This is a genomic window from Pandoraea anhela, from assembly GCF_902459655.1.
Lineage (GTDB): Bacteria > Pseudomonadota > Gammaproteobacteria > Burkholderiales > Burkholderiaceae > Pandoraea > Pandoraea anhela.
The window spans coordinates 1-40,967 of the sequence record NZ_CABPSB010000033.1 but is presented as its reverse complement, the minus strand read 5'-3'; the positions used below and the strand labels follow the sequence as shown (position 1 = coordinate 40,967).

Below are 40,967 nucleotides of genomic sequence, written 5' to 3'. Positions count from 1 at the left end.
CCAGACGCGGGTCGGCCAGATTGACGTAACGGCGCACGAATTCCGGTGCGTTCGGGTCTTGCGGGGCGAGGGCCATGTTGCGATTGACTCCAGAGAAATGCGCCGACGTCTTCGTATGCGGCGTCGGCATGAAAGTGCATGTTTGCCACGGGGGCCCCGGCATGCGCCGCGATCCCCGCTCTTGCGATTCAGTGCGTGAGTGCCGCATTGGCAGGGGCCGCACCTTCGACGACGTCTTCGGACGACGCGACCGGCTCGTAGGGCAGGGTGCCGTCGAGCACCTTGTGCGCCCGCGCAAAGTCGACATCCTTTTCCCATGCCGCCACGACCAGCGTCGCCACACAGTTGCCGAGCAGGTTGGTGATGGCGCGCGCAATCCCCACGAACCAGTCGACGGGCAGGATCAGCACGAGGCCGATCACCGGGATCGCCGGAATGGCCGCCAGCGTCGCCGCCAGAATCACGATGGCCGACCCGGGAATGCCGTGCGCGCCCTTGGACGTGAGTAACGAGACGAGCACCACGAGGATCAGGTCGTGCGTCGACAACGGCGTATTGGTTGCCTGCGCAATGAAGATGACCGCCAGCGTCAGATAGATGGAGAAGCCATCGAGGTTGAACGAGTAGCCCGTGGGCACGACGAGGCCGACCGTCGACTTCTTGATGCCCATCCATTCCAGCTTGCGCATGACGGCAGGCAACACGGCGTCGGACGACGCCGTGCCCAACACGATCGACAACTCTTCGCGGAAATACCGGATGAACTTGAAGATGTTGAAGCCCGCCAGCCGCAACACGCCACCCAGCACGACCGTGACGAAGACGAAGCAGCTCGCATAGAACACGAGGACCAGCAAGCCCAGTTGCTTGAGCGACGACGCGCCGTATTTGCCCGTCGTGAACGCCACCGCTCCCAGCACGCCCAGCGGCGCCAGACGGATGATGAACGCCATCACGCGGAAGAAAACGTGGCTCAGGTCTTCAATAAAACGCGCCACCGGGCGGCCACGCTCGCCCAACGCCGCCAACGCGCATCCGAACATCACGGAGAACACGAGAATTTGCAGAATGTCGCCTTTGGCGAACGCGTCGGTGACGGTGTTGGGAATGATCTTCAGCAAGAAGCCGGCGGTATCTTTCAGGCCCTTTGCGTTCTCGGCATAGACGGCCATCGAGCTGGCATCGAGACTGCGCACATCGATATTCATGCCGGCGCCCGGGCGCGTGACCCACGCGAGCACCGCGCCGATGACCAGCGCGAAGGTGGTGATGATCTCGAAGTACAGAATGGCCTTCACACCGACGCGGCCCACCTTGCGCAGATCGCCCGCGCTTGCCATGCCGCTCACGACGACGCAGAAGACGATCGGGCCGATCACCATCTTGATGAGCTTGAGAAAGCCGTCGCCCAGCGGACGCAACGATTCTCCGAACTGCGGGAACCAAATACCAAGGGCGACACCTACGATCAACGCAATGACGACTCGGCCAAACAACGAACGAAACAGCTTGGGCATGGTTTATCTCCTCTGCCTGCGCAAATCACTCTCTCGGATTTCGCGATCTCTATATCGAATGGACTGCTCTCGGGGGCTGGTTCTGTACGGCGTTAAAACGTTACGGCGCTACGGCATTACCGCATTACCGCATTGCCGCGTTCCGACGTCATGGGGAAATGACTGACAAGGCAACGTGGGCGGTTGTCGGCATCGGTGTTCGTCACGGGATGTGGACAAGTCATACCGGTCTGACCAGTGATGTTATGGGGCATATTAGAAAGCCAATATAGTGCGGTCAAGATGTGTTTTTTTGAGGGGAATCCCTAGGGCGATTCGACCTGTTGACGATGCGCGAAGTGGCGTTCGTCGCCTCCGGCGATCCGCGCGCAAGGCCTTGCTTTACGGCAGGGATCCGATGACATCCGGGAGCGCTTCACACCGAGGTGTGGGGCGAGCAAGCCTCTGACGCGCTGTGCCGGGCGCCATTTTGGCTTTCGTCGCGGCGCATCCGAATCCTCGCGCCGATCGTGGATCGTGTGAAGGCGGCATGATGCCCCGTCCCGCAAGGCTCTCCCGGCGGATGACGGCGCCGCCGCATGGGGCGGAATTTGGCGTCGTACAATGCGCCATACGCATACCCGCATTCCCTGTGAGGCCCCATGAAGCACTCGGCGCATGCCGTAACCGACGCCGCCGTCGCCACGATTCGCGAGCGCATCGAACGCCAGGTCTATCCGGCCGGCGCGATGTTGCCCTCGCAACGTCAACTCGCCGAAGAACTGGCCATCAGCCGCGCCTCGCTGCGTGAAGCTTTATCGACGCTCGAGGCGCTCGGCATGGTGGCCATCCGTCCGGGCAAGGGCGTCTACGTGAACGACGCCTCCGTCCGCCTTGGCGTTGCCTGGCGCTTCGCCGACCGGATCTCGCTCGCCGACACCTATCAGTTGCGCTACGCCCTCGAAGGCTTCGCCACCCGGCTCGCCGCGCTCGCGGCCAGCACCGCGGAGATCGACTGGCTCACGGATAACGTGGAATCGATGAAGGCCGCGCTGGTCGAGGGCGATGTCGATACCGCTGCCCAACTGGATTTCGGTTTCCACCTGCGTATCGTCGGCCTCGCCGGCAATGCGGCCATTGCCGACATTCTGCGCGGCAGCACGGAAATTGTGATGGAGAGCCAGCGCCTGCCGTTCTATCAACGTGAACTGGTGCTGTCCACCTATCATGAGCATCTGGAAATTCTCGACGCGCTGCGCCGCCGCGACGGTGCGGCGGCCGGGGCCGCGATGGAGCGCCACATCGTGCTGGCGGCCCAGCGGGCGGGCATTCACTTCCCTATCCCCTCTGCGTATCCGTCTGCCGGCGGTCTGCCCCTCAAGGGGGACGCAGAGCGTACTGGTACTTCGCACGTTCAGCTTTGAGATGAACCGGAAATGCGCTATACTTTGAAGGTTTTAGTCATTTAACCCTCACCCTAGCGCCTACCCGCCCGACATCTCGTCCGCCGCCCGTGCATCCGCTGTGCGCATATTCCGCGCAATTCCGGTGCCCGCGCTGATGTCATCGCTAGCGGACGATGAGGCTGGCAGCAGGGGTGAACCCTTCAGGAGTTTCCCGTGCTGCCGTCATTTCCACCCGCCATTCTCGCGCTCGCTGACGGCACGGTCTTTCGTGGGTACGCCATCGGCGCTGCCGGTCACACCATCGGTGAAGTGGTCTTCAATACGGCCATTACCGGCTATCAGGAAATCCTCACCGACCCCAGCTATGCGCGCCAGATCGTCACGCTGACGTATCCGCACATCGGCAACACGGGCGTCAACGGTGAAGACGTCGAAGCCACGAAAGTCCATGCCGCCGGCCTGATCATCAAGGATCTGCCGATCCTCGACTCGAATTTCCGCGCCGACAAGACGCTGTCGCAATACCTCAAGGACGAAGGCGTCGTCGCCATCGCCGGCATCGACACGCGCCGGCTGACCCGAATCCTGCGTGACAAGGGCGCCCAGAACGGTTGCATCCTCGCCGGTGAAGAGGCCGACGAGGCCAAGGCCGTCGCGCTGGCCCAATCGTTCCCCGGCCTCGCCGGCATGGACCTCGCCAAGGTGGTCTCGACCACGGAAACCTATGCGTGGACGCAAACGGAATGGCGTCTGGGCGAAGGTTACGGCGAACAGAAGGATCCGAAGTTTCACGTGGTCGCGCTGGATTTCGGCGTCAAGCGCAACATTCTGCGCATGCTTGCCGAGCGCGGCTGCAAGGTCACGGTGCTGCCGGCTCAGAGTTCGGCCGACGACGTGTTCGCCCTGAACCCGGACGGCGTGTTCCTCTCGAACGGCCCCGGCGACCCGGAACCCTGCGATTACGCGATCGCGGCAACGAAGACCTTCCTCGAGCGCCGCATTCCGACGTTCGGCATCTGCCTCGGTCACCAGATCATGGGGCTGGCCGTCGGCGCGAAGACGCTCAAGATGAAGACCGGCCACCATGGCGCCAACCATCCGGTAAAGGATCTTGCGACGGGACGCGTCGTCATCACGTCGCAGAACCACGGGTTCGCCGTGGACGCGAACAGCCTGCCGCAGAATGCGCGCGTCTCGCACGTCTCGCTGTTCGACGGCACGCTGCAAGGCTTCGAACTGACGGACCGCCCGGCGTTCTGCTTCCAGGGGCACCCGGAAGCGTCGCCCGGCCCGCACGACATCGGCTATCTGTTCGACCGCTTCGTGCAGTCGATGGCCGACGCGAAGCAGCCCGCGTAAGTCGATAAGCCGTCGTACGACGAGATCAGGAATCGGGAAAGTACAGGAAAGGGAAACGCGCAACATGCTCGGAAACTCGATCGGCATCCTCAACCTCTGGACGTATCTGGCCGGGGTCGTGGTGGTCATTCTGCTGCCGGGGCCGAACTCGCTGTATGTGCTGGCAGTCGCCGCACAGCGCGGGGTTCGCCAGGGGTACGCGGGCGCATGCGGCGTGTTCCTTGGCGACACCATTCTCATGACGCTGTCGGCGGCCGGTGTGGCGTCGTTGCTGCACGCACAGCCGGCGTTGTTCTTCGTGGTGAAGTACCTCGGCGCGGCCTATCTTTGCTGGATGGGCCTGAACATGCTGCGCGGGGCGATCGCCAATGCGCGTGGGGCGCGCGCCAATCCGGAGGCGGCCGCGTCCGCGCCGAAGCCGGTCGACGCGGATCACCCGTTCAAGCGCGCGCTGTTCATCAGCTTGTTGAATCCGAAAGCGATCCTGTTCTGCGTGTCGTTTTTCATCCAGTTCGTCGATCCGGGCTACGCCTATCCCGCCGTGTCTTTCGCGGTGCTGGGCGTGATCGTGCAGACGTGCAGTTTCCTGTATCTGAGCACGCTGATCCTGGCCGGTTACCGCCTGGCCGAGCACTTCCGGCAACGTCGCCGGTTGAGCGCCGGGGCAACCGGCGGCGTGGGCGCGTTGTTCGTCGGCTTCGGTGTGAAGCTCGCGACCGCGACGCTGAGTTAAATTTTTGTTGAGAACGTTATGCCAAAGCGCACAGACATCAAGAGCATCCTCATCATCGGCGCCGGCCCGATCATCATCGGTCAGGCATGCGAGTTCGACTATTCCGGCGCACAGGCCTGCAAGGCACTGCGCGAGGAAGGCTACAAGGTCATCCTGATCAACAGCAACCCTGCCACGATCATGACCGACCCGGATACGGCCGATGTGACCTACATCGAGCCGATTACCTGGGAAGTCGTCGAGCGCATCATCGCCAAGGAGCGCCCGGATGCGATTCTCCCGACCATGGGCGGTCAGACCGCGCTGAACTGCGCGCTCGACCTGCATCGTCACGGCGTGCTCGACAAGTACAAGGTCGAGCTGATCGGCGCGTCGCCGGAAGCCATCGACAAGGCCGAGGACCGTCAGAAGTTCAAGGACGCGATGACCAAGATCGGTCTCGGTTCGGCCAAGTCGGGCATCGCCCACTCGATGGAAGAAGCGCTGGCCGTGCAGGCCCAGATCGTCGCCGAGATCGGCGGCAGCGGTTATCCGATGGTGATCCGTCCGTCGTTCACGCTGGGCGGCTCGGGCGGCGGTATCGCCTACAACCGTGAGGAATTCGAAGAAATCTGCAAGCGCGGTCTCGACCTCTCGCCCACGCGCGAACTGCTGATCGAAGAGTCGCTGCTCGGCTGGAAGGAATTCGAGATGGAAGTCGTGCGTGACCGCGCCGACAACTGCATCATCGTCTGCTCGATCGAAAACCTCGACCCGATGGGGGTGCACACGGGCGACTCGATCACCGTTGCGCCGGCACAGACGCTCACGGATAAGGAATACCAACTGCTGCGTAACGCATCGCTCGCCGTGTTGCGCGAGATCGGCGTGGAAACCGGCGGCTCGAACGTGCAGTTCTCGATCAACCCGAAGGACGGCCGCATGGTCGTCATCGAAATGAACCCGCGTGTGTCGCGTTCGTCGGCGCTGGCCTCGAAGGCGACCGGCTTTCCGATCGCCAAGGTCGCGGCGAAACTGGCCGTGGGCTATACGCTCGACGAGCTGCGCAACGAAATCACCGGTGGCGCCACGCCGGCGTCGTTCGAGCCGACCATCGACTATGTCGTGACCAAGGTGCCGCGTTTCGCGTTCGAGAAGTTCCGCGAAGCCGACGCCCGCCTGACCACGCAGATGAAGTCGGTCGGTGAAGTGATGGCCATGGGCCGCACGTTCCAGGAGTCGTTCCAGAAGGCCATGCGCGGTCTCGAAGTCGGTGTGGACGGTCTGGACGAAAAGTCGACCGACCGCGATGAGATCGTGGCCGAAATCGGCGAACCGGGCCCGGACCGTATCTGGTACGTGGGCGACGCCTTCCGTCTGGGCATGAGCCTCGAAGAGGTGTACGCCGAGACCGCCATCGACCCGTGGTTCCTCGCGCAACTCGAAGCGATCGTCAAGAAGGAAAAGGCGCTGGCCGGTCGCACGCTGGAAAGCCTGACGACCGAAGAACTCCGCTTCCTGAAGCAAAGCGGCTTCTCGGACCGTCGTCTGGCCAAGCTGCTCGGCACCGATCAGACCGCCGTGCGCAAAGCGCGTATTGCGCAGAAGGTGCGTCCGGTCTACAAGCGTGTGGATACCTGCGCTGCCGAGTTCTCGACGAACACCGCCTACATGTACTCGACCTACGAGGAAGAGTGCGAAGCCCAGCCGACCGACAAGAAGAAGATCATGGTGCTCGGCGGTGGCCCGAACCGTATCGGTCAGGGGATCGAGTTCGACTACTGCTGCGTGCACGCGGCCCTGGCGCTGCGTGAAGACGGGTACGAGACCATCATGGTCAACTGCAACCCGGAGACCGTCTCGACGGACTACGACACGTCGGATCGTCTGTACTTCGAGCCGGTGACGCTCGAAGACGTGCTCGAAATCGTCGACCTCGAAAAGCCGGTCGGCGTGATCGTGCAGTATGGCGGTCAGACGCCGCTCAAGCTCGCTCTCGACCTCGAGGCGAACGGCGTGCCCATCATCGGCACGAGCCCGGACATGATCGACGCGGCAGAAGACCGCGAGCGTTTCCAGAAGCTGTTGCAGGACCTGGGCCTGCGCCAGCCGCCCAACCGTACGGCCCGTGCCGAAGACGAAGCGCTGAAGCTGGCGGCCGAAATCGGTTATCCGCTGGTGGTGCGTCCGTCGTACGTGCTGGGTGGCCGTGCGATGGAAATCGTCCATGAGCCGCGTGATCTCGAGCGCTACATGCGCGAAGCCGTCAAGGTGAGCAACGACAGCCCGGTGCTGCTCGACCGCTTCCTCGACGATGCCATCGAGTGCGACGTCGACTGTATTTCCGACGGCAAGGACGTCTACATTGGCGGCGTGATGGAGCACATCGAGCAGGCGGGCGTGCACTCGGGCGATTCGGCATGCTCGCTGCCGCCGTACTCGCTGTCGGCCGGGACGATTGCCGAACTCAAGCGTCAGACCGCCGAGATGGCCAAGGCGCTGAACGTGGTCGGCCTGATGAACGTGCAGTTCGCGATTCAGCAGGGCAACGGCGTCGACACGATCTATGTGCTCGAAGTGAACCCGCGTGCCTCGCGCACGGTGCCGTACGTCTCGAAGGCCACGGGTCGCCAGCTCGCCAAGATCGCCGCACGTGCGATGGCGGGCCAGTCACTCATGTCGCAAGGCGTCGACGGTGAAGTCGTGCCGCCGTACTACAGCGTCAAGGAAGCCGTGTTCCCGTTCGTGAAGTTCCCGGGCGTCGACCCGGTGCTCGGACCGGAAATGCGCTCGACAGGCGAAGTGATGGGCGTGGGCCGTACGTTCGGCGAAGCGCTTTTCAAGTCGCAACTGGCCGCGGGGTCGCGTCTGCCTGCCTCGGGTACGGTGCTGCTTACGGTCAAGGATGCCGACAAGCCGCGCGCCGTCGAAGTGGCGCGCATGCTTCACGCGCTGGGCTACCCGATCGTTGCGACGCGTGGCACGGCGGCCGCAATCGACGCCGCCGGTATCCCGGTGCGCGTGGTCAACAAGGTCAAGGACGGCCGTCCGCATATCGTTGACATGATCAAGAACGGCGAAATCGCGCTGGTGTTCACTACGGTGGACGAAACCCGGACGGCGATTGCCGATTCGCGCTCGATTCGGATGTCGGCCCAGGCGCACAAGGTCACGTATTACACGACGATCTCGGGCGCCCGTGCCGCCGTGGAAGGCCTGAAGTACCTGCAAAATCTCGAGGTCTACGACCTCCAGGGATTGCATGCGCAACTGCCGGCGTAAGCCGATGGTCGCGTGAGGCATTAGCCCGGAGCGGTCGGGGGTTGCGGCCGCGCCGGGTGAAGACGCAAAATCATGGCGCGCCCGCCGGGGAACCGATCCTCGACGGGGGCGCCAAATGCTTTCAAGCGCTTTCAATGTGCTTTCAATGTGCTTTCAATGCGCTTTCAGTTTGCTCCGGTTGGCTTCCAGCAGGCTTTGCATACGCTTGAAACGTGCGTCGTCTGTGGCATAGCGCCGCGTCACTCGTCCTCGGGTTGGCAGCAACGGCAACTCTGCTACACTAATGCAACATAGGTGTCACAGCCGCGGTCGAGCGGCGTTCGCGAAAAATGCGAATGCGGCTTAGCTGCGGCAATTTTTTTGTCTTTCGGAACAACGCGCATGAGTACCATTCCTCTGACCAAGCGGGGCGCTGAACTGCTCAAGGAAGAGCTGCACCGCCTGAAGACCGTCGAACGTCCGAACGTGATCACTGCGATTGCTGAAGCCCGTGCGCAGGGCGATCTGTCGGAAAATGCGGAATACGACGCCGCAAAAGAAAAGCAGGGCTTCATCGAAGGTCGCATCGCCGATCTCGAATCGAAGCTCTCGGCGGCGCAGATCATCGACCCGGCGGCGCTCGACGCCGAGGGCCGTGTGGTCTTTGCCGCGACCGTGGAACTCGAAGACCTCGAGAACGGCGGCACCGTGCAGTATCAGATCGTCGGCGATGATGAAGCCGATCTGGAGCACGGCAAGATTTCGGTGAGTTCGCCGATCGCCCGTGCGCTGATCGGTAAGTACGCAGGCGATGTGGCCGAAGTGCAGGCCCCGAGCGGCGTGCGCGAGTACGAGATCATCGATGTCCGCTACGTCTGACACGGCGTCTGTCGGCGGTGGCCCCCGACTGGAACGACTGTTCCGTCTGATCGCAACCGTCTGGTGCGGCAGCCAGTGGGCGATCGGTTACATCGTCGCCCCAACGCTGTTCGCCGTGCTGGAGTCGCGCATGGTGGCCGGCACCGTCGCCGGACGGTTGTTCCACACGCAAGCCTGGTTGAGTCTGGTTTGCGGTGTGCTGCTGGTCTGGCTCGCGACGGCCCTGATTTCGCGCACGGCCGAAGCCTCGGTCGCGCGTAGCTATCGCGTGCTGCGCTGGCTGGCGGTCGCGATGATGGTCTGTGTGCTGATCAGCTCGTTCGGCTTGCAGCCGTTCATGGCCTCGCTGCGGGCACAGGCGGAAGCCGCAGGCGTCGACATCGGTCAATCGGCTTATGCGGCGCGCTTCGGCATGCTTCACGGGATTTCGAGTGGGATCTATTTGCTGCAAAGCCTGCTCGGTATCGCGTTGATCTGGCGTCAGCCGGTGCGCGGCGAAATGCCGCAAAGTGTCGCGAATGTGGCGAGTGCCGCGAATACCACGGGTGGCGCGACGGCGGCAGGCAATCGGCCGACGCCGTGACGTCGTCCAATAAAAAACGCGCCCGACGATGTCCGGGCGCGTTTTCTTGAGGGCGGGGGGATCAGGTAGCACCCACCGCCGTCAGTGGCTCAGTCGTCAGGCTGAGTCAGTCGTTACGCTGGCGCTTGACGCTGGTCTGACGCTTCTTGGCGCGCTTGACGATGCCGCCAGCGGTCATGCGTTCATTTCCGGCAACCGTCACCTTTTTGACCGTCGGGCGACGTCCGGCGTTGGTGCTGGTCTTGACGACCGTCACGGTGCGCGGCGCGCGGCCTTTGACCGTGGTGCCGGTGCCGCCGGATTTGGCGCGAACCGTCGTCGGCTTCTCATCCGGCGTCGGGCGATAAAGGACGAGCAGCTTGCCGATGTGTTGCACCGGTGCCGCACCCAACTGATCGCAGATGGTTTCGTAAATGGCGATGCGCGTCTCGCGTTCGTCGCCGAACACTCGCACCTTGATGAGTTCGTGGGCCTTCAGGGCGCCGTCGATTTCCTTGAGCACCGCCGGCGTCAAGCCGTCGGCGCCGATCAGAACGACGGGATTCAGCGCGTGGGCGGCAGAGCGCAAGTCGGCGCGTTGCGCCGGGGTCAGGGTCAAAGCAGGCATAGAAGACAGACGAGACAAACGAGTGAGACAACCGAGTTAGGATGCGCCCGCCAACCCGGGCCGCAACGCGAAGAGCGAGTGCTGGCCGACTGAGGGATTTTGGGCGCGCAAGGGCGTATTATCCTGCAAATTCGCAGTGTTTTTGAAGAATTATGGCAAAAAACCGTTTCAACCATGCGTGGTTGCACGATCACATCAACGATCCTTACGTCAAAATGGCGCAGCGCGAGGGCTATCGGGCCCGTGCTGCCTATAAGCTCAAGGAGATCGACGAGCAGGATCGGCTGATCAAGCCCGGTCAGGTGATCGTCGACCTCGGATCGACGCCCGGTAGCTGGAGCCAGTACGCCCGTAACAAGCTGGCGGCGGGCAAGCGTGTCGAGGGCGGTATCGACGGCACCATCATTGCGCTGGACATTTTGCCGATGGAACCGATCGCAGACGTCCACTTCCTTCAGGGCGACTTTCGCGAGGACAGTGTGCTCGCGCAGCTCGAAGAAATTGTGGCCGGGCGCAAAGTCGACCTTGTAGTTTCCGATATGGCCCCCAACTTGTCCGGTGTGGCGTCGGCCGATGCCGCGCGGATCGAGCATTTGTGCGATCTGGCGCTGGATTTTGCACAGCGACACCTGAAACCGGAAGGCGCGTTACTGGTCAAATGTTTTCACGGCAGCGGCTATAGCCAGATTGTCGAAAAATTCAAACACCAGTTCAAAACCGTGGCGCCGCGCAAGCCGAAGGCGTCCCGAGACAAATCTTCCGAAACGTTCATTCTGGGTCGGGGTTTGAAAAAACCGGCTTGATGCCCGTCAAACCAGCGCACCGGCGCTATGGTGGCGGTAGAGAATCACTATAGCGGTGCGCCTGCGAGTGGATTAGAATGAATTCCTGGCGCGAAGCGATTTCATGAAGGAGCAACGCTTTGAACAATAATATGTTTTCCAAAGCGGCGGTGTGGTTAGTCATCGCGCTGGTCTTGTTTACTGTTTTTAAACAGTTCGACAAGCCGCACGTCCAGGAGGGCGTGACGTACTCCCAGTTCATGGACGATGCCAAGAACGGCAAGATCAAGAACGTGGTGGTGCAGGGGCGCAGCCTTCAGGTGACGCCCAGCGACGGCCAGAAATACACCATCGTGTCGCCCGGCGACATCTGGATGGTCGGCGACCTCATGAAGTACGGCGTTCAGGTCTCGGGTAAGGCCGACGACGAACCGAACGTGCTCATGTCCGCCCTCTATTACCTTGGACCCACGCTGCTGATCATCGGCTTCTGGTTCTACATGATGCGACAGATGCAGGGCGGGGGTAAGGGCGGTGCCTTCTCCTTCGGCAAATCCCGCGCGCGCCTCATCGACGAGAATGCCAATCCGGTCACCTTCGCCGACGTTGCCGGTTGCGACGAAGCGAAGTATGAAGTCGGCGAACTGGTCGATTTCCTGAAAGATCCTCAGAAGTTCCAGAAGCTGGGCGGCCGTATTCCGCGTGGCGTGCTGCTCGTCGGCCCGCCCGGAACCGGTAAGACCCTGCTCGCCCGTGCCATTGCCGGCGAAGCCAAGGTGCCGTTCTTCAGCATCTCGGGTTCGGACTTCGTGGAAATGTTCGTGGGGGTAGGTGCTGCCCGTGTCCGCGACATGTTCGAAAACGCGAAGAAGCAGTCGCCGTGTATCGTGTTCATCGACGAAATCGACGCGGTCGGTCGCCATCGTGGCGCCGGCATGGGCGGCGGTAACGACGAACGCGAGCAGACGCTGAACCAGATGCTCGTCGAGATGGACGGTTTCGAAGCCAATTCCGGCGTGATCGTGATTGCGGCGACCAACCGTTCGGACGTGCTGGACAAGGCGCTGCTGCGTCCGGGGCGTTTCGACCGTCAGGTCTACGTCGGTTTGCCGGATATCCGCGGCCGCGAACAGATTCTGAAGGTGCACCTGCGCAAAGTGCCGATCGCCAACGACGTCGACGCCTCGGTGATCGCGCGTGGCACGCCGGGGATGTCCGGCGCCGATCTGGCGAACCTGGTGAACGAAGCGGCATTGTTCGCGGCGCGCCGTAACAAGCGCATCGTCGAAATGCTCGATTTCGAAGACGCGAAGGACAAGATCTTCATGGGACCGGAGCGCAAGTCGGCTGTCATGCGCGACGAAGAGCGCCGTGCCACGGCTTACCATGAGTCGGGTCATGCGGTGGTGGCAATGTTGCTGCCGGGCGCCGATCCGGTGCACAAGGTGACGATCATTCCGCGTGGTTGGGCGCTGGGCCTGACAATGCAACTGCCGGAGCACGACAAGTATTCGGAATATCGCGATACGATGCTCACGCAGATCGCCATTCTGTTCGGTGGTCGTGCCGCAGAGGAAGTCTTCATCAACAAGATGTCGACGGGGGCTTCGAACGACTTCGAGCGCGCCACCAAGCTGGCTCGCGACATGGTGACCCGCTACGGCATGTCGGACGCGCTGGGCCCGATGGTCTACGTCGACACGGAGCAGGATTCGGTGTTCGGCCGTATGTCTGCCAAGTCGGTGTCGGAAGCCACGCAGCAGAAGGTCGATGCGGAAGTTCGCCGGATTCTGGACGAGCAATATGCGCTGGCCAAGAAACTGCTTGAAGACAATCGCTCGAAGGTCGAATCGATGACCGAAGCCCTGATGGAATGGGAAACGATCGACGGCGAGCAAATCGGCGACATCATGGAAGACCGTCCGCCGCGTCCGCCGAAGGGTGGCCCGACGAACGGCGGTGCTTCGGGCGGGAACCCGCCGCTCAAGCCCAGCAATACTCCGGCGACCGTTTGACGGAAGCCACGGCAGCCGTGAGGTTGTCACCCAGAAAGGCCGGCGTCCTGCCGGCCTTTTTGCATTCCGGAGAGGATCCGCAGGCAACGTCCTTGGGCGGAATATCTCAAGCGATGGCCGGAGCATCTTCACATCTTTCATGACCGTGAATTTCGGTGTTACCGAGTGTTTCCGTGATCGATGTGACAGTTGATTCCGGTAACATTACGGCCATAAAGGCGTCCGTCGTCCCGGGCGCACCTCGCCCGCGCCGACCTTGCTTGCCGGGCCGCTATCCAGGTCTTATTGAGCTACGAGCTTTCGAATGTCCACCGAGCAGTCGCAATCGCTTCCTCCATCCGTGCCGGGCCATGTGCCGGCAGACGATATCGTTTTGCCGGCCAGTGCCGCCGAGACCACGGAAACCCCCGATAGCTGGGCACTCGGCCCGCGTTTTTCGCTCGCCACTCGCCGGGTGCATGTGATGGGCATCCTGAATGTGACGCCCGACTCGTTTTCCGATGGCGGGAAGTACGTCGCGCGCGACGCTGCGCTGCGTCACGCCGAGCAGTTGATTGCCGATGGGGCTGACATTCTCGATATCGGGGGCGAGTCGACGCGTCCCGGGGCGGACGCCCTGCCGGAAGATGCCGAGCTGGCGCGTGTCGTGCCCATCGTGGAAGCGTTGCGCGATTGCGGTGTGCCGCTCTCTGTGGACACCTACAAGCCGGGCGTGATGCGCGCCGTGCTGGCGGCCGGCGCCGACATGATCAATGACATCTGGGGGTTTCAGCAGCCGGGGGCGATCGACGCCGTGCGAGACAGCGACGCCGCGCTGTGCATCATGCATATGCTGCATGATCCGAAGACGATGCAGCGCGCGCCGATTTATACGGACGTCGTGACCGAAGTCGCCGCCTTTCTCGACGGGCGCGTCGACGCCATGCTCGCCGCCGGGGTTGCGCCATCGCGCCTGTATCTGGATCCGGGATTCGGTTTTGGCAAGAATCTCGCCCATAATCTCGCCTTGCTCAAACATCTTCGGGTGCTGTCGCGCGACGGGTTGCCGCTGCTCGTGGGGATGTCGCGAAAGCGCATGCTCGGGGAAATCACGGGACGCGAGACGCCGCAGGAGCGCCGTGCCGCCAGCGTGGCGGCGGCGATGTGTGCCGCCGAGCGCGGTGCGGCCATCGTGCGGGTGCACGACGTTGCCGAAACGGTCGATGCGCTGAAGGTCTGGCAGGCCGTGCGCGACGCGGAATAAGGCGGCCAGAAACGGCACGAAGATCGCCGAAGATCGAACGAAAAACACCAAGCAACGCTAAACAACGCATAAAAGACGCGCGCGGGCGGACCCTCCACCGACGCGACGCATCCACTGGGAACGATGCAACGATGAAACGACGCTATTTTGGGACCGACGGGATTCGCGGTACGGTGGGCGAGAGCCCTATCACGCCGGAATTCGTGCTGCGACTGGGCTATGCGGCCGGACGGGTGCTGGCCGGCAATCAGACGACGGGGCGCCCCACGGTATTGATCGGCAAAGACACGCGTGTCTCGGGCTATATGCTCGAAGCCGCGCTGGAAGCGGGCTTTGCGGCAGCGGGCGTCGACACGATGCTGGCCGGTCCGATGCCGACACCGGCGGTCGCTTATCTGACTCGGGCGTTGCGTCTGGCGGCGGGTGTGGTGATCAGCGCGTCGCACAATCCTTATCACGACAACGGTATCAAATTCTTCTCGGCAGACGGCAATAAACTGCCGGACCAGACGGAACTGGCCATCGAGGCCGAGTTGGAAAATCCGATGACCTGCGTGCGCTCCGAGCAACTCGGCAAGGCCCGCCGTCTGGACGATGCCGCCGGACGTTACATCGAGTTCTGCAAGAGCACGTTCCCGAACGACTTCGATCTGCGCGGCATGAAAATCGTGGTCGACTGCGCCAACGGTGCGGCGTATCACATCGCCCCGCACGTGTTCCATGAACTCGGCGCAGAAGTCATCGCCATCGGCAATCAGCCGAACGGCTTCAACATCAACGAAGACTGCGGTGCAACCGCACCGGACGCGCTCATGCGCGCGGTGCGCGCCAACCACGCGGACCTTGGCGTGGCGCTCGACGGCGATGCCGACCGACTCCAGATCGTTGACGGCACCGGCCGCCTCTTCAACGGCGACGAACTGCTTTATTTGCTGGTCAGGGATCGTCTCGACAATGGCGGAGTATCGGGGGCCGTGGGCACGCTGATGACCAACATGGCGATCGAAGTGGCGCTCAAGGGCCTGGGCGTGCCGTTCGTACGCGCCAAGGTCGGCGACCGCTACGTACTGGAGCAACTGTACAAGCACGGCTGGCAGGTCGGCGCCGAAGGCTCCGGCCATATCCTTTGCCTGGACAAGCACACCACCGGCGACGGCATCATCTCGGCGCTTCAGGTGCTCGCCGCCATTCGTCGTGCCGACAACAAGCCGCTCGCCAAGTTGCTCGAAGGCGTGCGCCTGTTCCCGCAGCATATGATCAATGTGCGTACGCCTGCCGGTTATGACTGGCAGGCCGATAAGCGTCTGGCGGCCGAGCGCGAGGCGGTGGAAGCCAAACTTGGCGACTCGGGGCGTGTGCTCATTCGTGCCTCGGGCACCGAGCCCGTGCTGCGCGTGATGGTGGAGGCGCGGGACGAATCGCAGGCGTCCGGCTTCGCTCAGCAACTGGCGAACATCGTCAAAGCGGCGGCGTGATCGCGCCGGAACGTGTGCTCAGCGCGCGATAGCAGCGGGTCGCGCCGATCGTTGTCCCCGCCGGCGACGTCTGTTCTGACGTCGCCAACCCCGCTTGCGCAGACGTCCGTCTGCGACTCTCCCATGATGGTAATCAAGGCCGCGAAAGATTCGTATTTGTGACAACGACCTGAGCTTCGTCGGCAGATTTCCGACACCGTTCCGTCACTGTCACGACATCGACACAGGCCGAAATTGAGGATTTCCGACGTCCCGAAACTTTTTGGAACGCTCTTAAACCCTCTGAAACCCTCGCCAAATAGGGATCTTCATCGAAACGCCATGTGCCAGGGCACTCGCATGCAATATGACGGTTCCGAGGCGACTTCGTGACATTCCAGTGGTGGGCTTTCGAAAATGACATATTACTGTCACATTCGGAATCTATTCTTCGAGCCATCCACACGCTGTACCACACCAACTCGGAGAGATCCATGAAGCTGATGAAGACTGCGATTGCCGGCCTGGCTGGCGTTCTGTTCGCCGCTGGCGCAATTGCGGGCGAGATTACGGGCGCTGGCAGCACGTTCGCCGCACCGATCTACACCAAGTGGGCTGACGCCTATCAGAAGTCGACCCAGAACAAGGTCAACTACCAGGGCATCGGCTCGTCGGGCGGCATCAAGCAGATTCAGGCCAAGACCGTCGACTTCGCCGGCTCGGACGCTCCGCTGACCGATGAAGAGCTTGCCAAGCAAGGCCTGTTCCAGTTCCCGACGGTGGTTGGCGGCATCGTGCCGGTCGTGAACGTGCCGGGCGTGAAGCCGGGCGAACTCGTTCTGTCGGGTGAAGTGCTGGGCGACATCTATCTGGGCAAGATCAAGAAGTGGAACGATCCGGTCATCGCCAAGCTGAACCCGAAGGTCAAGCTGCCGGACACGGACATCGCCGTGGTTCGCCGCGCCGACGGTTCGGGCACCAGCTTCGTCTTCACGAACTACCTGTCGAAGGTCAACGCCGAGTGGAAGAGCAAGGTCGGCGAAGGCACCACGGTCAACTGGCCGACGGGTACGGGCGGCAAGGGTAACGACGGCGTCGCCGCCTTCGTGCAACGTCTGCCGGGCGCCATCGGTTATGTGGAATCGGCCTACGCCAAGCAGAATAAGCTGACGTACACGGCCCTGACGAACGCCGACGGCAAGACGGTCGAGCCGACCGCCGAGACGTTCGCCGCTGCGGCCGGCAAGGCCGAATGGTCGAAGACGTTCTACCAGATCCTGACGAACGAGAAGGGCGACAAGTCGTGGCCGATCGTGGCCGCCACGTTCGTGCTCGTGCACCAGAAGGCTGACGCCGGCAAGGAAGCGCAAAGCGCCGACGTGCTCAAGTTCTTCGACTGGTCGTTCAAGAACGGCGTGAACACCGCCAAGGAACTGGACTACATCCCGCTGCCGGAAGACGTGCTGAAGCAGATCCGTGCCGGCTGGAAGGCGAAGGTTAGCGAGTCGGCCGCCAAGGCTGGCGTCTAAAGCGACTTGCAATGAGCGGCCTGACAATGCGACGCCGCGTTGTCAGGCGCTTGGATACCGGCACCACCCGCGCCGCCTGTTCCGAAGCCCGAATCACGATCTGGCAACGGCTGGCGGCGCGCTCACGCTGAGACGACATCATGGCAGAAGCCACCAGCCCCCTCGCATCACCGGGCGCGCAGCGCGCTCCGTCTTCCGTTGGCGACGTTCTCTTCGCGCTGCTCGCTCGCGCCGCCGCCCTCATTACGCTGCTCCTGCTCGGTGGCATCATCGTGTCGCTGATCATCAGCGCGCTGCCGTCGATCGAGAAGTTTGGCTTCGCCTTCCTGTGGACGAAGGACTGGGATCCTCCTGCAGAACAATTCGGCGCGCTCGTGCCCATCTACGGCACGATCATCACGTCGGTCATCGCCCTGATCATCGCTGTGCCGGTGAGCTTCGGCATCGCCCTGTTTTTGACAGAACTCTCGCCCGTGTGGCTGCGCCGTCCGCTCGGCACCGCCATCGAGCTGCTTGCCGCCATTCCGAGCATCGTCTACGGGATGTGGGGCCTGCTGGTCTTCGCCCCGATCTTCAGTCAGTACTTCCAGAAGCCGCTGGGTGCGCTGCTCGGCAACGTGCCGGTTATCGGCGCGCTGTTCCAGGGCCCGCCCCTCGGTATCGGTATCCTGCCCGCCGGCGTGATCCTCGCGATCATGATCATTCCGTACATCGCTTCGGTCATGCGCGACGTGTTCGAAGTCACGCCCGTGCTGCTCAAAGAGTCGGCTTACGGCATTGGCTGCACGACCTGGGAAGTGATGTGGCGCGTGGTGCTGCCCTTCACGAAGACGGGCGTCATCGGCGGCATCATGCTGGGTCTCGGCCGTGCGCTGGGCGAGACGATGGCCGTCACGTTCGTGATCGGTAACACGAACCTGCTCGACAACATCTCGCTGTATTCGCCGGGCAACAGCATTACCTCGGCACTCGCGAACGAATTCGCCGAAGCCGGTCCGGGCCTGCATACGTCCGCTCTGATGGAACTCGGCCTGATCCTGTTCTTCATCACCTTTGTGGTGCTGGCGCTGTCCAAGCTCATGCTGCTGCGCCTCGAGAAAAACGAAGGTAAATAATGATGACCCAACAAGCGCTCGAATTGGAAACGCCTGCCGTGAAGCCCACCGACGCCTTTACCCGCGTGCGTTTGCAGGCCTATCGCCGTCGCAAGAACATGTTCGCGATCGCCATGTCGCTCGCGGCCATGGCCTTCGGCCTGATCTGGCTGCTGTGGATTCTCTACACCACGCTCTCGCTGGGTATCGGTGGCCTGTCGCTGTCGCTGTTCACCGAAATGACCCCGCCGCCGAACACCGCCGGCGGCGGTCTGGCCAACGCCATCGCCGGTAGTCTGGTGATGGTCGGTGTGGCCACGCTTGTCGGCACGCCGCTGGGCATTCTGGCCGGTGTGTATCTGGCGGAGTACGGCCAGCGCTCGTGGCTCGCGAGCATCACGCGATTCATCAACGACATTCTGCTCTCGGCGCCGTCGATCGTGATCGGCCTGTTCGTGTACGCGCTGGTCGTGGCGCAGATGGGGCATTTCTCGGCATGGGCCGGTATCGTCTCGCTCGCGCTGTTGCAGATCCCCATCGTGATTCGCACGACGGAGAATATGCTCAAGCTGGTGCCGAACAACCTGCGTGAAGCGGCTTTCGCGCTGGGCACGCCGAAGTGGCGAATCATCGTGAAGATCACGTTGAAGGCGTCCATCGCAGGCATCGTGACGGGGGTGTTGCTGGCCGTGGCGCGTATCGCGGGCGAGACGGCGCCGCTGCTGTTCACGGCGCTCTCCAATCAGTTCTGGTCGCTGAACCTGAACCAGCCGATGGCCAACCTGCCGGTCACCATCTTCAAATTTGCCATGAGCCCGTTTGCCGAATGGCAGTCGCTTGCCTGGGCAGGCGTATTCATCATCACCCTCGGGGTGCTGTTCCTGAACATTCTGGCGCGCACGCTGTTTGCCAAGAAGTAACGGCAACGACACACGGCACCGCGCGACATGACGCGACGTTAAACGCATACCTGACGGTTGAGACCGACCATGACGAACCCGACGCAAGAAATCAAGCTGCCCTCGAAGATCGAAGTCAAGAACCTGAACTTCTTCTACGACAAGTATCACGCGCTCAAGAACATCAACCTGCGTATTCCCGACCGCAAGGTGACGGCCTTCATCGGCCCGTCGGGTTGCGGCAAGTCGACGCTGCTGCGCACGTTCAACAAGATGTACGCCCTGTATCCGGAGCAACGCGCCGAGGGCGAGATCAACATGGACGGCGAGAACCTGCTCACCGCCAAGCAAGATATCGCGCTGCTGCGCGCGAAGGTCGGCATGGTGTTCCAGAAGCCCACGCCGTTCCCGATGTCGATCTACGACAACATTGCCTTCGGCGTGCGTCTGTTCGAAAAGCTCTCGCGCTCGGAGATGGACGACCGCGTGGAGTGGGCCTTGACCAAGGCGGCGCTGTGGAGCGAAGTCAAGGACAAGCTGCAACAGTCGGGGTATGGCCTGTCGGGCGGTCAGCAACAGCGCCTGTGCATCGCGCGCGGTATCGCGATTCGTCCGGAAGTGCTGCTGCTCGACGAGCCGTGCTCGGCGCTCGACCCGATTTCCACCGGGCGCATCGAAGAGCTGATCGCCGAACTCAAGGACGATTACACGGTGGTGATCGTGACCCACAACATGCAGCAGGCCGCCCGTTGCTCGGACTTCACGGCCTATATGTATCTGGGCGAGCTGATCGAATTCGGCGAGACCGAGAAGATCTTCATCAAGCCGGACCGCAAAGAGACCGAAGACTACATCACCGGCCGTTTCGGTTGATGCCACGAGGAAACCCGCGACATGAACGATAAACATCTTTCCAGCCAGTTCGATACCGACCTGAATCAGGTTTGCTCGCGCGTCCTCGAAATGGGCGGCGTCGTCGAGTCCCAGATCGTTACGGCGATGCAGGGCCTGAACACGTTCGACCGTGCGCTGGTCGACGAAGTGATCGCCAACGAGCATCGTCTGAACACGATGGAAGTCGAGATCGACGAGGAGTGCAGCAAGATCATCGCCCGCCGTCAGCCGACCGCGCGAGACCTGCGTCTGCTGCTCTCGATTTCGAAGACCATCACGAACCTCGAGCGCGCCGGCGACGAGGCCGAGAAGATCGCCAAGCGCACGCGTCATCTGCTGGAAGACGGCGCGGCGCAGAGCGTGAATTTCGCCGAAATCAAGCTCTCCGGCGACATGGCGGCGCAATTGCTGCGTCGCACGCTCGACGCGTTTGCGCGGCTGGACGTCGTTGCTGCCGCCGAAATCGTGCGCGACGACAAGGCCATCGACAATGAATTCCGCGGCTTCGTGCGAAAATTGGTGACGTACATGATGGAAGACCCGCGGACCATCTCCGCAGGCCTCGATTTCCTGTTCATTGCCAAGGCGATCGAGCGTATCGGCGACCACGCGAAGAACATTGCCGAGTTCATCATCTACATTGTCAAAGGCACCGACGTCCGGCACATTTCGCGCGAAGACTTGCAGCGCAAGGTGCAGGGCGAATAATCCGAATAAGCTGGATAAGCCCAATAAGACAAATCCGGCGAAAGCGCCTGACATTACCAAAGGTTTGAGAGGGAACCGATGCCTAGCAGCATTCTGATCGTGGAAGACGAGCCGGCGATTTCCGAGCTGATCTCCGTTAATCTGCAACACGCGGGTCACTATCCGATCCGGGCGTACAACGCGGAGCAGGCGCTCACGTTGATCAGCGACGTCCTGCCGGATCTCGTTCTGCTCGACTGGATGCTGCCGGGCAAGTCGGGCGTGACCTTCGCGCGTGAGTTGCGTGCGAACGAGCGCACCAAGCACGTGCCCATCATCATGCTCACCGCGCGTAGCGAGGAGCAGGACAAGGTGATGGGCCTCGAGATCGGTGCGGACGATTACGTCACCAAGCCGTTCTCGCCGAAAGAGCTCATGGCGCGTATCAAGGCGGTGCTGCGCCGCCGAGCGCCCCAGTTGACCGAAGATGTGGTGAGCGTCAACGGGCTGAAGCTGGATCCGGCCACGCATCGCGTGACGAGCCATCAGTCGAGCGGCGATATCAAGCTGGATCTGGGGCCGACGGAATTCCGCCTGCTGCACTTCTTCATGACCCATCCGGAGCGTGTGCACAGCCGCTCGCAGTTGCTCGATCAGGTGTGGGGCGATCATGTGTTCGTCGAAGAGCGCACGGTGGACGTGCATATCAAGCGACTTCGCGCGGCGCTCAAACCGGCAGGGCACGATGCTATGATCGAGACCGTACGCGGCAGCGGCTATCGTCTGACGAAGTCGGTCTGACGAGGCCGATCCGGCGCGCCCGGCGCTTCCGGTATTGCCGGTCGACGTCTGCTGCGCCCCTGCCGCTTTCGCCCGCCGGGTGACGGGCGGCAAAATTCCTGTGCATCGTCTATGAATATCATCTGGGCCCGTGCGCTGGCGTTCCTGATCCTGCAAGCGGCCATTTCGGTGGCCGTCGGCTGGGTATTCGGCACGAGCGCAGGCTACGTCACCGCGATCGCTCTGCTGGTGATACAGCTTTTCTTCAACGTCTATCACGCCCAGCGCTTCTGGCGCCTGCTCGATGCGCCGGTCTACGGCGAGGTGCCGAGCGCGCTCGGGCTGTGGGGCGAAATCTATTACCGGCTGCACAAGCTGGCCAAACGCTGGCATAACCAGGTCAAGCAGGTGGAACAACAGCACGCACGCTTCATTCAGGCGATCCAGGCATCGCCCAACGGCGTGATCATGCTCGACGAACAAAATCAGATCGAGTGGTGCAACGCGATTGCCGAGACGCATTTCGGCATCGACGCCAAGCGCGATCTGCGTCAACAGATCACACATCTTCTGCGCACACCGGCCTTCGTGCACTACCTGTCCTCCGAACGCTACGACGAGGCGCTGCTCATGCACCACATGGGCGAGAAGCGCAATAACGTGCTGTCGATGCAGGTGTTCCCGTACGGCGACAACCGTAAGCTGATCATCTCGCTGGACGTGACCGATCTCGAGCGCACCGACGCGATGCGCCGCGACTTCGTGGCCAACGTCTCGCACGAGCTCAAGACGCCGCTCACCGTGCTGTCCGGCTTTCTGGAGACGGTCGGCGAACTGCCGCTGTCGCCCGAAGAGATTCAGCGTTACGTCGAGATCATGCGCCAGCAGGCGGGGCGCATGCAGAACATCGTGAACGATCTGCTCACGCTGGCCAAGCTCGAAGGCAGCGGCAAGCCGCCGCCGGACGACCGTATCGACATGGGGATGCAGATGCGCTCGCTGCGCGGCGACGCGGAAGGGCTTTCGCAGGGGCAGCATGTGATCGAAGTGACGGGGGCCGAAGGGCTCGATCTGCGCGGGGCGGAAGGTGAACTGCACAGCGCTTTCAGCAATCTGGTAAGCAATGCCGTGCGTTACACGCCGCAGGGCGGCAAGATCCGCATCGAATGGGGGCCGACGGGCGATGGCGGCGCGCGTTTTGTCGTGATCGACTCCGGTCTGGGCATTCCGGCCGAGCATATTCCGCGGTTGACCGAGCGGTTCTATCGGATCGATCGCAGCCGCTCACGCGACACCGGCGGCACCGGTCTGGGGCTGGCCATCGTCAAGCATGTCCTGACTCGCCATCAGGCGGATCTGCGTGTCACGAGCGAGGAAGGGCATGGCAGCACGTTCGCGATCCATTTCCCGCCCACACGGGTGGTGCATCGCGCGCCCCTGGACGCGCCGTCTCACGTGCCGGTGAACGGATAAACCCGCGCGACAGGCGCTGCGCCGTGCAAGAGGCGTTCGATCCGACGCTCGAGCGCCTTTTTTGCCGGCAGGCAGTGCGCTCCGCTCGTGCAGGCGGCGATGCATGCAAAAAAGGGGCTTTCGCCCCTTTTTTGTTGGCGCGCCGGCGCCCGAGGCGCCCGTCTGCTCAGTCGCCCGGCTGCACGTGTTGCGCGATCTCCTGCATCAGCACCCGCTGGCTGTTGTACGGCGTTTTGCCCGGCTTGCGACGCATATAGCTGCCATCCGGGCGCATCAGCCACGACAGCGTATTGTTTCGCAAGTGAACCATCAGTCCCTCGCGGATCACGCGCGCCTTCAGACGCTTGTCGCGCACCGGGAACGCTACCTCCACACGACGGAAGAAGTTGCGCTCCATCCAGTCGGCGCTCGAGAGCATGACGTACTCGTCGCCATTCGCGTAGAAGTAGTAGATGCGATGGTGTTCGAGGAAGCGACCGACGATCGAGCGCACGGTGATGTTCTCGGACAAGCCTTTCACGCCCGCACGCAACGAACACACGCCGCGCACGATCAGATCGATCTTCACGCCGGCGCGCGAGGCTTTGTAGAGCTCGGCGATGATCGTCGGTTCGAGCAGCGCATTCATCTTGGCGATGATGCGCGCCTTCTTCCCGGCCGCTGCGGCTTCCGTCTCGCGACGAATCGCCTCGAGCAGATGCGAGTGCATCGTGAACGGCGATTGCCAGAGACCGTGCAGATGCGTTTGCCGGCCGATGCCCGTGAGTTGCTGGAAGACGACGTGCACATCGGCGCACAGCGCTTCGTCGGCGGTCATCAGGCCGAAGTCCGTGTACAGACGGGCGGTACGCGGGTGGTAATTGCCGGTGCCGAGGTGGACGTATCGCTTGAGGAACGTTTTCTTGCCCTGACGCGTACGACGCACCACGAGCAGCATTTTGGCGTGACACTTGTGACCGACCACCCCGTAGACGACGTGTGCGCCGACCGCTTCGAGGCGGGCGGCCCAGTTGATGTTCGTCTCTTCGTCGAAGCGCGCGAGCAATTCCACCACCACGGTGACTTCCTTGCCGTTGCGCGCCGCTTCCATGAGCGCGTCCATCAGCGCGGATTCGATGCCGGTGCGATAGATCGTCTGCTTGATGGCGACGACGTCGGGGTCGCGTGCGGCCTGCAGCAGCAGTTCGAGCACCGGCTGGAAGCTGTCGTAAGGATGATGCAGCAGCAGATCGCCCTGATCGATGAGATCGAACATGGCAGGCGACGCACTCATCCGTTTGGGCAGCGCGGGCACGAAAGGCATGAACTTCAGGTCCGGACGGTCGACCATTTCCGGCAACGGCATGAGCCGCACCAGGTTGACGGGGCCTTTGACGCGATAGCAATCCGAGTCGGCCAGACCGCATTCCGTCTGGAGGCGTCGCACGAGGCGCGCGGGGGCGCCGGCGTCGACTTCGAGGCGTACGGCGTCGCCGAGGTGGCGTGCCGGGAGTTCGCCTTGCAGCGCGGTGCGAAGGTTGGTGATTTCGTCTTCGTCGACGAACAGATCGCTGTTACGCGTGACGCGAAACTGATGGCAGCCCTTGGCGGTGAGGCCCGGGAACAGTTCGCTCGAAAAGCGCAGCATGAGCGAGCTCAGCAGCACGAAGCTGTTGGGCAACGGGGCGAGTGCGGGCGGCATCGGCACCAGGCGGGGCAGGGCGCGCGGGGCCTGAACGATGGCCAGTTCGGCGTCGCGGCCGAAGGCGTCTTTGCCTTCGAGTTCGACGGCGAAGTTCAGGCTCTTGTTGAGCACCCGGGGGAACGGGTGCGCCGGATCCAGCCCGATGGGCGTGAGCACGGGCACGAGTTCACGCATGAAGTAGTCGCGCGCCCATTCCACCTGGGCGTCGTTCCAACTGCCGGAGGGGTGAAAAGCGATGCCTTCGGCCTCCATGAGCGGAAGCAGGCTGTCGAACATCGCATACTGCTTTTCGACGAGCGCCTGTGCCCGCGCGCAGACTTGCGTGTAAACTTGCTGAAAAGTCATGCCGTCGGGCGTGAGCATGCCCGGATTCTCGCGCATCTGCTCCTTCAGACCGGCGACACGGATCTCGAAGAATTCGTCCAGATTGCTACTCACGATACAGACGAAGCGCAGGCGCTCCAGCAAGGGCGTGGCCGGATCGGCCGCCTGGGCGAGCACGCGTTCGTTGAACGCAAGAATGCCTAGCTCGCGGTTGAGCAGCGGGTAATTCATATTGAACGTGCGAAAGACATGGGATTGGCGTGAATTCTTCATCCGTATTGTTACAGTTATATGACATTCACATTTGTCAACGACGTGTCATATTGGATTTGTAACTTATTCGTCATTTATTTGTCGAGTGATCGTCATGCTTTTAAAGTTATGGATCGGGTAATTCGACATTCTTCGCTCAGGCGCACCCCCACATGAGTACCCCATCGCCCTTGTTAGCGGCCGTCGATCTCGGCTCGAACAGTTTTCGCCTGATCATCGGCCGTGTGGAGGAAACGTCCGCCGGCACGCAGATTTATCAGGTCGATGCGCTGCGCGAACCGGTGCGACTGGCCGCCGGCCTGAACGCTGAGAAGTATCTCGATCATCCGTCGCAGCAACGCGGCTGGGACGTGCTCAAGCGTTTCGGAGAGCGCCTGCGCGGCTTTCATCCCGATCAGGTGCGTGCGGTCGCGACGAACACGTTGCGCGTTGCCAAGAACGCACAGGATTTTCTCGGCGAAGCGCAGCGCGCCCTAGGGTTCCCGATCGAAGTGATTGCCGGACGCGAAGAAGCGCGTCTGATTTATGCGGGTGCAGCGCATTCGGTGCCGACGTGCCCCGGCAATCGTCTCGTCGTGGATATCGGTGGCGGCTCCACGGAATTCATCATCGGCCAGGACTACGAGCCGTTGATTATGGAAAGCCTGTATATCGGCTGCGTGAGCCACAGTCGTCAGTTCTTCCCGAGCGGCAATGTCGACGAATATGCGATGAAGCAGGCCGAGTTGGCGGCACGTCGGGAAATCCAGATCATTTCGGCGACTTATCGCGACGCGGGCTGGTCGCAGGCGATCGGTTCGTCCGGCACGGCGCGGGCGCTCGCCGAACTGCTCGAAGCCAATAGCTTTAACGACGGCGGTGTGCATGGCCTCACGCGCGGCGGTCTGGAGCGTCTCAAGCGGGTGCTGATCAAAGCGGAGAATGCCAACCGTCTCAAACTGGCGGGCCTCAAGCAGGATCGTATTCCGGTGCTGCCGGGCGGCTTGTCCATCATGTTGTCGGTCTTCAACGAACTCGAAGTCGACCATATGGAGACGACCGACGCGGCGCTGCGTCTGGGGGTGATGTACGACTTGCTGGGCCGTACGCAGCATCAGGACATGCGCGCGGTAACGGTCGAGCAATTCGTGCGCCGTTACGGTGTGGATCGTGCGCAGGCCGAGCGCGTGGGGCGTCTGGCGATTTCACTGTACCGTCAACTGCCGGTCGATGCGGCCGCCACAGCGTTACCGGAGGGTGCGCAGGACGATGGGCGCGAGGAGGGCGAGGCGTTGCTCAACTGGGCGTCGTCGTTGCACGAGATGGGGTTGTCGATCTCGCACAGTGCTTATCACAAGCATTCGGCGTACATCGGTAGCAATGCGGACATGCCGGGGTTTTCGCGCCCCGATCAGGCGCGTCTGGCGGAGTTGTTGCTGGGCCACGTCGGCAAGTTGGGCAAGCTGGCGTCGCAGGCGCAGCAGGTCGACTGGCAGTTGCTGTTCTGTCTGCGTCTGGCGGTGTTGTTCTGTCGCCGCCGCACGGATGCTTTGCCGGATAGCATCGACGTCGAGCGTCTCGCCGACGGCTTTCAGGTGTCGGTGCCACGTCAGTGGATCGACGCCAACCCGCTCACCGACTACAGCTTGCAGCGCGAGGCGCAGGAGTGGGAGAAGATCGGCATGCGCTACAAGGTGGTGTACGCCTGACGCTTGTCCGATCGCAGTTTTCGTGCGGCGACGCGCAACGAAAAGCCCGGCATTTGCCGGGCTTTTTTGTGTCCCGCCGGTACGGCTCGGGGTACTGAAGACTTAAGGGGGAGGGCCTGTCAGGCTTGTTGAAGTTTGCTCACGAGGTCCGGGCCGAGGAAGTGACGCGCGTAGCGCGGGTTCATGTCGGCGAGACGGAACAGGGTGAGGAAGTCGGCGGTGTTGAAGTCGGGGTCCCAGGCCGGTGCGCCGCAGATGCGGGCGCCCAGGCGCAGGTAGCCTTTGACCAGCGCGGGCGGTTCGACGTCGAGGGTCGATTGCAGCTCGTCCACTGGCAGGGCGATGCGGGGCACGGCGTGATACTCTGCCGGCGCCATGGAGGTATCTTGCAGCTTGCGATAGAGGCTGGCGGCATAGTGACCGCCGTCGGCCATCGGGACGCTGGCGCAGCCGAGCATCGTCTCCAGGCCGTTGCGCAGCATGTACTCGGCCAGACCGCTCCAGAGCGCCATGATGACGGCGCCGTTGCGGTAGTCGGTGTGCACGCACGAGCGGCCGGTCTCCAGCATCTTGGGGCGCAGATGGTCGAGACGCGACAGGTCGAACTCGCCTTCGGAGTACAAACGGCCGAGGCGCTTGGCCTGGGCGGGGGGCAATACGCGATAGGTGCCGACGACCTTGAGCGAGTCCTGATCGCGCACGATCAGGTGGTCGCAATACTGGTCGTATTCGTCGACGTCGAGGCCAGCGGGGCCTTTGACCGACGCGCCCATTTCTTCGGCGAAGACCTGATATCTCAGGTGCTGCGCTTCACGAAGCTCGCTTTCGTCGCGTACCCACGCCACAGCCAGATTCGGTTTGACAGGCGTTTCAGGGCGAGGAAGACGCCTCCGCGACGTGGGGGTCAGCGAAGAGAGCGGCATGGTGGGGTTCGGCAGGTCGCGCATAAAGGCCCTTTTTGTGACGGTCGCGTTGCGACGTACTTTAAAAAGCATCAATGTCGATTCCGTGAACGGTAGGCGACAATTCTATGACAAAACGTCCGCTGTCATGAGGCAACTCCTTAATCTGTCCCCTTACATTGCCCAATGGGCGGGGCTTTCGGGGAGTTTCGACGGGACGTCGATGCTTTTAGTAGGACCTTTCAGATGAGGTCGGGATTGACGACGGCGCGTACGACGACCTGACTTTCGTCTTCACGGCGGCGGGAGGCTAGCCACCAGATGCCGCCTTTCTTGACGGTCCAGTAGGCTTCCTGGCCGCTTATCAGGAGCGCGACGAGTTGGCCGAGGGCGGGTTGGTGGCCCACGAGCACAACGGTCTGGGCGGTGCCGGGCCAGTCGATGGCGCCGAGCAGGGCCATGGCGTTCGCACCGGGTGCGAGGTCGCGCACGATGCGCGGCGTGGGCGTGAGGGCTTGCGCGGTCTGGACGGCGCGGATGGCGGGGCTCGAGAGAATGAGGGCGTCATCGGGCAGACGTGCGCGGAGCCATTGAGCGGCTTTTTCGGCCTGCTTGCGGCCACGATCGGTAAGTTCGCGGGCCAGATCGGCCTGTGCGCTAAGCGCGAGGGTGGCGGGCAGGTTTTCGGCGTCGGCGTGACGCCAGAGAATCAGGTTCATCGACACGGGTTCTGGCATGGTGAACCTCCCACTATGGCGGGTTTTCGTGGCGGCGGCATGACCGTCGGCGAAGCGATTACGACGTCGATATTGTGCAGCCGATAACGGGAAAATGCCCGGAGCTTGCACGGCGATTTGACGCGGCGCGCGGAACGCTCTAGAATGCGTCCTCTTTCGTCGGAGCGTAGCGCAGCCTGGTAGCGCATCTGATTTGGGATCAGAGGGTCGTAGGTTCGAATCCTATCGCTCCGACCAGCAGGATCAAGGGGTTAGCTTCGGCTAACCCCTTTTCTTTTGTCCCTGTCGGGTGCCATTGCTACTCCTTTGCTACCATCGTGGATGATTCCCTTAGGAGTGATTTTCCGATGGCGGCGCCCCTTATCCCTTCAGAAGACAGTCTTTTCGTAGCCCGAGCCGATTGGCGCGAGGTATCAGAATATCCAGAAGCGTCGCTTCGCGACCCGTCTATATGGGCTTGGGAGCTACTTCGGCGAAACCGTTCCTATGCTCGGGACTATGATGCGTTGCATCATCGAGTGAAGGATGTGCCGCCAACGCCATTTCCGAAAATGCCCTTGGACGGCTATCACTGTGTTCCGGAAGCACTGCCCGATGACACGATATCATCCTATTTAGCCAGACATCCTGACGGTACTATTCTGCCCATCAACGATCACATCCGTGAAACTTGGGGAATCAACGAACTGAAGGACCCAAATTTCTCCGCGATTGAGCTGGCGACTGAACGATCAGGGGATCTGCCCGACAACAGACTTGCTTGGTTGTTCGCTTGTAATACGGTGGAAGTCATTAACCCACCGACCACATGGCCGACAAAGAACTATCTACAGTTTGTACGGCTATCTACGTTAGTTTCCGCTCATTGCACCGGCACCGAAATGTTGGTGCGACTCGATTTCACTGGGAATTTGGACGAGCAACTGTGAGCGTTGCGTCGAGAAGTTAGCGGATTTTTCGATGGCGGGACAAGAAGCGGTAAAAGGCTTGTCGAACGGAAAAGATATCCGGAAGACGATGAATACTCGTACGACGAATCGTCTCCGCAAATTGAACCGTCCCGGCAGGGGGATCCATCTCTCTCGGACGCGTTTCTCGCCGTCAAACCCGATTGGAACACCAGACCAATAGTGTTCAAGACGCTTCAAAATGTGACGCGCATGGTCGATGCATTGGGGGCGCTTGATGCGGGAGTACTTGAGGCGCAATTGGGTGCGAGGCGGGGTAATTTACCTGGGATTGATGTACGAAAATTCGATCTCTCGATCGACTGGAAATCCGTGCGTAGCCCATTGGATTACGTGAAAGCCCACGGTCGTGTGCGGCGATCGCTTCACAGTGCATTGCTAGGTTACCTGCAGTTTCACCCCCTTTTGGGGGCAGAGCCCGATTTTCGCCAGGTCGAAACACTGCTGAATCACGCCTATCAAGCTGTTTCTGGCGGTTACCTGTTAGTCGCAAAACTGGATCCGAAACAGAAGGATTGAAAGCGCTAGCATGAAGTGAGTGGGTTGCGCAATGCATTTTCTCCCGCGCACCCTTTCGCATTTTCTCAAGTGTCTGATCTACCTAAATTGACGTTGCCACGAAGGTTGTGGCGAAACTTCATGAAACTAGGAGATCAGCATGACCGAAACACCCATCCCCGTGCCGTCTGTACTCCAGGAACTGCTGCATGAGTTCCTGGACGATCGCGCACTTTCCTCTGAGCTCAATCTGAGCCCGAAGACCCCGGCGCAGTGGCGCTATCTCGGCAAATTTTCGGAGGAGTTGCCCTACTACAAGTTCGGCCGCTCCGTCCGTTACCGCCGCGAGGACGTTGACGCGTTCATCGAAAAGATGCGCGTTGGCGGCGCCCCCACCCCGGAGGGCGCGTAATGCACGATATCGCGAACACTCCGGTGGTGTCGGGCGTGCGCAAAGCGCTCGAAGACGCGTACCGTAAATCGGTTGAGCCGGTCAAGGGAGTGAGCCTCTTTTCCATCAACTCCAGCCACGCTTTGCCCAGTGCTATGGCCTCGATCGCCCACATGATCTTGCATCGCCAGGTAGTGGTTGACATGCCCACCGTCCCGATCTCGACCGTGTCGGTCTTCCGTCCCATTGAGAGCCGCTCCCTTGAGCCGCTGAACGTCTACGCTTCCAGTGATATTGACGCCCGGAAGTTGCAGATGTTGGCGATCGAGCGCGACGATGTCTCGTCGCTTGAACCGCCGAAAGCGTTGACTGAGGCGAAGGCGAAAATTCAGCCAGGCGCATGCTTTTTCCTGCAAATCCATTGGGTGAGCTTGTTCGAGGATGACGCCATCATCGAAATGGAGCGCCTTGACGGCGCAGCGCGCGAAATGGGGGCTCTGGTCGTGATTTTTATGGAGAACGATTCGAAATCGGACAGAACTTATCTCAGCGAGCACTGCTCGATGTACGCGGAAATTGACGCGTGCGAACCCGATCCTGACGCGCAGATCGCTTTCGCGATGACCAATGTCACGCTGCGAGGTTGGCACGCGTTTGGCATCGGTCGCGTGCTGGTGGAGATGCTCATGCTGCCGGATGCGACCCTTGCCTATCGCGAGGGACCGCTGTATGCCGAGCGCGCGCTCACGCGCCTTGCGTGGTATCTCGCGCACTCCGGTGTCCCGTTGGTGCAAATTCCGAAGATCATCGGCCCGACAGCCAAGCCGAACGTGCTGATCGATCTGGCGGCGCAAGTGATTCAGCCGTTCAACAGCGTCGGCATTGTTGTGCCGCCGAACTGGGTGCGTCGCTGGGAGTCTCGTTACTCGACGATCGCGGGCCACGTTGCCTCGTGTTCGCATGCGACTGGCCGTCATGACGACCAGCCCGAGATCGGCGTTGTTACTGGCGACACTAATGTGGCAGCTCCTCCGGCCACCCGTTCGACTAACGCTCGCAATTCGGTGCGCAAAAAGTAAGCCTGCGAAAACGTCATGTTTAGGACCGCAGGATTGCCCTCGACATGGCGCTACCCAGACGGCGAATTCTCTCGCACGTTCCTCCGAACGTAGATGACTTAGAGCTGAGCCGCGTGGTTGGGCTTAGCGAGGAAACTTCTCGTCCGGCGCCGCAATTTTCAACGCGGGAAATTGGAAGAAGTCGCGTGAAAAGCGGGGTTTTGGCCAGGGGCGTACGAAATTTTGGCGCTTCGGGTGAAGCGGGGAAATTTGACGGGAAATTGCAGCGCCGTGCGCGACACTTTTCCCCAGTTTGCGCAAACCCCGTTAATTTTCGGAGTTTCCGTTCCGGCGTGTCGCCGCGGGCGCGACTGTAATAAGAGATAACTCTGGGTAAGTAATCAACCAACCAACCAACCGCTCTCTCGCACGCATCGATCGTGACGAAGGGCGAGCGACCAAGCCGGACGTCTCCGCAAGAAGTTGTAAAAGAGGATGAGTCGCGCAATCCGCGCGGAGTCGGTTCGTCTTTGTTGCCTCAAGTTAAGGACACAAAAGTATGTCTGACGTAGAAAACACGGTGACGCCTGCTGTGTCACCTCAGATGCAAGCGATCGAGCATGGGATCGACAAGCTCAAGCTGGTCATCCGATCCGAAAGCCTTAATGACGGTGAGATGAAGTGCATCGAGCAGAGCTTCGACAATGTGGCTACACGTCCCACGACGCACACCCTCACGACGCGTGGGAAAGCTTTCCAACGTCGTTTGGCCGTCAGCGTCGGTGGTCAGCGCGTGATAGTCGAGTGCAAGCCGAACAAGAGCAACTATCCGTGGGCAGCGACGGTTGAGTTCAACCCGAACCCGTTCCTGCGCAAGGGTGACGCAGCTATCGCGAATCTTTGGAAATTCTTGCGAACCATCTTTGGGGTTGGCGCGCGCCGCATCCTGGCAACCGCGAGCGTGACGATGATGCATGTCAATGTCGATTACGCGTTCAACCCGCTGGACGGTACCTTGGTGACCGTGAAGGGGAAGCGTGGCGGCGCCAAAGTGCTGTACGACTTTGACGGGAGCGGTGTGCTGGGCACGCTCTACGTCGGCGTGCTCGGTTCGGATCGCAGACTCACCGTCTACAACAAGGGCGCGGAGATTCTGCACCGTGAGCTCGGCCCTCACGCCGATGCCATCTTGGCGGCGCTTGCGTCCGACAAGTGGGATATCGAGGTGAGCAAGCTGCAGCAGATGTTCGGCGGCGAAGCTCACTGGCGTCTGGAAGTGCGCTGTATCCCCAAGCATGCGGTGCCGTTGCCTGAGATCGGTCAGTTCGCTTCTTGCTTTAAGGGTGTTCGCTTCGTGCGATTGCCGGTGCACGATGCTCGCTTCAACTCGGCGATGGGACGCCTGTTCATTAGCGCGGCTCGTGCCGACGGCGTCTCTGTGGCGCTTCAAGCGCTTGACCCGAAGGAGCGTCGACTCTACGCGAGTGCGTTGAGCCAGCAAGACCCCGTTGAGTGGTTCAACGAGGAGATCTTGCAGGGCCTGATTACGACGGTCATCGGTCGTTTGATGGCACCCGTCGCGCAAGCAGGTCAGGCTAGCGGTCCGCTCGATGCCGATGTTCGTCAACCGGTTCGCAAGAGCAAGGAGCTTGCCGGGACTAAGGAGCCCCGTCTCGCTGGTACGGAGTCCCCGGTGCTGGCGCAATCGAAGCGTCCCGGCCGTGTCATCAAGCGTATCGGCTAATTTGAATCAAGTTGCGGCGGTGCACCGATGCACCGCCGCAAATCATTCAGATGAAGTCTCCTACGGCGCCAAGAATCTAGTGAAAATGCTAGTGCGGGCTAGTGCGTCTGGATGCAGCCTAACGATATGCGTTCCGATCACCAAAGAAAAGCGTATCCGGACATTGGATGCCTGCTGCGCGGCGACCATTTGGCGAATCGCCAAATCACTGCGCGAATGTCGAACCACAGCCCGCGAATATCATACTGCTCCACGCGCGTACGTCGCAAGCCAGCTGCACCAAGTTGATGTCACGTCCAACGGCTGCTTCCGACTCACTGCTGTCACCCGCGCTCCATCAATCAGGGTCAACCGTGCAGCGCGCGGGCGTTGAAGCCGCCGAAGAGGCTCTGAAGTGCTGACGGGGCGGATGACCTGTTTACTGCGCGACTGGACTAGGGTTGAATGTCTTCTTCGCGAGTAAGGTGTTAAGTTGATTCGCGAGTACTGGTCCGACGTTGATTCCGTGCGGCCTATTATCCCCCGGAGAAAGAAATGAACTGTCTTATTTGCGGCGAGAGTCCTACGATCAAGTCGCACTTGATTCCGCGCGTGATGGCCGTAGAGGTCCAAGTTGGGAACGCGCATGCCGTTGTGTCGCCATCAAGCCCGGGATATCGCGAGAGCCAGTCAGGCCGTATGGACACGAGCATCCTATGCGGCGCCTGTGATTCTTCCATTGGGAGTTTCGAAGGGAGCACTGCAAAGGCGTTTGAATCTTTACGGAATGCTGGGGTAGGTGTGCGGGACGGAGTGTTGGTCACTGCTGAACAGGCGCCCGACGTCACGTTGCGGTTCTACGCAGCGCTGCTCTGGAAATACGCAGTCGCGCGCCGCGACCTTGGTCAAATCGATCTCGGCCCGTACAAGAGCGAGCTACAGAAGATGGCCTTTGAAAGCGCTCCGATTCCCGACTTCTTCGATGCAGCGCTGATGCGTCTTCGGCTCAACCCCGACGATGCTGGCGTGTTTGCCTATCGAGCTCCAAAGCCGGATCGTAAAGATGGCATCAACATGTATCGGGTACTGGTTGGCGGGGTGCTGGCCTTCGTCAAAGTTGACCGGCGCCCTTGGGGCAATACGCTGTTGAACGATGTCGCGCTTAGCAGAGCGACCAACACCCGCGCATTGGTGATGGCCGCGCAAAGGTTCGAGGAGTTCAAGACGCTGCAACACTTAGCGCATAACGACATCCGGTTGTCGGCGTTTCTCGACAGGAACGATGCCCGCGCTGCTCAGAAGGCGTGACGTCGTGGGAGCGAGCCTCTGTCGTTCATCTGCCAACGAGCCGCCCACTGAGTTCGCCGTTCGGCAAGTTCAAAGGTGGTCCGTTCGAACCGCTGCTCGCCCACCCGGACTGCGCGCCATACCGTTGACCGTGAAGGCAGTCATACCGATCTGTGGCCCACGTCGCAAGCAATCGAGGGTGGCAGCGTCAATCGTTTGCCGAGCGAGCACTTCGCCGTTCTAGAAATGAGGCCTCGGTGCCCCCGGAGTCGGCGTGGTGCCCCGACCGTGCGCTCCCACCCAGTGGACCTTCGATCAACTGTTGGCTCCAAATGACAGCTTGCGACCCATTAGCGACATTCGCGGCATTGAATTTGTCGCGTCCTAGCGGTCGGTCGCGACCTTACGGCGGCCCTCGCAGGGGGCAAAGCATTGGTCACGTATTCAGGGCGATAAAGGCGCGCCGCGCGGCTTGAGATCGTCGGGCTCCTCACTGCGGGGCCTTGCGAGCCAGACATCGGCTGCCGACGCTCGACACTATCGCCCGTGGCACTTCTTGGATTTTTTTCCTGAGCCGCAGGGGCACGGATCGTTGCGCCCGATCTTGACTGACTTCGCTATTTCCCGTGAACGCGGCGGCTGCACGAACTGTGTGACGCGATCCTTGAACTGCCGCATCGCCGGCGTCCCGAAGAAATTCCATTCCCGGTTCAGCTCTTCGTAGTAGGTCTTCCTTTCTTCCGGCCAGTCGTCGCACGGCATCAGGATGAAGTCCTCAGCCACGGTGCCGTCCGAGAACTTTGGGGCCTCGATGCCGATGCCAATGACTTTCACCATGTTCGGGAATTTGTTCTTCGCCGCGCCACAGGCGATCTCCAGCAACGTCTGCCGCTTCTCGCGGAAATCCGCCGCCGCGCGGAGTTCCTCCGGAACGCGCAATTGCAGGAGGACATAGCAGACATTAGGCTCGAACGATGGCAGGAGAGTCACCTGACGCGTGAACGAACCCGTGTTTGGGAAGCGACCAACGGTGGTGAGCATCTTTTCGGAGAGGCCCCGGCGCATAAAGCGCGGCTCCTTCACCATTTCGTAGATCGCACTTTCACCGCTCGCGATGTTCGAGTTACCGTCAAGCGTCCCCTCCAGACTGTTCTGGCAGGTCCGCTGGATCAACTGGTCCCAGAAGTACGAGATGCGGTCTTCGTTCTTGGTGTTCTTGTAGACGCCGGTTTGCACGAAGTCGCGCCACTCGCCCTCGCCGATCATAACGCCGTTGACCGTGCTCCCGTGCTTGCCTTTCGGCCCGATGACATGGCGCTTGGTAGCAGCGTCGTAGTTGACGAGGTAGTGGGCGAGCAGGTCTTCCTCGCCGCAATAGCTGAGACAGTCGAAGGCAGCGGCCGCGCGGACCTTTTCGTCGAGATAAGCCGAGAAGTCGCTGACCGTATCCAGCTCGCGCAGCACAATGGGCATGTTGTGGCTGTCAAGGACGTGAACAGGGTTGTGCCTGTCGATCTCGATATGGAACGGATGGGTGGGACCTCCTCCGGTTTCCGTGTAGGTGATAGCAAGGCTCCCGTAGACGTTTTGCGGCGATGCTCGTTCGCAGGCTTCCTTCGCCCCGTGAGCGACGATAATCTTGTGGATGATCGCCTTGTCTTTATCGAACGGCACTGGAAGCGGCTTCTCGCGCTTTGCGTCAAGAAAGATCGGCCTGCCGCTGAGGATGTAGCGCTCTGCCCCGTGTGCTGTCCTGACCTGGCGATCGATGACATTGCGTTTCCAACGATCCCAAAGGATTTTCGGGTCCTTGTCAGGGATCTCGGGAAGTTCGTTCTCTCGGTCAAAGAAGATGAACACGGTGTCGCCGAAGACGGCAAGCAGGTCACACAGTTCGTGCCCGTCATCCTTGTGCGGATTTGGATAGCTCCAGAACTTCAGGAACGATCGCTCGCAGAACTCCGCGAGCAGCCGCTCCGTAGCCGTGACGCCGCCCGACGACTCAGTCATGCCCCCTCCCCCGGCAGAGCCAGTTGGTAGTTCAAAGGATGCGACGGTTCCATTGCGGAGTGCAGCATTTCACCCGCGCGCACAACAATGGTTGTTCATAGACGTCACCCGACCATATGCCGTCTGGGCCGCGGGAGCGCCGAAGCATCCATTGGTCAACGACTGATTGTGGCCGATTGCGTCTGGTCGCGGGCATCCGTTTTCGACCCGTTGCCGCCGGTCGGGCACTTGTGTTCCTAACGAACGGTAACGGAGTGGATCGATCAGCCTGCTCCTTAATTCTTGGACTCATGTTCGGCCAAAGCGGTGACTGCCATGTATCCGCAAAAGGTAGCTAAAGTCAACATTCCAGACGCAGCGCCAACTGGATCGCCAGCCGCTTACGGCCTAAGGACACCAGTTCGATCGCGCTTCGGGACGGCTGTAGGTGGATGTCATGAAAAATTGCGATGTTCGGCCTGGATCTAACCCGCAGAATGGCGTCAGTCAGCTTGAGACGCCGCTACGAGATCAAGCATCTGTTCATGTGCTTTTTTTAGGAGTGATTGCGGCATCCCTCGGCGGCTCACCGCTTGACCCCGTCTTCGGCGCTTTGGTACGTCGCTTATTGAGCTTCGCCGTAGTCGGCTTCGAAGCCACTGCCGGTTCGAAGTTCGCCCATGCATATGGTCGGCAATACACGCAGACGTCAACGGCGCCGATCTTTTTCATGCCCGACTGCGGAAACGCCAAAAGATCGCGGGTTACGCGATTGCCGCGGTCCTCGTCGTACCAGGCGCGATGTATACCACTCAACAGGTGCTGAATGTAAACATTCCTGGTCGTCGTGCCGTTGCCAGCCCAGACATAACTGCACTGCAACTGCTTTGTCTTAGCTTGCGGTTTCTTCCTAACTTCGAGGTCCTCGCGGTGCGAGTGCCCATTTGTACGCAGGATGAACTTGTCAAATACGATGACGTGGTCGATCAGTTCGTTCCAGGAATAAAGATGCGTCCTGCCGCGTCGGTCGGTTTTCGCCGCGAAGCTAGTCTTGATCGCGGCGAACGCCGCCTCGACCGCAGACTTCGGATCGCTCTTTTCGCATTCGAAAGCGACTAGCGCCAGCACTGGCTTGGGGAAACTCACGCCGCTGGCACGCGCACCGATCTCGGACAGGGACGCAAACTCGCCCGGAAGCTGCGAATTGTACAATTTCCGTTTCACGGAAATGGCACCAATGACTGACTCGAGCGGCACGATTACCGCATCCCCGTAGCGCAGCACAGGCGCAAACCTGACACTGTCGTACAAGATGATATCAATTTGCTTTGACACCCATTTGCCGTGCGCGTCGACGATAAAACCGCCGCCGATACCTATGCCAGCCGGAAGCTTCTCGCGCAGATATTCCGCCAGCACCATTTCGATGAAACGCCCTTCCTCGCCAGAGTGCACTGATGCGTCCCTGTCCGGGGCTGGCACCAGATCGCGAAATAAGTCGACAGCCGTCGTGAGCATATCGTGCTCGCCGTTGAGGAAATTTTGCAGGCTTTTGGCGTCCATGAGTACGAAGTCTGATAGGTGGTTGATGAGCTTGATCTGGTGAAAGGTCAGAGCACAGATTGATGAGAAATTATCATTACGGTTCTATGTGTCATTACCCCCACGCAACAGGGTTTCGTCCTTTTCATGGAGCCGTTTTAACATTGCATTGGGCGTCAATGCGGCAAATCGTGTCAACAGTTGTGAGCGTCGCTCCGGCTTCATGTCAGCATCAGAAAATCGCCAGCGCGATGCCAATTCATCTATCGTGGCGACGACTTCATCCGGAACTTGGGCATTGTCATCAACTTCGCTTTCGGCCGTCACATTCGAGGCGATCTCGCGCCATGGCGCCATCAAATGGTCGAGCTTTCCACGAAAAACATCTTGCACGGTGCCTACGAAAATAAACGGACCGAGCTTCGCATACGCGATATAGCGATATGGCACCCTAATGAAGTTGGTGACAAGTGCCACCCCATGCTCGATGGTGAAACGCAGATCCACGTGGTTCAGGCTGCGGGATGATTTGATCTGCTCCGCGCTAAACTCGCGATCAAGAAACAGGTAGCACTTGTGTTCCCCAAGTCCGGGCGCATCCCCCAGCAGGTAGGCGCGCCACGCTTGCGCTGTCTGGACCAGGTGAAGTCGCCGCTCCGGCGGCACCTTCTGGTTCAGCGTGTGCATAAGTACTCGCCATAGGACGGAGACCGCAAACGCTAGCAGCCGCGCATCGTGCTCTATTACGACACGGTCATCTTTGAAGTACGGACGCAGGCAGGACCGCGCGAAATGGTTTTCGTAACGCTGAAACTGGGCCTCGCATTCGGTGCAGAGGAGCGGCACTACAGTTGTCCGCTCCACGCGCAACCGCGGTGTGGACAATTCTCGCAATCCGGGGCCTCCGACTTCCTCACAGATTGCGCGAACGATCAACTTTGGCAAGATGTGGCTGTTTGCTATGGCAGGTTTCTCGCAGCAAAGTAAACAGGTTGTGGTAGCTACCATGATGTCTGTCAGCGGTGTGTCAACGTATCGTGACCTCCAGTCTACCTGCTGATGTAAGTGTGGAAAATGTGAAGAACGAACGCCGTCAACTCGAAAGCGTCGAGTCGCGTCTGGGCTTCTCCGACGCCAAGTACACGTGCAATGTGAATCTGACGTGGAGCGACCATTTGCTTGCAGAATCGTATTTGGGCAAGCGGATCAACGTCCGCTGAGGCCGACGGCTGAATGAGTGTCCCCCGCATCTGGGTGGCCTACGGGTTGCAGCCGGCGTTTCCGAGCGACGCCGAAGGTGAGAGGTCGCATCTGGCCGGTTTGCGTCGGCCACCACCGCGAGTCAATACCTGAGTTCAGTCGAACCCGCATCTGCCCCGGAAGCATTCGCCATGCTCGCAGGCATTGGCGAATCCTCTTCGCAACAGATGTTGAAAAAATCCCAGTAAAATCAACGATTTTCTGGGATTTTTTTGACTTGCAAATCTACTATCAAATTCTCTCGGGGAACTCGAATGACCTTGCAAATCTGCTTTCACCGATACGCGAGTTCCGCGACTCGGGGCCCAACTAATGACCGGTAACTAACGAGGCCAACTGTGTCGAAAAAAACAAAGCAAATGGCACCGCCAAATGTGGACCTGTCAGATAGTTTCCCCCTTGAAACGGTGGGCCACGAGACGCACGTCGGAAGTGCGCTCGGTGTTATTGAAAGCGGGAAGATCAGAGCCCGGCGCATTGTCAGCGATAGCAAGCTAACGAAAGAGCGTATTCGTGCTGTATGGGTATCGCCCAACGTTTGGAAGCGATCAGTTTACGGCAACGTTCGATTCACTCTGGACTTCAAGCGCCTAATCGCCGATGGGTACTGTTATCTCGTCGAGCAACCACAGTTCCGAATTCCGACGTACAGATTCCTGATTACTAAGAGGAAATTCAGCAACTTTACCCGTTACCGGTCGACTAAGGTGGCAGTCCCTTGGTGGCTAGATCAAACGACGGGCTGTTATCGATATAACAGCAGCACCGCGATCCAGTTCGTCATTGATAGAAACGTCAGAGTCGATGACCTTGTCGGAATGGATTTCGTTCCTCATGCGTCCACTGACTGTATCAAAAGCGGAGACCGCAAATGCGAGGGTGGTGATTGGCTTTCACAGCAGGGAGGAGCTCGCTTTTTCGCAGCCGCCGTAGCCCGTGCCGTCGAGTTGTCCACAGTACGGCACATGTTGATGGAGGGCGGGAAATTTACCGCAAATATTCAGGGTGCGCTCGAATACTTGGGGACTCACATCACGCGCCTCTCGCCCTGTAAGGGTATCGTGGGGTCCGACGATTCGACCGCTATACCGCTGGGGCGCGCTCTACTCTCCGAGTTCGGGCGAGGAAGAGATGAGGACTGTCGCACCCTTGCTGGGCTTTTCAAATCGAAGCACGATTTAAGAAAAACCATCGATGCCGTTCTTGCGGATCAAATTGGCGTAAGCGACTTAAGCGACGTGGCCTTTGGATTTGACGAGGAAGACTGACTGGTTGGTAAGCCTCCCTGTGTCGCGCCGCCCGCGTTCGTCTTCTTTTGTCATCATTAATTCTGGACAATCCCCGGGAACTGGTCCTGGTCATTTCCAAAAACTTCGGACTCAAGAGTCAAATTGTCGACCATTGCAGTGAACCTGACCTGCTCCCCCTGAATAGTCCGCAGACGGTGTAGAGTCCGTTCCAACGAAGGGGAACGGAAGTGAAGAAGCGAT

At 60.6% G+C, this 40,967-nt stretch carries 34 protein-coding genes and 1 tRNA gene; 27 read left to right on the top strand and 8 right to left on the bottom strand.

All coding sequences use genetic code 11. From position 1 onward, the window contains the following. Positions 1 to 188 precede the first annotated feature (188 nt). Positions 189 to 1,517: a C4-dicarboxylate transporter DctA gene (locus PAN31108_RS25420; RefSeq protein ID WP_150671532.1), complete on the bottom strand. Its 1,329-nt coding sequence runs from the start codon at positions 1,515 to 1,517 to the stop codon at positions 189 to 191. 641 nt (positions 1,518 to 2,158) lie between these two features. On the opposite strand from PAN31108_RS25420, the gene PAN31108_RS25415 reads away from it, so the two are divergent. The 6 genes from PAN31108_RS25415 (at position 2,159) to PAN31108_RS25390 (ending at position 9,696) form a co-directional block, all read left to right on the top strand. After that, positions 2,159 to 2,920: a FadR/GntR family transcriptional regulator gene (locus PAN31108_RS25415; protein ID WP_150671531.1), complete on the top strand. Its 762-nt coding sequence runs from the start codon at positions 2,159 to 2,161 to the stop codon at positions 2,918 to 2,920. Positions 2,921 to 3,115: 195 nt separating this feature from the next. Beyond that, positions 3,116 to 4,261: a glutamine-hydrolyzing carbamoyl-phosphate synthase small subunit gene (gene carA, locus PAN31108_RS25410; RefSeq protein WP_150671530.1), complete on the top strand. Its 1,146-nt coding sequence runs from the start codon at positions 3,116 to 3,118 to the stop codon at positions 4,259 to 4,261. A 64-nt stretch (positions 4,262 to 4,325) separates the two neighbouring features. Next, a complete protein-coding gene (gene leuE / locus PAN31108_RS25405) occupies positions 4,326 to 4,994 on the top strand; it encodes a leucine efflux protein LeuE (protein ID WP_150671529.1) in 669 nt (222 codons plus the stop codon). 18 nt (positions 4,995 to 5,012) lie between these two features. Next, on the top strand, positions 5,013 to 8,255 hold the full coding sequence (gene carB, locus PAN31108_RS25400) for a carbamoyl-phosphate synthase large subunit (RefSeq protein ID WP_150671528.1): 3,243 nt from the start codon (positions 5,013 to 5,015) through the stop codon (positions 8,253 to 8,255). Between the two features lie 381 nt (positions 8,256 to 8,636). Continuing rightward, positions 8,637 to 9,113 (top strand): transcription elongation factor GreA, encoded by a 477-nt coding sequence (gene greA, locus PAN31108_RS25395; protein WP_150671527.1) that lies wholly within the window; start codon positions 8,637 to 8,639, stop codon positions 9,111 to 9,113. Then, entirely contained in the window at positions 9,097 to 9,696 is a 600-nt protein-coding gene (locus PAN31108_RS25390; protein ID WP_150671526.1) for a DUF4149 domain-containing protein, read from the top strand. The genes greA and PAN31108_RS25390 overlap by 17 nt, the downstream gene beginning before the upstream one ends. A gap of 106 nt (positions 9,697 to 9,802) precedes the next feature. Here the strand turns inward: PAN31108_RS25390 and yhbY are convergent, their stop codons facing one another. Continuing rightward, on the bottom strand, positions 9,803 to 10,303 hold the full coding sequence (gene yhbY, locus PAN31108_RS25385; protein ID WP_150671525.1) for a ribosome assembly RNA-binding protein YhbY: 501 nt from the start codon (positions 10,301 to 10,303) through the stop codon (positions 9,803 to 9,805). A 152-nt stretch (positions 10,304 to 10,455) separates the two neighbouring features. On the opposite strand from yhbY, the gene PAN31108_RS25380 reads away from it, so the two are divergent. From PAN31108_RS25380 to phoR, 11 genes are all read left to right on the top strand, one after another. After that, positions 10,456 to 11,106 (top strand): RlmE family RNA methyltransferase, encoded by a 651-nt coding sequence (locus PAN31108_RS25380; RefSeq protein WP_150671524.1) that lies wholly within the window; start codon positions 10,456 to 10,458, stop codon positions 11,104 to 11,106. A 119-nt stretch (positions 11,107 to 11,225) separates the two neighbouring features. Continuing rightward, positions 11,226 to 13,100: an ATP-dependent zinc metalloprotease FtsH gene (gene ftsH / locus PAN31108_RS25375; RefSeq protein WP_044456396.1), complete on the top strand. Its 1,875-nt coding sequence runs from the start codon at positions 11,226 to 11,228 to the stop codon at positions 13,098 to 13,100. Positions 13,101 to 13,563: 463 nt separating this feature from the next. Continuing rightward, positions 13,564 to 14,343, top strand: coding sequence for a dihydropteroate synthase (folP, locus tag PAN31108_RS25370; RefSeq protein ID WP_246184147.1), 780 nt, complete (start codon positions 13,564 to 13,566; stop codon positions 14,341 to 14,343). Between the two features lie 131 nt (positions 14,344 to 14,474). After that, positions 14,475 to 15,818: a phosphoglucosamine mutase gene (glmM, locus tag PAN31108_RS25365; RefSeq protein ID WP_150671523.1), complete on the top strand. Its 1,344-nt coding sequence runs from the start codon at positions 14,475 to 14,477 to the stop codon at positions 15,816 to 15,818. Between the two features lie 473 nt (positions 15,819 to 16,291). Beyond that, positions 16,292 to 17,326 (top strand): phosphate ABC transporter substrate-binding protein PstS, encoded by a 1,035-nt coding sequence (pstS, locus tag PAN31108_RS25360; protein ID WP_150671522.1) that lies wholly within the window; start codon positions 16,292 to 16,294, stop codon positions 17,324 to 17,326. Between the two features lie 140 nt (positions 17,327 to 17,466). Continuing rightward, entirely contained in the window at positions 17,467 to 18,441 is a 975-nt protein-coding gene (pstC, locus tag PAN31108_RS25355; RefSeq protein WP_150671521.1) for a phosphate ABC transporter permease PstC, read from the top strand. Positions 18,442 to 18,443: 2 nt separating this feature from the next. Next, positions 18,444 to 19,340 carry a phosphate ABC transporter permease PstA gene (gene pstA, locus PAN31108_RS25350; RefSeq protein WP_150671534.1) on the top strand — a complete coding sequence of 299 codons (897 nt, stop codon included), beginning with the start codon at positions 18,444 to 18,446 and terminating at the stop codon, positions 19,338 to 19,340. A gap of 69 nt (positions 19,341 to 19,409) precedes the next feature. After that, on the top strand, positions 19,410 to 20,192 hold the full coding sequence (gene pstB / locus PAN31108_RS25345) for a phosphate ABC transporter ATP-binding protein PstB (protein ID WP_039397158.1): 783 nt from the start codon (positions 19,410 to 19,412) through the stop codon (positions 20,190 to 20,192). A 21-nt stretch (positions 20,193 to 20,213) separates the two neighbouring features. Further along, the gene (phoU, locus tag PAN31108_RS25340; protein ID WP_150671520.1) at positions 20,214 to 20,921 is read left to right on the top strand and encodes a phosphate signaling complex protein PhoU; all 708 of its coding nucleotides are present in this window, start codon (positions 20,214 to 20,216) and stop codon (positions 20,919 to 20,921) included. Positions 20,922 to 20,999: 78 nt separating this feature from the next. Further along, positions 21,000 to 21,701, top strand: coding sequence for a phosphate regulon transcriptional regulator PhoB (gene phoB / locus PAN31108_RS25335; protein WP_010805263.1), 702 nt, complete (start codon positions 21,000 to 21,002; stop codon positions 21,699 to 21,701). A 111-nt stretch (positions 21,702 to 21,812) separates the two neighbouring features. Beyond that, on the top strand, positions 21,813 to 23,153 hold the full coding sequence (gene phoR, locus PAN31108_RS25330) for a phosphate regulon sensor histidine kinase PhoR (RefSeq protein ID WP_150671519.1): 1,341 nt from the start codon (positions 21,813 to 21,815) through the stop codon (positions 23,151 to 23,153). Between the two features lie 166 nt (positions 23,154 to 23,319). Here phoR and ppk1 read toward each other — a convergent pair whose 3' ends face one another. Further along, the gene (gene ppk1, locus PAN31108_RS25325) at positions 23,320 to 25,434 is read right to left on the bottom strand and encodes a polyphosphate kinase 1 (protein WP_150671518.1); all 2,115 of its coding nucleotides are present in this window, start codon (positions 25,432 to 25,434) and stop codon (positions 23,320 to 23,322) included. Between the two features lie 152 nt (positions 25,435 to 25,586). Here ppk1 and ppx point away from each other — a divergent pair, with 152 nt between their 5' ends. Further along, on the top strand, positions 25,587 to 27,122 hold the full coding sequence (gene ppx, locus PAN31108_RS25320; protein ID WP_150671517.1) for an exopolyphosphatase: 1,536 nt from the start codon (positions 25,587 to 25,589) through the stop codon (positions 27,120 to 27,122). Between the two features lie 119 nt (positions 27,123 to 27,241). Here ppx and PAN31108_RS25315 read toward each other — a convergent pair whose 3' ends face one another. Together PAN31108_RS25315 and PAN31108_RS25310 are read right to left on the bottom strand one after the other, a co-directional pair. Further along, positions 27,242 to 28,069: a GNAT family N-acetyltransferase gene (locus PAN31108_RS25315; RefSeq protein WP_150671516.1), complete on the bottom strand. Its 828-nt coding sequence runs from the start codon at positions 28,067 to 28,069 to the stop codon at positions 27,242 to 27,244. A gap of 197 nt (positions 28,070 to 28,266) precedes the next feature. Beyond that, the gene (locus PAN31108_RS25310; RefSeq protein ID WP_306440173.1) at positions 28,267 to 28,761 is read right to left on the bottom strand and encodes a SixA phosphatase family protein; all 495 of its coding nucleotides are present in this window, start codon (positions 28,759 to 28,761) and stop codon (positions 28,267 to 28,269) included. A gap of 160 nt (positions 28,762 to 28,921) precedes the next feature. Between PAN31108_RS25310 and PAN31108_RS25305 the strand changes: the two genes are divergently transcribed. The 7 genes from PAN31108_RS25305 to PAN31108_RS25275 all read left to right on the top strand — a co-directional run bounded on the left by PAN31108_RS25305 (position 28,922) and on the right by PAN31108_RS25275 (position 34,707). Continuing rightward, positions 28,922 to 28,998 (top strand) — tRNA-Pro (locus PAN31108_RS25305). A gap of 110 nt (positions 28,999 to 29,108) precedes the next feature. Next, a complete protein-coding gene (locus PAN31108_RS25300) occupies positions 29,109 to 29,690 on the top strand; it encodes a transcriptional regulator domain-containing protein (RefSeq protein ID WP_150671515.1) in 582 nt (193 codons plus the stop codon). 201 nt (positions 29,691 to 29,891) lie between these two features. After that, positions 29,892 to 30,248: a hypothetical protein gene (locus PAN31108_RS25295; RefSeq protein WP_150671514.1), complete on the top strand. Its 357-nt coding sequence runs from the start codon at positions 29,892 to 29,894 to the stop codon at positions 30,246 to 30,248. 139 nt (positions 30,249 to 30,387) lie between these two features. Then, positions 30,388 to 30,639, top strand: a complete 252-nt coding sequence (locus PAN31108_RS25290) for a helix-turn-helix domain-containing protein (protein WP_150671513.1) — start codon at positions 30,388 to 30,390, stop codon at positions 30,637 to 30,639. Continuing rightward, the gene (locus tag PAN31108_RS25285) at positions 30,639 to 31,697 is read left to right on the top strand and encodes a hypothetical protein (RefSeq protein ID WP_150671512.1); all 1,059 of its coding nucleotides are present in this window, start codon (positions 30,639 to 30,641) and stop codon (positions 31,695 to 31,697) included. The genes PAN31108_RS25290 and PAN31108_RS25285 overlap by 1 nt, the downstream gene beginning before the upstream one ends. 538 nt (positions 31,698 to 32,235) lie before the next feature. Continuing rightward, the gene (locus PAN31108_RS25280) at positions 32,236 to 33,420 is read left to right on the top strand and encodes a hypothetical protein (protein ID WP_150671511.1); all 1,185 of its coding nucleotides are present in this window, start codon (positions 32,236 to 32,238) and stop codon (positions 33,418 to 33,420) included. Between the two features lie 534 nt (positions 33,421 to 33,954). Then, on the top strand, positions 33,955 to 34,707 hold the full coding sequence (locus PAN31108_RS25275; RefSeq protein ID WP_150671510.1) for a hypothetical protein: 753 nt from the start codon (positions 33,955 to 33,957) through the stop codon (positions 34,705 to 34,707). A gap of 516 nt (positions 34,708 to 35,223) precedes the next feature. Here the strand turns inward: PAN31108_RS25275 and PAN31108_RS25270 are convergent. The 3 genes from PAN31108_RS25270 to PAN31108_RS25260 form a co-directional block, all read right to left on the bottom strand. Further along, positions 35,224 to 36,696, bottom strand: coding sequence for a YecA family protein (locus PAN31108_RS25270; RefSeq protein WP_150671509.1), 1,473 nt, complete (start codon positions 36,694 to 36,696; stop codon positions 35,224 to 35,226). 522 nt (positions 36,697 to 37,218) lie between these two features. Next, entirely contained in the window at positions 37,219 to 38,238 is a 1,020-nt protein-coding gene (locus PAN31108_RS25265; RefSeq protein WP_150671508.1) for a DUF6602 domain-containing protein, read from the bottom strand. 84 nt (positions 38,239 to 38,322) lie between these two features. Next, complete coding sequence (locus PAN31108_RS25260; RefSeq protein ID WP_150671507.1) at positions 38,323 to 38,904, bottom strand: hypothetical protein; 582 nt, start codon at positions 38,902 to 38,904, stop codon at positions 38,323 to 38,325. A gap of 389 nt (positions 38,905 to 39,293) precedes the next feature. On the opposite strand from PAN31108_RS25260, the gene PAN31108_RS26560 reads away from it, so the two are divergent. Together PAN31108_RS26560 and PAN31108_RS25255 are read left to right on the top strand one after the other, a co-directional pair. Further along, entirely contained in the window at positions 39,294 to 39,437 is a 144-nt protein-coding gene (locus PAN31108_RS26560) for a hypothetical protein (RefSeq protein WP_174995141.1), read from the top strand. A gap of 378 nt (positions 39,438 to 39,815) precedes the next feature. Beyond that, on the top strand, positions 39,816 to 40,745 hold the full coding sequence (locus PAN31108_RS25255) for a hypothetical protein (RefSeq protein ID WP_150671506.1): 930 nt from the start codon (positions 39,816 to 39,818) through the stop codon (positions 40,743 to 40,745). Positions 40,746 to 40,967: the final 222 nt, after the last annotated feature.

Excerpts from the sequence above, each read along its gene's own strand:
- PAN31108_RS25420 (WP_150671532.1), bottom strand. The coding sequence starts at position 1,517 with ATGCCCAAGCTGTTTCGTTCGTTGTTTGGCCGAGTCGTCATTGCGTTG.
- PAN31108_RS25415 (WP_150671531.1), top strand. The coding sequence starts at position 2,159 with ATGAAGCACTCGGCGCATGCCGTAACCGACGCCGCCGTCGCCACGATT.
- leuE (WP_150671529.1), top strand. The coding sequence starts at position 4,326 with ATGCTCGGAAACTCGATCGGCATCCTCAACCTCTGGACGTATCTGGCC.
- carB (WP_150671528.1), top strand. The coding sequence starts at position 5,013 with ATGCCAAAGCGCACAGACATCAAGAGCATCCTCATCATCGGCGCCGGC.
- greA (WP_150671527.1), top strand. The coding sequence starts at position 8,637 with ATGAGTACCATTCCTCTGACCAAGCGGGGCGCTGAACTGCTCAAGGAA.
- PAN31108_RS25390 (WP_150671526.1), top strand. The coding sequence starts at position 9,097 with ATGTCCGCTACGTCTGACACGGCGTCTGTCGGCGGTGGCCCCCGACTG.
- yhbY (WP_150671525.1), bottom strand. The coding sequence starts at position 10,303 with ATGCCTGCTTTGACCCTGACCCCGGCGCAACGCGCCGACTTGCGCTCT.
- PAN31108_RS25380 (WP_150671524.1), top strand. The coding sequence starts at position 10,456 with ATGGCAAAAAACCGTTTCAACCATGCGTGGTTGCACGATCACATCAAC.
- folP (WP_246184147.1), top strand. The coding sequence starts at position 13,564 with ATGGGCATCCTGAATGTGACGCCCGACTCGTTTTCCGATGGCGGGAAG.
- glmM (WP_150671523.1), top strand. The coding sequence starts at position 14,475 with ATGAAACGACGCTATTTTGGGACCGACGGGATTCGCGGTACGGTGGGC.
- pstS (WP_150671522.1), top strand. The coding sequence starts at position 16,292 with ATGAAGCTGATGAAGACTGCGATTGCCGGCCTGGCTGGCGTTCTGTTC.
- pstC (WP_150671521.1), top strand. The coding sequence starts at position 17,467 with ATGGCAGAAGCCACCAGCCCCCTCGCATCACCGGGCGCGCAGCGCGCT.
- pstA (WP_150671534.1), top strand. The coding sequence starts at position 18,444 with ATGACCCAACAAGCGCTCGAATTGGAAACGCCTGCCGTGAAGCCCACC.
- pstB (WP_039397158.1), top strand. The coding sequence starts at position 19,410 with ATGACGAACCCGACGCAAGAAATCAAGCTGCCCTCGAAGATCGAAGTC.
- phoU (WP_150671520.1), top strand. The coding sequence starts at position 20,214 with ATGAACGATAAACATCTTTCCAGCCAGTTCGATACCGACCTGAATCAG.
- phoB (WP_010805263.1), top strand. The coding sequence starts at position 21,000 with ATGCCTAGCAGCATTCTGATCGTGGAAGACGAGCCGGCGATTTCCGAG.
- phoR (WP_150671519.1), top strand. The coding sequence starts at position 21,813 with ATGAATATCATCTGGGCCCGTGCGCTGGCGTTCCTGATCCTGCAAGCG.
- ppk1 (WP_150671518.1), bottom strand. The coding sequence starts at position 25,434 with ATGAAGAATTCACGCCAATCCCATGTCTTTCGCACGTTCAATATGAAT.
- ppx (WP_150671517.1), top strand. The coding sequence starts at position 25,587 with ATGAGTACCCCATCGCCCTTGTTAGCGGCCGTCGATCTCGGCTCGAAC.
- PAN31108_RS25315 (WP_150671516.1), bottom strand. The coding sequence starts at position 28,069 with ATGCGCGACCTGCCGAACCCCACCATGCCGCTCTCTTCGCTGACCCCC.
- PAN31108_RS25310 (WP_306440173.1), bottom strand. The coding sequence starts at position 28,761 with ATGCCAGAACCCGTGTCGATGAACCTGATTCTCTGGCGTCACGCCGAC.
- PAN31108_RS25300 (WP_150671515.1), top strand. The coding sequence starts at position 29,109 with ATGGCGGCGCCCCTTATCCCTTCAGAAGACAGTCTTTTCGTAGCCCGA.
- PAN31108_RS25290 (WP_150671513.1), top strand. The coding sequence starts at position 30,388 with ATGACCGAAACACCCATCCCCGTGCCGTCTGTACTCCAGGAACTGCTG.
- PAN31108_RS25285 (WP_150671512.1), top strand. The coding sequence starts at position 30,639 with ATGCACGATATCGCGAACACTCCGGTGGTGTCGGGCGTGCGCAAAGCG.
- PAN31108_RS25280 (WP_150671511.1), top strand. The coding sequence starts at position 32,236 with ATGTCTGACGTAGAAAACACGGTGACGCCTGCTGTGTCACCTCAGATG.
- PAN31108_RS25275 (WP_150671510.1), top strand. The coding sequence starts at position 33,955 with ATGAACTGTCTTATTTGCGGCGAGAGTCCTACGATCAAGTCGCACTTG.
- PAN31108_RS25270 (WP_150671509.1), bottom strand. The coding sequence starts at position 36,696 with ATGACTGAGTCGTCGGGCGGCGTCACGGCTACGGAGCGGCTGCTCGCG.
- PAN31108_RS25265 (WP_150671508.1), bottom strand. The coding sequence starts at position 38,238 with ATGGACGCCAAAAGCCTGCAAAATTTCCTCAACGGCGAGCACGATATG.
- PAN31108_RS25260 (WP_150671507.1), bottom strand. The coding sequence starts at position 38,904 with ATGCACACGCTGAACCAGAAGGTGCCGCCGGAGCGGCGACTTCACCTG.